Below are 54,922 nucleotides of genomic sequence, written 5' to 3'. Positions count from 1 at the left end.
CTGGATGTATTCAGCCACGTCGGAGGCTTTGGTCTGGCCATGCTGGCGGGCGGCGCAGCACAGGCATTGTCCGTTGACGGCTCGGCAGCGGCGCTCGAACTGGCGGCGAAGGGCGCTGAAGCCTCAGGATTTTCTGCCCGTTTCCAGACCCGACAAGGCGACGCCTTTGATATACTGACTAAACTCGGCGAAGAGGGCGCGTTGTTCGACGTCGTCATCTGTGATCCCCCGGCTTTTGCACCTTCGAAACAAGCATTGGACGCAGGCCTGCGCGCCTATGAGCGTACCGCACGTCTGGCGGCTCCGCTGGTCAAACCGGGCGGGTATCTTGGCCTCTGCTCCTGTTCTCATGCCGCTGATCTGGGCCGCTTCCGCGATGCCTCATCCCGTGGGATCGGACGGGCAGGACGACAGGCCCAACTGATCCGAACTGGCTTTGCCGGGCCGGACCATCCACAACTGCCGCAGCTCGCAGAAAGCGGCTACCTCAAAGCCGTGTTTTACCGTCTGTGAAGGCGGTTCTTGATACCTGCGTCATCTATCCCACGGTGATGCGAGAGATGCTGTTGGGCGCAGCGAGGCTTGGTTATTTCACGCCCGTCTGGTCTGCACGTATCCTCGAAGAATGGGCTCGTGCCGCCCGCAAACTCGGCCCCGAGGGCGAGGCGCAGGCGCGCGCCGAAATCGCGCTGGTTCAGGCCCATTGGCCAAATGCCGAGCGACCTGCCAACCTCGGTGTTGAACAGCGCCTATGGTTGCCGGATGCCGCCGACATCCACGTTCTCGCAACGGCGGTCACAAGCTCGGCAGATGTCATTGTCACCGTCAATGCCAAAGACTTTCCCAAGAATATGTTGGCCGACGAAGGGCTTGAGCGGCGCGATCCGGACGGGCTGCTGCATGAACTCTGGCTGTCCGACCCCGAAGGCATAACGCAGGTTTCCAAAGCGGTCCTTGCTGAAGCCAACCGGCTATCCGGTGCTCAATGGACCTTGCGCAGCTTAATGAAAAAAGCCCGCCTGCCGCGCCTTGGCAAAGCCCTGAGTACTTAATTCGGGATCCCATTCATCTGGCCAAACATATCTCGGGGAGCGCGAGGGGCTGGCCCCTCGCTCCTATCCTAAACTCCCACGCCCCACTTTTGTTCAAGTACTTCCAGAGCTGCGATCCGCTCATCCGTCTTTGGATGACTCATTAACCAAGCGGGCACAACGCCCGCGCGCTGCTGTGTCAGATCCTCAAGCTTGTGGAACAAAGACTTCTGTGGACCAATCCCGATCCCGGCTTTTGTCAAAAGCGCGGCCGCATATTCATCCGCCTCATATTCATCACTCCGCGACAGGCGGGAGGCCAGCAAATGAGTCAGCATATTTGCAATCCAGGCTCCAATGAACGGGATGAAGCGGTTCAATAGCATCATCAGCGCAGCACGCAGGGCGTTTTGACCCGAGAAATCAATCATCCGCCGCCGGGCGTGGCCAAGGGCGACATGGCCCAATTCATGCGCGATTACGCTTGCCATTTCTTCCGCTGATACTTCGCCGTTGCCAAATTTGCGATAAAAACCGCGAGTGATGAAAATACGCCCATCCGGCGCGGCCAGCCCGTTCACCGGATCGATCTCGTAGATGTAGACTGGGACCCGATCAATCTCCAAGGCCGCAGCCAGCCGGTCCGTCATGCGTTTTAGCGCAGGATCGGCCAGTTCGGTGGACTTCGCATCCAACTCACGATGCGTGCGCCAGACGGATATCCGGTACATCACAACGGCATAGGCTATGGCCAGCAGGATGGGTGTTAAGCGAAGCATGAGTTAGATATGGGCGGCCCACCCCGAGGAGGCAAGCGGTAACTCGCCCTTCACGTCCGATCAGTTGTGCGGCTCAATCCAGCCTTACCTGCCTGGCGAGGGCAGGTGCAGGTTCGAATGAAACTCGGCAAGGGACTGCTTGGTTAAGACCTCGCCCTTCGAAGCCTCAAAAAATGCGCGTTCAGCTTCCTTTTCTGCGACCAGAGCATCAACTCTCAGGTCCCTCACATCCGCGCGCAGAGCGTCGCGCGCCTCCTCGTAGGTTTCAGCATCGCGCAGCTCATCCTCAAGCGCACTCAGCTTGTCATCATAGTCCGGGTCCGCAGGATCAAGTGCGGCGATATCATCGGCGATGTCTTCGCTGCTGCGGCCATCGTAGTCTTCGTTCAGATCACGCAGTTCACGGCGCGCCTCATAGAGGTCACCGCGTAAGTCGTAATAGGTTTCCGCCGCCGCCTGGTAGGTCGCGATTTTGCCGACATTGCTGTTGGGTGAAGCATTGCGGAACGCCGGGGCCGCTGCCTTAGACGCATTCAGGTTACGCAGCTTGTCCGAGCCATCGGGATCGGTGATCGCTGCAACAAGCGGATCGCGATAATAGCGGTAGCGGTTCTTATTGCGATCGGAATATGGCTTGTCGTAGCGCAGTCGATAGTCGGTTTCATCATAGAAATTCTTATCATCCGAATAGCGGTAGCCGTCAGGATCGTAAGGCACCGGCTGGACCGTTGCCCAGTCCTTGTGCCGGTAGTTTGGCTGTGGCAGATCGAGATTGCCGTGGAACTCGCCCAGCGTCGCCTTGGTCAATGTACGCCCTTTCGAAGCGTCATAAAAGGCAGCCTCCGCATCTTGCAACGCGTCGCGGGTTTCGTATTTCAGATCCCTCAGATCCGCGCGCAGATCGTCGCGCGCCTCCTCGTAGGTTTCAGCGTCTCGCAGCTCATCCTCAAGCGCACTCAGCTTGTCATCATAGTTCGGGTCTGCAGGATCAAGCGCGGCGATATCATCGGCGATATCTTCGCTGCTGCGGCCATCGTAGTCTTCGTTCAGATCACGCAGTTCACGGCGCGCCTCATAGAGGTCACCGCGTAGATCGTAATAGGTTTCCGCCGCCGCCTGATAGGTCGCGATCTTGCCGACATTGCTGTTGGGTGAAGCATTGCGGAACGCCGGGGCCGCTGCCTTAGACGCATTCAGGTTACGCAGCTTGTCCGAGCCATCGGGATCGGTGATTGCTGCAACAAGCGGGTCGCGATAGCGACGCTTGCCGGGCTTCTTATTGTCATAGTGCTTGGATTTATAATCTGTGCGAGCAACAGGTCGCGGGGAATACTCAACAGGAGCAACCGAGGCCTTGCGGTACGATTTCTTTACCCGGTTCGCGCTTGACTTGGTTTTTACCGGCGAACGCTTGCCAAATAGTTGCTCGACATCGCGTTTAAACTCTCTTCCAAAGCCCGCCAGTGTGGTCTTTTGTACCTTGCCGTTCCGTCCCTTAGCTTTAGCAGAGGTTTTGGCTGACCGGTGGTGTTTTGCCTTTTGCTTCTTGTTGAACCCGAAAGCCTTTTTAACGCGGTGCGTTTTGGACTTGGCCTTGCCGGGATCTTTACCCGCGCTTTTGGCACCCTTAGTCTTGCCGGATTTTCCCTTTTCGCCACCTTTGTTGCCGTCGTTGCCTTTTCCGGACTTTCCCTTGCCTTTGTTGCCGTCGTTGCTTTTTCCAGAACTACCTTTGCCGCCGCCGCGGCCCTTTCCCTTGCCATTATCATTCTTGGCATAAGCGGCGTCAGGGGAAAGTACCAATGTCGCGGTCGCACCCGATGCAATTGCGAACGCTGTAATGGTCAAAACAGATGTCAGGATATTTCGTAGTTTTGAAATGGTCATCTCAGCCCCCCAGCTTCAATCCCTTTGTCGTATATCACGAATTCGAGAGAGGCAGGGAATTTTGCCGAGATTGTTTCTTTGGTGGTGCTTTTGACGCGAATATCTCTGAAAACTAGGCCTATTGTTTCCGGTTTCTGAGTCAACCAGGACTCCGACGGTGACTAGCGCGTCAGTTCCCGCATACCTTGTTCCAAACCCGCCAGCGTCATGGGTGCCATGCGATCTTCGAATATCTCACGGATCATGCCGATCGAATGGGTATATTCCCAATACTTCTCTGGCACTGGATTGATCCACAGGTTCGATGTCCACTGTTCGCGTGCACGGCCCAGCCAGACTTGGCCAGATTCCTGATTCCAATGCTCATTTGCACCACCGGGATAAGCGATCTCGTAAGGACTCATCGAGGCATCGCCGACAAAGATGCATTTGTAGTCCGGCCCGTATGTACGCAAGACCTCGTGCGTCGGAGTTTGCTGATCCCAGCGGCGGCGATTGTCGCGCCAGACGCCTTCATAGAGGCAATTGTGGAAGTAGTAGTATTCCAGATGTTTGAACTCGGTCCGGGCCGCCGAGAACAGTTCTTCCACAACCTTGATATGCGGGTCCATCGATCCGCCCACGTCCAGAAACAAAAGCACTTTGACGGCGTTGTGACGTTCGGGTCGGGTTTTGACATCCAGATATCCGTGTTCAGCCGTAGCCCTGATCGTTCCATCCAGATCAAGCTCTTCCGCTGCACCTTCACGCGCCCAGCGGCGCAGGCGTTTCAAGGCAACCTTGATGTTCCGGGTGCCAAGTTCAACAGTGTCATCTAAGTTCTTGAATTCGCGCTTGTCCCAGACCTTTACGGCACGCTGATGGCGGCTTTCTTTCTGGCCGATGCGCACGCCTTCGGGGTTGTAGCCATAGGCGCCGAAAGGTGAGGTGCCCGCGGTGCCGATCCACTTGTTACCGCCCTGATGGCGACCCTGTTGGTCCTTGAGGCGCTCGCGTAGCGTCTCCATCAGTTTATCAAAGCCACCAAGCGCCTCGATCTCGGCTTTTTCTTCATCCGACAGGTGCTTTTCGGCCATCTTTGCAAGCCACTCGGCAGGAATATCGACCGCCTCGAGTACTTGATCGAAACTGATTTCACCCAACCCTTCGAAACTGGCGGCAAAGGCACGGTCGAACTTGTCGATGTTGCGCTCGTCTTTCACCATCGAAACGCGGGCGAGATAGTAAAACGCCTCGACATCGTATGTCGCCAAGCCCTTTTTCATCCCTTCCAGAAACGTCAGGTACTCGCGCAGAGATACGGGAATGCCAGCGTTTCGGAGGTTTTCGAAGAAGGGCAGGAACATCGTTCTATACCAGGCGGACAATGACCAGTGAAATCACCAGCCCGACCAACGCAAAGGCAATGCCGTAACCTGCGGCGTATTGAACCATATCAGCACCGCTTCCGTTACGTTTGCGTGCTGTCAACGCGCCCAGAATCGCGCCCAGAATAGCCATGCCCAGAACCACTATCATGTGACGTTATCCACCCGTGCTTGTGGCGGCTGACTGCGCGATGTCTTGTGTGACCGAGCGCACCACCAAATCCGAGCCGAAGCCGTAACGTGCCCATCCGATACTGTCCAGCCGAACACGACGTGCCTGATCTAGTTGACCGGACTGCCGCAGTGCCTCGGATTTGAGCAGCAGCAGGGTGGCCAGAAGGGCGGCGTTCTCGGCCTTGGTCATGACATTGATTGCTTTGTTCAATTCGGGCAGGGCCTCGGTGCCCTGACCCTGTGCCAAAGCAAATGCTGCGGTTTGTGCCGTGATATGAGCGCGCTGAATTTCCGTTCCCGGGGTGGCGTTCAGGTATTTCAGGGCAATTTCATATTGCTGCTGCGCCGCCTCGGGGTCGTCGAATTGCCCCATGCGCCCCAGCAGATAATGCGGATAGGCGCGGCGGTGGTCGGTCCAGCCTTGCTGTTGACCAATTCGCGCTGCCTCGTTCGCAGCGTTGACGCGTTTGGCCGTACCAGCGCCAGCCCCCAAAGCGCGTTGAACTGCGTTAATCCACGCCCGAGGCGTCTCAGTAACCTGTTGTGGCGCAACCCGATCCCCTCTGGGGTTCAGCCGGCTGAGTACGCCGGGCAGAACCGCCGCCGCCTGTTCGCGTGTCATGCCATTTTGCAACTCAGGCGCATAGGCTGCGCGCAGGATCAACATGTCGAATCCGGTCAGAACCGTGTGGAAATTGTCGTCGTTGAATACTGAATCGGTTAGGCGATAGAGGTCGTTCAGAGGTCCAAGTGCCTGAGCCAATTCTTCATGCAGGCAGTCCCGAATTTCCTGTGGGCTGGCATCGTAGGGGATGAATATCCCGATCCGTTCACGTTTTCGCAGTTCGGTCCAGTTGCTTTTGCTTTTGCGCCTGTCACGGCGGTATTCTTCCAGACTTGAAGAGTTGGGCACGACGAAACAGGCGGCCTGCGGCAGGATGCGGCGGATCTGTTTCTGGCTTACAGCCTCGATCGTGATGTTCGCCTGACCCTCTGGAATCTGCCGGATGTCGATCTTCGCCTCACGTTGCAACCGGGTCAGTAGCCGGCTCAGGTCGGTCTGCATCGTTGGTGGCGGTGTCCCAGTCAGACGCACCGTGATGGGTCCATCAAACCGGGTGAAAACGGGCAACTCTGCGCCGCTCTCAAGTGCGAAATGCAGCGATAGGAAATCTGCGGCGATGTTCTTGTTTGAACGGGCAGGCGGGCTTGGACGAGCAGCGCCGAAGGATTTAGACGGCGGCAGCGAAGCTTCAATCACCTGGGTACGAGTCGGCGTCTCGATCCGGTCGACCGTGGTGCAGGCAGACAGCGCCGCCAGAAGGAGGGTTGCGCCCAAAAGCCTCATGGTCGCTGATACTTCAGGAACGGCGACAACTTGCCGATGCGGTCATAGAGTTTGCGTGCGGTATGGTTGTTTTCCTGCGTCAGCCAATAGACTGAGGGGGCTTTCTGCCTGTCCGCTTCTTCATAGACGGCCTCAATCAGGGCGCGTCCAACTCCGGTGCCTCGCGCTTCTGGGCGGGCATAGAGATCCTGCAGATAGCAGACACTTTCTTCCTTCCAGGCGTGGCGATGAAACAGGTAGTGGGTCAGTCCAAGCAATTGCCCATCCAAATCCGCGACAAAACAGGAAAAGTCATTCGGATCATCACCTAAGAGCCGTGCAAAGGTGCTTTGGAAAGTCGAATCCGGCACTTCGGTTTCATAAAATGCCAGGTAGTCACGCCACATTTCGGCCCATTGATCCCGGTCTTCTGGTCGCAAGGGGCGAATTGTGAGGGCGTTAGACATTTTATTATTTCCTGCTCTGGAGGCCCGATTGGCGCGGGGTCTTTCGTTGATGTAATGCTGACACCCGACCGTACCGATGACAAGCTGTGATCACCGCTTGCTACGCGCCATAAAGGCCAGCCGTTCAAACAGGTGTACGTCCTGCTCATTTTTTAGAAGCGCACCATGTAGCTTGGGCAGTGCATTCACACCGTCGCGTTTAAGGTCCTCAGCGCTCAAGTCCTCAGCCAAGAGCAGTTTCAGCCAGTCCAGCACTTCCGAGGTCGAGGGCTTTTTCTTCAAACCTTGCGTTTCGCGGATTTCGTAGAACTGGGTCAGCGCGGTGGTCAGCAGCGCATCTTTGATGCCGGGGTGATGGACTTCGACGATACGGCGCATCGTGGCTTCGTCTGGAAAGCGGATGTAGTGAAAGAAGCAGCGGCGCAGGAATGCGTCAGGTAGTTCCTTTTCGTTGTTCGACGTGATTATGACGATAGGGCGGTTCTTGGCACGGATCGTCTCGCCAGTCTCGTAGACGTGGAACTCCATCTTATCGAGTTCTTGCAATAGATCGTTGGGGAATTCGATATCAGCCTTGTCGATCTCGTCGATCAGTAGCACGACCTTTTCATCCGCATCGAATGCCTGCCACAGCTTGCCCTTGCGAATATAGTTCGAGACATCATGCACGCGCTCTTCGCCAAGCTGGCTATCGCGCAAACGGCTGACCGCATCGTATTCATACAACCCCTGTTGCGCTCGGGTGGTGGATTTCACGTTCCACTCAATCATCGTCAGCCCCAGCGCGCCTGCGACCTGTTTCGCCAGCTCGGTCTTGCCAGTTCCGGGCTCGCCCTTGACCAACAAGGGGCGTTCCAGCGTGACGGCAGCGTTCACGGCAATGTTCAGATCGTCGGTGGCAACATATTCTGCGGTGCCTTGAAAACGTGCGGTCATGGGACCCCTCATGTGGTTTCCGCGGAATGCGGGCTGGGTTTGCTCTGCTCGGGTTACAGAGAGGCAAGGTTATTTACAAGCCGGGCCGCAGCGTCGCGAGAGGATGGGATGGGCTGTAAGTCCAATCTGTTTTGGGCGATTCGTTCGGGGCGGGGTATCGCAGGGGTTGAAGCTGCCTGAAAAACGCCTTGCGAGAACCACAGAAAAACAAGGTTTTGTTGTTACAAGTCTCAATATTAGAGCAGTCGGAGTGACGCGGCGGCGAGGCATACGTTTGTGTAGTGACAATCTCTGCCCCGTCGGTTACACGCTCCGCAGAAGGGGGTGCCGAATGTCAGGTAATACAATCGCAACCGACGTTTCAGGCCATACCGAGGGAGCAAATATGAAGCAGGAAGTTTTTCTGCCGGAAGATTATCGTCCGGCCGAAGATGAGCCTTTCATGAATGACCGCCAGCTTGAGTATTTTCGCCGCAAGCTGATGGATTGGAAGACAGAACTACTCGCAGGCAGCCGTGATACGATCGAAGGTCTGCAGGACAACACCCGAAACATACCCGATGTCGCTGACCGCGCAAGCGAAGAGACCGACCGTGCGCTGGAACTGCGCACCCGGGATCGTCAGCGTAAGCTGGTGGCCAAAATCGACTCGGCCCTGCGTCGGATCGAAGAAGGGGAGTATGGATATTGCGAGAAGACCGGTGATCCGATCTCGCTCAAGCGCCTGGATGCGCGTCCTATCGCGACTATGACGCTTGAGGCGCAAGAGCGTCACGAGCGCCGCGAAAAGGTCCACCGCGACGATTGATCGCTGGGAAATTGCAACAAAACAACTGCGCCGGGGCCTGTCGCCTCGGCGTTTTTGCGTTATGGCAGGTCCATGAATATCAATGGTCTGAATTTCTGCGTCATTGGCGGCGGCATTGGGGGCATGGCGGCGGCACTCGCACTGCGAAGTCAGGGTGCTCAGGTGACGGTTCTGGAGCAGGCCCCAGAACTGACCGAAGTTGGTGCTGGATTGCAAATCAGTGCGAACGGGATGGCGGTACTGCGTGCGCTAGGCGTTGCTGGTAAGGTCCCGGAAGCTGGACAAATCTCGGGTGGGACCGTTCTGCGCGATTACCGTAATGGGCGCGTGATCAGTCGGGTCCCGGTCCCTGCCGCTGGGTCGACTTACTATTATCACCGGGCAGATCTGCTGGACCTGTTACACAAAGCCGCCTTGCGCTCTGGGGTGGATATTCGGCTGGATGCACCTGTCGCGACGGTTCATAAACACCCAAGCGAAGCCGAGATCGTTCTGGAAAGCGGCGAAAGGCTGCGTGCGGAATGCGCGATCGCCGCAGACGGTGGGCGCAGCGCTATCCGCCCGATCTTGAATGGCCCCGAGGTCCCGGTGTTCACCCATCAGGTTGCCTGGCGAGCAACGATCCCCTGGACCCAGCCAGAAGAACTGCCATGCGCGTCCTTGACGATGGGGCCAGGCCGGCACGTGGTAACCTACCCGCTGCGCGATCAACGCCTCGTGAACATCGTGGCCATAGAAGAGCGTTCCGACTGGCAAGAGGAAGGCTGGCGACGTCAGGGTGATCCCGACGACCTGCGAACCCGGTTCGCCGATTTTGGCGGACCGGTTGGTGACATATTGTCAAAGATTGACGAGGTTCACCTTTGGGCGCTGTTTCTGCGCCCCGTGGCGCAAATCTGGCAGAATGGGCGATTGGCCTTACTTGGGGATGCGGCGCACCCGACGTTGCCTTTTATGGCCCAAGGAGCTTGCCTGGCACTGGAAGATGCCTGGGTCCTGACACGCGCGTTCCAGGACAACTCAGGCGTCGCCCGCGCATTGGCTACCTATGAAGCCACTCGACGACCGCGTGCCAGGCAAGTGGTTGGCGCTGCAGGCGCAAATGCGCGTAATTTCCACCTTCGTGGGCCAATGAGGCTGGCCGCGCAGGCCGCCTTAATGGCGGTTGGTCCACGCTTGGCACGGCGCTACGAGTGGATCTATAGCTACGACGCGACCGCGTAAGCGTTCACAGGTCGAGATCAACCCAGACCGGCACATGGTCCGAAGGTTTTTCGTGCCCCCTCACTTCGGCATCGATCCTGCAATCACGCATCAAATCTGCAGCTTGCGGCGTCAGAAGAAAGTGATCGATGCGAATCCCGTCGTTTCTGTTCCACGCGCCGGCTTGATAATCCCAGAATGAGTAATGACCGGGGCCTTGCGTTCGTGCGCGAAAGGCTTCGGTGAAGCCCAGATTCAATACCTTACGGAATGCAGCGCGACTTTCGGGTCGAAATAGCGCATCCTCGCGCCAGGCGTCGGGGCGCTTGGCATCTTCGGCCTGCGGGATGATATTGTAATCCCCGGCCATCAACGCGGGTTCCTCTGATGCCATCAAATCGCGGGCACGATCATAGAGGCGCTCCATCCACTCAAGCTTGTAGTCATATTTCGGCCCCGGCACCGGATTGCCATTTGGCAGATACAATCCGCAGATGCGCAGTGCTCTCTTTCCTGTGACAGTAGCTTCGATCCAGCGCGCCTGCTCATCACTTTCATCACCGGGCAACCCACGGGAGACATCCTCAAGCGGCAATTTCGAAAGGATTGCAACGCCGTTGAAGCTCTTTTGCCCGTGGGTTTCAACGTTATATCCGCGCTCCTCGAAAATCTCGCGGGGGAAATTCTCATCAATAGATTTGATTTCCTGCAGCAACACGACATCGGGCTGCGCCTCATCCAACCAGCGAGGTAACGCCTCGGCCCTTGCCTTGATACCGTTGATGTTGAATGTGGCGATTTTCATGCGTGATCCTCCGGTGCCATTGGCAACCTATCGCGCAGAATACACGCAACGGCAAGTTGCCGAATAAGTAAGCGAGGCTCTGCCTCGCGCTCCGAGGTATTTTGGGCCAGATGAAGAAACGGATTCTTAACCATATTCGTCAAAACTGAGTATGCGGTACAGGCGGAGGCGCCGATGACCGCGCCAGGTGAAGCTCTCTGACTTTGACTTTCAGAGAGTGGATCTCTCTTCATCTGGCTAAAAATACCTTGGGGGTGTGGGGGCAAAGCCCCCACTGACGCTACATCGAGAACGATGTGCCGCAGCCGCAGGAAGACGTGGCGTTGGGGTTCTCAATCACGAAGCGCGCGCCGATGAGTTCCTGTGTGAAATCAATTACCGCGTTCTCCAGAAACGGCAGAGAGATCGAGTCGACGATGACCTTTTGGCCTTTGCCCTCTAGCACCAAATCGTCCTCTTTCGGCACATCCAGGGCGATCTCGTATTGAAAACCGGAACATCCGCCACCCTCCACAGCGACACGCAGGGCCTGGCCCTGATCTGCGGCACCGATTTCGGCCAGGCGTTCAAAGGCGCGTTCTGTGACTGTTGGGGGCAGATTCATGCCGGTCTCCAAAGGTTTATTTCCTTAGCATCGTACAATATATGGAACCTGACGACAGGCGACAAGGACAAGACCTTTGGACAGAGCGGGTTTTGCCTCGGACCCAGGCCGCGCGAGGGGGCGGCTTGTACCTGAGGAGGAAAGCAGTTTTCGGTCATGCTTTCAGCGCGACCGTGACAGGATTATTCATGCCAGCGCGTTTAGGCGCCTCAAACACAAAACTCAGGTGTTTGTTGAGCATGAGGGCGACAGTTATCGAACCCGCCTGACGCATTCCATAGAAGTGGCTCAGGTGGCTCGAACGATTGCCGGGGCCTTAGGCTTGAACGGCGAATTGACCGAAGCGGTCGCGTTGGCGCACGACCTCGGGCATACGCCGTTTGGCCACACGGGCGAGGATGCTCTGCATGCGTTGATGGAGCCATATGGTGGCTTTGACCACAACGCACAGGCCATTCGGATCGTGACCAAACTCGAGCGTCACTACGCCGAGTTCGATGGGTGCAACCTGACCTGGGAATGTCTGGAAGGGATAGCCAAGCACAACGGGCCGGTCACTGGTGCATTGCCTTGGGCATTGGCCGAATGCAACCAGGGCTTTGACCTCGAACTCCATACTCATGCGAGCGCTGAGGCGCAGGTCGCGGCGTTGTCGGACGACATTGCCTACAACAACCACGATCTGTTTGACGGATTACGGGCGGGATTGTTCAGAGATGAAGACATTCAGCAGCTTCCCATAATTGATGCCTGTTTCGCCGAAGTGGATGCCAAATTTCCGGGTCTTGACCCTTATCGCCGTCGGCACGAGGCGCTCAGACGGGTATTTGGCGTCATGGTTTCGGATGTTATCGACACCTCACGCGCGTTGATAGCGGCCTCGGGGGCGCAGTCGGTCGAGGATATCCGCCATCTGGGTTATCCGGTCATTCAATTCTCGGATGATCTTTGGGCGAAGCTCAAACAGATCCGCGCCTTCCTGTTTTCGCGCATGTATCGCGCACCGAGCGTGATGGAAGTGCGCGCCAGTGTCAGCAAGGTGGTTGAGGAACTGTTTCCGATTTACCTGTCCGACCCGAAACAGATGCCCAGGCACTGGCATGTCGATATCGAGACGGCAAAGGATGAGACCGCGCTGGCCCGCATCGTCTCGGATTATATCGCGGGTATGACCGACAGGTTTGCGCTGCAAGACCATGCCCGGCTGACCGGAGATCACTCGATCGCAATATAGGCGATGGCCCAGACCTGTTGGCTGGCTTGTGTTTGAGCCAGTTCAGCATCATTCGTGGGCGGGAAAACGATCATCGTGGGGCCGTAACTACCAATGCCCATCGGCACGCCATCCGCGTGGGTGGCCACGATGGGTTGATGTGTCTCGATGCTTTCCCATGGGATTTCAGCCTGATAGCCATCCATAGCCATGGGCAGGGCGGATTTGCCCCTGGCACCTGCCATCGTCATTACGTCAGACAACAACGGGCCAGCGAAGGTATAGTCGCGCTGGTTCTCTGGCGGGCCGTAGGGGATGGTGATCTCGACCTGATCCAACCCGTCCAGCATGGCAGCGTCAAAGCCTGCTGCACCGTCATGTGTGACTTCGAGAAAACCCAACAGCCCACCGTCGTTCTCGGCGCGCGCGGGCAGATTGGTTTCGGTGATGGCGCCACCGAGCGTCAGCAGTACGTGGCCTTGAGGTGAGGGCATCTCGGCCCATGTGGGCAGGGCGGTGGTCAGCAACAGGGCAAAGGGCAAGGTAAGGCGCATTCAGGGGCTCCGGTCACGGTTTTCCCCGACCTTAGCCCTGATAGCGGTTAATCCAAGCGCAAAATTTAGGCGTCCATTGACCTTGGCGCTTTGCGTGGTAAACCCCGCGGCAAGCAAAAGGACATCCGAAATGAACCTGTTTTCCGAGATCCGCGGCCTGGTACTGGACGCGCTGGCGCAGATGCAGTCCGAAGGCGCGCTGCCTGAGGGGCTGAGCTTTGACAACGTGGCGGTTGAGCCTCCGCGCGATGCGGCGCATGGCGATATGGCGACCAATGCGGCGATGGTACTGGCGAAACCGGCGAAGATGAAGCCGCGGGACATTGCGGATGTGCTTGCGGGCAAGCTGTCTGCAGACGGCCGGATCACCAGCGCCGAGGTGGCGGGCCCGGGCTTTCTAAACCTGCGGCTTGCGTCTTCGGTTTGGCAGGGAGTGTTGGCTGCGGTGCTGGAAAAGGGCACCGATTATGGCCGTTCGACCATGGGACATGGTCAGAAGGTGAACGTGGAATATGTCTCGGCCAACCCGACCGGCCCGCTGCATGTGGGCCACACGCGGGGGGCTGTGTTCGGTGATGCGCTGGCAAGCTTGCTGGCCTATTCGGGCCATGAGGTGACCCGCGAATACTACATCAACGATGGCGGCGCGCAGGTGGATGTGCTGGCGCGGTCGGCATATGAACGGTATCGCGAGGCCAACGGGCTCAGTCCCGAGATCGCCGAAGGTCTCTATCCCGGCGATTACCTGATCCCGATCGGTCAGGCGCTGAAAGAGAAATACGGCGACAGCCTGATCGACAAGCCAGAAAGCGTATGGCTGGAAGAGCTGCGCGAATTCTCAACCGACGCTATGATGGACCTGATCCGCGCCGACCTGAAGGCGCTGGGTGTTGAGATGGATGTGTTCTTCTCAGAGAAGTCGCTCTACGGCACAGGGCGGATCGAGGCTGCGCTTCAGTCGCTAACCGACAAGGGCCTGATCTACGAAGGCGTTCTTGAGCCGCCCAAGGGTAAGAAACCCGAGGATTGGGAACCGCGCGAGCAGACCTTGTTCAAGTCGACCGAACACGGGGATGACGTCGACCGCCCGGTCAAGAAATCGGACGGCAGCTGGACCTATTTCGCCCCGGATATCGCTTATCATTATGACAAGGTGAGCCGTGGGTTTGACGCGCTAATCGATGTGTTCGGTGCGGACCATGGCGGCTATGTCAAACGGATGAAGGCGGCCGTTTCGGCCCTTTCCGATGGTAAGGTGCCGCTGGATATCAAGCTTACCCAATTGGTGAAGCTGTGGAAGAATGGCGAGCCATTCAAGATGTCCAAGCGGGCAGGGAACTTTGTCACGTTGCGCGATGTAGTCGATCAGGTCGGGCCTGATGTAACCCGTTTCGTGATGCTGACCCGCAAGAACGACGCACCGCTGGATTTCGATTTCGACAAGGTGTTGGAACAAAGCCGCGAAAACCCGGTGTTCTACGTCCAATACGCCCATGCCCGCGTCATGAGTGTGCTGCGCCGCGCCGCTGAGGCCGGGATTTCTGCCGATGATGCTACGCTATCTGGGGCAGATCTGGGAAAGATCGACCACGCCTCTGAGCTGACCGTTGCCAAGAAGCTGGCAGAATGGCCACGTCTGGTTGAAATCGCCGCTCGCACAAATGAACCGCACCGGGTTGCCTTCTATCTCTATGAATTAGCAGGAGATTTTCACGCGCTGTGGAACAAGGGCAATGACGAAACCCAGTTGCGCTTCATTCAGGATGGCGATGTTGCCACAAGCCAATCGAAAATCGCACTGGCCCGGGCTGTTTCTGTTGTGATTTCAGCGGGCTTGGGTATTCTTGGCGTTACCCCGGCGCAGGAGATGCGATAACAAATATCGCCCGAACCGCCGGTCTGAGGCAGACAAGAAATGACCCGCGCGCCACTTTGTACGGCGCAATCGGGCGGTGAGGCGGAAATGGCACGTTACGATTACTCGGGGCAGCATAGCCCCGAGCAGATGCATTACTCGAATCAATCGCATCCTGAAGATGCGTATGATTATCCTGATGAAAGCTATAGCTATGATGACGCCCCGCGCGCAGGCGCTGGGCTGGGCCGTATTGTCAACGTGCTTGGGGCGGTTGCGTCTTTGGCGCTGGTCGCCGGAGTCGGCGTTTGGGGCTACCAACTGATCATGCGCGACGTCAGCGGGGTACCGGTCGTGCGCGCCGCCGAAGGACCCATGCGCGTGCAGCCCGAAAATCCCGGCGGGACGCCTGCTGATAATCAGGGCCTAGCGGTGAATGCAGTTGCCGCTGTCGGGACTGCTGCACCGCCGGCAGATCGTCTGATCCTCGCACCGCGCCCCGTGTCTCTGACTGATGAAGACACGCCCATGACCGCGCTTGAGGCCACAAATGCAGTGCAAGTGATTGAGGAACCCGCCACTGATCAGGCGATCGTGAACGCTCTGGCCGAAGGGCTCGCCGCCGAACCTCTGCCTGAACAGACGCCTGAGCAGGGCGTGCAATTGGCTTCCCTGGTCACGCCCGAAGACGAGCCCGCGATTGATCCGGCTGATTACGCCGCGCAACAGCCCGACCCTAAGATTGCTGCACTGCCTGGTGTGCGCCGGTCGCTGCGTCCGCATGTGCGTCCAGCCCGCGCTACGCCAAGTTCTATTTCGTCCAACAGCGCTACGGAAGCTGCGATCAATGCTGCAGTAAAGGCTGCTGTTGGTCTGGATGTTGATCCCGATACATTGACCAAAGGCACGCGATTGGCTCAGCTTGGGGCATACGAAAGCGCCGATGTGGCGCAGGCCGAATGGGCACGTTTGAATGGCCGATTTGGAGAATATATGGATGGAAAACAGCGTGTTATTCAGAAGACCTCAAGCGGAGGGCGAACCTTCTATCGCCTGCGTGTCATGGGGTTTGATGATCTGAGCGACTCGCGCCAGTTTTGCGCGGCCCTAGTCGCGCAGGGTGCAGACTGTATCCCGGTCGCCGTCCGGTGAGATTTGGCGCGGTTATCACCGATGCCGAAGGGCTGCGCCTGACGCCGGATGAAAAAGCTTTGTTCAAAGAGATGAACCCGTTCGGGTTCATTCTGTTTGCCCGCAACATCGAATCCGCTGACCAGACCCGCGCCTTGTGCGAGGACTTCCGCGAGGCGGTTGGCCGAAATTGCCTAATCACAGTCGATCAGGAAGGTGGCCGCGTACAACGTCTGCGCGCACCTTTAGCCCGTGAATGGTTGCCCCCTTTGGATCATGTCGCGCATGCCGGAGATCAGGCCGAGCGCGCGATGTATCTGCGCTATCGTCTGATCGCGCATGAACTGCTGGGATTGGGCATCGACAGCAATTGTGCGCCGATGGTCGATCTGGCCCGCGAGGGTACTCATGCGTTCCTGAAGAACCGCTGCTATGGGTCTGATCCCGAAAAGGTTTCCGCGATTGGTCGAGCCGTTGCCAACGGACACTTTGATGGCGGAGTGTTGCCGGTAGTAAAGCACATGCCCGGCCACGGTCTGTCGACGCTCGACAGTCATCACGAGTTGCCGCATGTGGATCTTTCTCTAAGTGCACTGGAAGCGGCAGATTTTGCACCATTCCGCGCGCTGAACGACTTGCCGATGGGGATGACGGCGCATTTGGTTTATGACCAGATCGATCCAAGGCCCGCAACGATTTCTGCTGGAATGATGACGATGATTAGGGAGCGCATCGGTTTCGACGGTCTGATTATGACCGACGATATCACGATGAAAGCCCTGAACGGCGCGCCCGCCGACTTGGCCCGACAGGCACTGGACGCCGGATGCGATGCGGCCTTGCACTGCAACGGGGCCTTTGAAGAACGCGCGCAGGTGCTCGAAGCCGCTTGTGAGATGTCGGATGCGGCACAAGCCCGCGCAGATCGGGCGCTGGCCCGGAGACAACCGCCACAGGAACTTGACATCCAAGCCGCCGAGGCGGAACTATCTGCCCTAATGGGCGGGCAGGTATATGCAGGATAACCTTTTCAGCGAAGACCCGGTCTCGGTTGCCGATCGGCTGGCCGCCGAGGCTTTGATTGTGGACGTCGACGGGTTTGAGGGTCCGCTCGATGTGCTTTTGACACTTTCGCGTACGCAAAAAGTGGACTTGCGCAAAATCTCGGTTCTTGCGCTGGCTCAACAGTATCTGACATTTGTCGAAAAAGCGCGTCAGTTGAGGATCGAACTGGCCGCCGACTATCTGGTGATGGCCGCTTGGCTAGCTTTCCTCAAATCCCGCTTGCTGCTGCCCCCGGACCCGGATGATGAAGGCCCCTCGGGCGAGGAACTCGCCGCGCACCTCGCATTCCAATTGGAGCGTCTGCAGGCCATGCGCGATGCCGCTGCGCGCCTGATGGCGCGTGATCAATTGGGCCGCGATTTTTTCAAACGCGGGCAGGGTGAGGATGTTACGCGAATCCGCACCGTGACCTATTCCGCCACATTGCTGGACCTGATGCAGGGCTATGCGCGTATCCGCACGCGCGACGAGTTCCGCCCCTTCGTCATGGACCGCGACGCCGTTTTCACCATGGAACAAGCGCTTGAGCGGATGCGACCCCTGATAGGCTTTGCCGGTGCGTGGACGGATATGGAGACCTACCTGCCCGAAGGCTGGGATGCTGATCCGGTGCGGCGACGCTCGGCCACGGCTGCAACCTTCGCAGCCTCGCTTGAGCTGGTGAAAGAAGGACATATGGAGATCAAGCAAAGCGAGACCTTTGCGCCGATCCATCTGCGTAAGAGGACTGAGACACGTGACTGACGCCAACGAAGAGACAGGCACACTGTTCGAAGCGCCGCCCTTGGCGGAACAGGAACGTATGGTCGAGGCCGTGCTGTTTGCCAGCGCCGAGCCAGTGACGATTGGTGATCTTGAAGCGCGGATGCCCCATGGAAGCAATGCCGCGCAAGCTGTTGAATCGCTTCAGAAACGATACGAAGGGCGCGGGGTGCGTGTGGTGCGCGTTGGTGAGGCTTGGGCGATCCGCACAGCCCCCGATCTTGGCTTCCTGATGCAGAAGGAAACGGTTGAGACCCGCAAGCTTAGCCGGGCGGCCATCGAAACGCTGGCGATCGTGGCTTATCACCAGCCCTGCACGCGTGCGGAGATCGAGGAAATCCGGGGCGTGTCCGTTTCGCGCGGCACCATTGACCAACTGCTTGAGATGGAGTGGATCCGACTGGGCCGCCGTCGCATGACACCAGGCCGTCCGGTGACATTCGTCGTAACGCCTGAGTTTCTGGATCATTTCGGGCTGGAAAACGCCCGTGACCTGCCGGGCCTGAAGGAGTTGCGCGCAGCCGGATTGTTGGAGAATCGCCCACCCCCTGGTGCTGTGCCGCTGGGCGAAGGGCAGGGTGATGACGAGGACGAAGATCAAACCGAACTGTTCGAAGAAGAGTGATCGGACAGCCCTTTTATTGCCGCAGATCCCGCCTATCATAGGGTGCAGGAAACGGAGTTGAGCCAATGAATGCCAATCGGATCATCGATATGATCGTGCGCCGGGTGATGCGTCGCCTGGTGAACCACGGTGTGGACAAGGGTATTGATATGGCCAGCAAGGTGGGCCGCAAACCGGGTCAGTCTGATGTTGAGAATGGCCCCGAGGCGGATCGCCAGATGCGCGATGCGACCAAGCGCCAAAATCAAAGCGCAAAGCAGATGCGGCAGGTGTCGCGTCAGATGCGTCGGTTCATGAAGTTCTGAAACTCAGCCCACAGCTTTGAAATGCTTGGACAGTTTCAGGCCTTGACCCTGATAGTTCGAGGCAATCCCAGCACCATATAGCTGTGTCGGCATTTCTGCCATCTTCTCATAAACCAGGCGCCCGACGACTTGTCCGTGTTCCAACACAAATGGCGCTTCGTGGCAGCGCACTTCCAGCACCCCGCGTGATCCAGCGCCGCCTGCTTCGGCATGTCCAAAGCCCGGGTCAAAGAATCCGGCGTAATGTACCCGGAACTCGCCGACCATAGCCAGATAAGGGGCCATTTCAGCAGCATACATTGGCGGGATATGCACCGCTTCGCGGCTGACGAGAATGTAGAACGCGCCGGGGTCGAGGATGATGCGACCATCCTTGGTATGCACCTCTTCCCAGTATTCCTGCGGGTCGTATTCGCCGATCCGATCCAGATCGATCACCCCGGTATGGGGCTTGGCACGATAGCCGACCAGATCGGTATCGGGCAGTTGCAGATCGACCGAAAACCCCAACCCGTCCTGAATGACGGCTGGCCCATCAACCAACGGCGTTTGACCATGCAACGCGGTCAGCTCGGCGTCGCTGAGTACCGCCTGACCTTTGCGGAAACGGATCTGATTCAGACGCATTCCGGGGCGCACCAGAACCGAGAACGATCGCGGGCAGATCTCGGCATAAAGCGGACCTGTGTAGCCTGCGGGAACCCGATCAAACTCGGTTCCGCCATCGGTGATCGTGCGCGTGAGCAAGTCGAGCCGCCCGGTCGAGCTTTTGGCATTGGCCACCGCACTGACGTCATCGGGCAGGGCGAGTGATTCCATCAGCGGCACCAGATAGACACAGCCCTTTTCCAGAACAGCGCCTTCAGTGATGTCGATGCGGTGCATCTCAAACTCGGCCAGCCGGTCTGCGACAGACCGTCCTTCGCCTGCCAGAAACGACGCGCGCACCCGGTAAGCCACTGTTCCCAAACGTAGATCAAGGCTTGCCGGCTGCACCTGTGCAGGGATGATGTCTGGGCTTGCGGCGATCTCACCGCGTGCAATCATCGCCTCAAGCTGTTGATTTGGGCAAACACCTGTCATCTCGATCCCCTCTGCTGCCAGAGCGGGATCTGGCCTATGTGCCATAAACGTCGGTGTGATTTGGTCGGGCTAGCAGGACTCGAACCTGCGACCTTCCGTCCCCCAGACGGACGCGCTACCAGGCTGCGCCATAGCCCGACGTTGAGGTGTTCATAAAGACTTTCCCGGCGGGGGCAAGAGGAAATCATCGCCTTTTTTGCTATCCCGCCGTGTGGTGTTCGACGCGATCCAGCCACCTGCGCAGGTCCTTGGCGATGGGTGCAATCTGGTGCAACAGCTCATCGTCATACTCGTCACGATTCCATGCCAGCGAGGCAATACCACCCATCAGCGGCGCTGCATCCAGCTCAGCCGGTATTGGTTTGGGTTCGGGGGTTGCGACGGGTTTCGGAGCCTCTGGGGCAGGGGAATGGGCGGTTTCGCCCAAATCCATGTCGATCTGGTTTGCGGATGGTTCCGGCGCTGAAGCGAACGGAACCACAGTATCGTCGATGCTGGGTGCGGGCGCGTTTTCATCCAAATTGGGCGAAAGCGATGCAACATGCGCAACGCCCTGTTCCCGAAGGATACGCTGAACACCTTTGATGGTAATCCCGTCCTCGTGCAGCAGTTTCTTGATACCGCCCAGCAGACGCATATCATTGGGGCGATAATATCGCCGCCCACCGGCGCGTTTGACGGGTTTGACTTGGGTAAACCGGCTTTCCCAGAAACGCAGCACATGAGCCTGAACTCCGAGCCAGTCCGCAACTTCACTTATGGTGCGAAAGGCATCGGGGGACTTACTCATAACCTGGATGTCCTGAACTTACTTGCGGTTCCCTGCGGCGACGCGATCCTTCATCAGGTGCGACGGACGGAATGTCAGTACACGACGGGGCTGGATCGGAACCTCTTCACCGGTTTTAGGGTTGCGACCGATACGGGCGGTTTTGTCCCGAACGCTGAAGGTGCCGAATGACGAAATCTTAACCTGTTCGCCACGCACCAGCGCGTCAGACATGTGGTTCAGAACGCTTTCGACCAGCTGTGCGCTTTCATTGCGTGACAAGCCAACCTCACGAAAGACGGCCTCGCTCAGATCCATTCGGGTCAGTGTTTTGTCGCCCATGCTTTTTCCCCTGTTGATGTCTGAGCATATGGCTATGCAAAATTCGCTGTCAATATCAATGAATTGCAGGAGGCTCTGTAAGCCGGATTGTGCCGGTTACCAACGCAGTGCGACCGCCCCCCAGGCCAGACCGCCACCAATCGCCTCTGTAACGATCAGATCGCCGGTTTTGATCTGGCCGTTTTGCTTGCCCACCGACAGGGCCAGAGGGATGGAGGCTGCCGATGTGTTGCCATGGTCCTGAACGGTGACGACGACGTTATCCATCGGCAGGCCCATCTTCTTGGCGGTGCCCTGAATAATGCGGATATTGGCCTGATGCGGCACGATCCAGTCGACATCATCGCTGGACAAACCGGCTCGTTCCAGCGCGACTTCGGCAGTTCGGGCCAGTTTCTCGACCGCATGACGGAAGACCTGATTGCCCTGCATCCGCAAGTGGCCGGTGGATTGGGTCGAAACCCCGCCATCAACATAGAGAAGGTCTTTGTAGCGTCCGTCCGAATTCAAGTCGGTCGCAAGAATACCGCGATCATCCGAAGTGCCCTGACCCTCTTGCTCTTCCAGAACCAGTGCGCCCGCGCCATCGCCAAACAGCACGCAGGTCGACCGGTCGGTCCAGTCCATGATTCGTGAAAAGGTCTCGGCGCCGATCACCAGTACGCGCTTGGCCTGACCGGACAGGATCAGGGCGTTGGCGTTGCTGAGCGCAAAGACAAACCCTGCGCAGACCGCCTGTACATCGAAGGCAAAACCTTTGGTCATGCCCAACCGGGCCTGTACCATGGTTGCCGCCGAAGGAAAGGTCAGATCAGCTGTGGAGGTTGCCAGTACAATCGCGTCGATATCATCCGCCGTCAGTCCGGCATCAGCCAGTGCGGCTTCGGCCGCTTTGGTGGCCAGATCGGAAGTGGTTTCTTCCTCGGCCGCGAAGTGTCGCCGCTCGATCCCGGACCGGGTGCGAATCCATTCGTCCGTCGTATCCAGCGTTTTCTCGAACTCAGAGTTCGGTACAACGCGCTCTGGCAAATAATGCCCGACACCTACAACAACTGAGCGGCCTGCCATGCTGGGGTACTGCCTTTTTTGTTATTATTCCGATTGAGTCACGGAATGGGCCGCATCTTGTGCAAGTGCGGCTGTTGATGCAACCCGTGCCGCCAATTTTTCGGCGAAACCGGATTCAGCCAGAGTGAAGGCCAGCTTAACCGCTGCGGAAACGCCGGTTGCGTCCGCTCCGCCGTGGGATTTCACCACGGTTCCGTTGAGTCCCAAGAACACGCCGCCATTGACGCGGCGCGGGTCTATCCGCTTTTTCAGACGATTCAACGAGGTGATTGCCAGGATCGAGGCCAGCCGGGATAGGGGCGAGTATTTGAACGCTTCACGAAGCAAATCACCGATAAGGTTCGCGGTGCCTTCGCCGGTTTTAATGGCGACATTTCCAGTGAAGCCGTCGGTCACGATCACGTCAGCTTTGTCGCCGGGGATATCGCTGCCTTCGACAAAGCCCACGAATTCGAAATTCGCCTGATCGGCAAAGTCCGAGATCATCGCGTGGGCTTCTTTCAGTTCGGCGCGGCCCTTGTGTTCTTCGGTGCCGACATTCAGCAACCCGATCCGAGGGCGGCTGAGCGCCATACCGTTGCGCGCGTATGAAGCCCCCATCAGCGCGTATTGCAACAGGTCCTTGGCATCAGCGCGCACATCTGCGCCGACGTCCAGCATCACGTTGAACCCATGCGGATTGCGCGAGGGCCACAGGATCGCGATGGCAGGGCGGTTCACGCCGGGCAGCTTGCGCAGCCGCAACATGGACATGGCCATCAGCGCTCCCGTGTTGCCGCAGGACACCGCGCCGTGCGCTTCACCTGCACGCACCGCTTCCAGAGCGGACCACATCGACGTGCTCTTGCCGCTGCGGACAACCTGGCTTGGTTTGTCTTCCATCGTGACCACGTCCGGGCAATCACGAAAAACGACGCGCCCATCAAGGACACGCCGTTTGGCAACCAGCTTGCGTAGTTCCTGTTCCTGACCGTGCAGGATGAACCCGATCTTCGGGTTCTTGTCCGCAGATTTTGCAATGCCCGCCACAACGACGGCAGGGCCCGAATCTCCGCCCATAGCGTCAACCGAGATGATGATCCGTCCGGTCTGCGTGGGCTGATCCGTCATGCCTTGGCCTGCGTCCAATCAGGCTTAGGCCGCGTCTTCGTCCAGGTCGATTTCGTCGGCCTGAGCGACGACTTCACGATCGTCATAGTGGCCGCAAGATGCGCAAACGTGGTGCGGGCGCTTCAGCTCGCCGCAGTTCGGGCATTCGTTCGGGTTTGCAGCAACCAGAGCGTCGTGTGCGCGGCGGTTGTTGCGACGCGACTTGGAAACTTTGTTCTGTTGGACGGCCATGGTCTCAACCTTTGTCTGATATGGGCTGACAGATTCGCTGTCAGCCGGGTTACGTACTTTGTTTTCTCGTGGTTTGACGCGCGTTTAAGGGGCTTGCCCCGCAATGTCCAACCCAAATTCCAATGAGCGCGCGAAAATACTGCGATTCTCGTCATGTTCAAGCGGTTTTTCTGACGGCCTGCTATGACAGGAAATCCCTCGCCTGTCACTCGTCTTTTTTCATCGCATCCCGCAGCCCCGCCAAACCAGCGAAGGGTTTTACATCCTCATCTGTGAGGGCCTGTTTGCCCGGTTCGGTATAGTCTATCTGGCCCAGCTCAACTCCATCCTTCCGTGGATATTGGGGCAGGGCCAGCGACAGCGCTTCAACCATGATCAGCGCAGGATCGATCTCGGGGCCAAGCGGTTCGGTCTCGTCATCCTCGGGGATTTCGAACTCGGGCTCTTCCGGATCGCTCCAATCGGCCACAAAAACGCGACTCACCGGGGTGTCGATGCGTGTGGTCACAGGTTCCAGCGTCACGACACAAGGTTGGATCACCGTTGCGCCCAGCTTGCCAGAAAGCATCCAATCCCGTTTGCCCTGCGCGCGCAATTCGCCGACAAAGCTGAGCTTGCGCAGGCCAAGCAGTCCGAGCTCTTGTTTTATGGCCTCCAGCGCGTCGCCGGTCGGGCGCAACTCAAACGGGGTTGGAGCGTTTTGCGGCAGGTCTGCGACGCGTAAAGATGTCTGGTTGCTCATTCGTGAGGTTTTCCTGTGTTGAACCGGAGCCTTGGTTTCTGTAATCGGATAGGGTCCGCAAGGGGCCATGGCAAGAGGATGTGCATGTTGAAGGGTTTGAACAGGTTGAAACCAGCGTCGAAAACGCTTGTCTTTGCGGCCTGTCTGGCGGTCGCGGGCGCATGTTCACCAATCTTCAAGAATCACGGCTACGTGCCTCCGCCAGAGGATCTGGCCAAAATCAAGGTCGGCGTCGATACCCGCGATAGTGTTGAAGAAACCATCGGCGCGCCCAGCTCGGCGGGCGTGGTGCGGGATTCGGGCTATTACTATGTCGCCTCGCGCGTCCGTCATTATGGGCCCAAACGACCCGAGGTCGTTTCACGTGAACTGGTCGCGATCAGCTTTGATCAGCGCGGCGTCGTTCGCAATATCGAGCGGTTCGGCCTGGAAGACGGCTATGTCATCGTGCTGGATCGTCGCGTGACCGATTCCAACGTGGAAGACAAAGGCTTCCTGCGTCAGCTTCTGGGTAACATCGGCAACTTCAACCCGGCAAATATTCCTGGCGCAAACAACTAAAGCGACCAATTCTCTTGCAGTGGTCACAGGACAGTCACACATTCTGTAGTAAGGACCAGACAGATGTGACCGGTCAGCAACCGCAGGAGGATGCGACCATGGCGGTTTTGTTGGACAAGGGCCGATATCGCGCCCGCTTGGCGCAAACCGAGCAAGACGTGGCGGCGGCGCAGACGCTGAGGATGCTGACCTTTGCTACTGATGGTCAGGATTGTGATGCTTTTGACGAACGCTGCGCCCATGTTTTGGTCGAAGATCTGCAGGCCGGTGGGGCGTTGGTGTGCTGTTTCCGTATGCTGACAATGCAGGGCGGCTTTGAAATCGGACTCAGCTACTCGGCACAGTTCTATGACCTGTCGGCGCTACGCGATTTTACCGGACCGATGGTCGAGATGGGTCGGTTCTGTATCCACCCGGACTACAATGATCCGGATATCTTGCGTGTCGCGTGGGGCGCAATGACGGCGTATGTCGATCAGAACGGGATCGAAATGCTGTTTGGTTGTTCGTCATTCGCTGGAACAGAAACTGCCGAATATCTTGACGCTTTTGCGATGCTCAAACACCGACATCTGGCACCAAGGCGATGGTTGCCGCGAGTCAAGGCGCCGGATGTGTTTCGCTTTGCGGCGCGCTTGCGCCGACGCCCTGATGTAAAACAGGCGATGCTTCGGATGCCTCCCTTGTTGCGCACCTATCTGATGATGGGGGGGTGGGTCAGCGATCATGCGGTGGTAGACAGGCACATGAACACCCTGCATGTGTTCACCGGCCTTGAAATCGGAGCAATTCCCCCAGCTCGTAAACGGTTGCTGCGCGCGGTGGCTGGGTGATTTGAGTATCTGGGAAAAGGTGAAGTTGGGGCGTTGACGCCTTGCTTTGGCCGGTTTAGCTGGCGGGTATGGCGAGAATTCCTTTATTGCAGATGTCCGGTATCTCTCTGACGTTCGGGGGTGATCCGGTGTTTTCCGATCTGGACCTTGTGGTTCAACCCGGTGATCGCGTCGCGCTGGTCGGGCGGAACGGGTCTGGCAAATCCACTTTGATGAAAGTGATGGCCGGGCTGGTCGAGGCCGATCAGGGTGAAATCGTCATCCCTCCTGGTAAATCAGTGGGTTACATGGAGCAGGATCCCGGAATGCAGGGATTCGCGACGCTTGGAGACTACGCCTCAAGCGGGTTGGAGCCGGGTGAGCTGTATAAGGTCGAACGCGCGGGCGAAGGGCTGAAATTCGACCCTGAGCGTGCGGTCGAAACCGCTTCGGGTGGGGAAAGGCGACGCGCCGCCTTGGCCAAGCTGATGGCCGAGGCGCCGGACCTGATGTTGCTGGACGAACCGACGAACCACCTGGATATCGAGGCGATTGCGTGGTTGGAGCGTGAGTTGGGCTCGACCCGCGCCGCCTATGTTTTGATCTCGCATGATCGCGCATTCCTGCGTGCGTTGACCCGTGCGACGCTGTGGATCGATCGCGGAGTTGTACGGCGGCAGGAACAGGGCTTTGCGGCCTTTGAAAGCTGGAGGGACAAGGTCTGGGAAGAGGAGGATCAGCAGCGCCACAAGCTGAACCGCTTGATCAAGTCCGAGGCGCGATGGGCCGTCGAGGGTATCAGCGCCCGCCGCAAGCGCAATCAGGGTCGTGTTCGGGCGCTACAAGCCTTGCGCGCCGAGCGAGCAGCGCAGATCAAACGTCAGGGATCGGCTGCCATGACGTTGGAATCCGGTCCGAAATCAGGCCGCAAGGTCATCGAGGCCAATGGCGTTTCAAAGGCATTTGACTCTCAGCAGATCGTGCGCAATTTCGATCTTCTGGTTCAGCGCGGTGACCGTGTGGCCTTTGTTGGGCCGAACGGTGTGGGCAAGACCACGTTGCTGAAAATGCTGCTAGGTCAGGTCGAACCGGACAAGGGTTCGGTGGTGCTGGGTACTAACCTTGAGATCGCCGTGTTCGATCAGGCGAGGGCACAGCTGGACCCGGAAATGAGCCTGTGGGACAGCTTGACCGGCGATCCCGAGATGCGGGTCTCGGGCAAGGCCGATCAGGTGATGGTCGGCGGGCAGCCCAAGCATGTGGTGGGCTATCTCAAAGAGTTTCTGTTTGATGATGCGCAGGCAAGAGCGGCTGTTAAGTCATTGTCCGGAGGGGAAAAAGCCCGGTTACTGTTGGCGAAACTGATGGCAAAAACCTCTAACCTGCTGGTGCTGGACGAACCGACCAACGATCTGGATGTCGAAACGCTGGATCTGCTGCAGGAATTGCTGGACGACTATGATGGCACGGTGCTGCTCGTTAGCCACGATCGGGATTTTCTGGATCGTGTTGCGACCACAACCATCGCCATGGAGGGCAACGGGCGCGCGACCGTCTATGCTGGTGGTTGGTCCGATTACATCGCTCAGCGAGGTGATGTAGTTGCGAAAAAGGAAGAAAAAGCAAGGCCTTTAAAACCGAAAGTGAAGCAAGAAGCGAAGGCAAAAGCAGGGCTGTCGTTCTCGGAGAAACACCGACTTGAGAAGCTACCAGCAGAGATCGCGCGCCTTGAAGCCGAGATCGCCAAGCTCGAAGAACTGATGTCTGATCCTGAGCTGTTCACACGCGAACCGATCAAGTTCCAGAAGGCAACCGATGCCCTGGTCGAACGGCAGGAAAAACTGTCAGCGGCTGAGGAAGAGTGGCTGATGCTTGAAGAGAAGGCCGAAGCCGGTTGAGTCCGAGTTGTACAACTTCAATCGACTAGATTGTCTGAGTTGTACAAACCTATGCACCGGTTTGCGCGTGCTCAAATGGGGCGGGCGGGGTTACCAACAACAGTTGCTCGGGCAGGGACGTCCTTCGTGACGACGCTGCCTGCACCGACGATGGCGCGGTCTCCGATCGTGACGCCGGGCATTATGATCGCGCCGCCGCCGATCCAGACGTTTTCGCCGATTGTCACCGGGTGGTCGATTTCCAGACCCTGTGCGCGCAGGGCTGAGTCTTTGGCGTGTTGGGCGCAATAGATCTGCACCGTGGGGCCGAGCATCGAGTCACTGCCGATGCGAACAGGCGCGGTGTCGAGAATGACACAGCCCGCATTCAGATAAACCCGGTCGCCCAGCGACAGGTTCATTCCATAAGCGCAGTGGAACGGAGCCTCAAAATAGCAATCTTGCCCGATCCCCGCAAAGAGCGCCGCCAATTCGGGAGCTATAGCCCCTCGGTCATCGGGCGGGCAGGTGTTGTGGGCATGGACCGCGCGGCGTGCTTTCATACGAAGCACTTCCAGTTCGGGGTCGAGGCAGCAATACCACTCGCCTGCTGCCATTTTCTGCCGCTCGGTCATGAAACCCGTCTTAGCGCATCCGCAGGGCACCGTCGATGCGGATTACCTCTCCGTTCAGGTAGCCCATCTCGACGATGAACCCGGCCAGACGACCGTATTCGCGCGGGTCGCCGAGGCGAGCAGGGTTGGGGACGTCCGCCGCAAGCTGTTGCTGCACCTCTTCGGGCAGACCAGCCAGCATCGGGGTCATGAAGATGCCCGGTGCGATGGCCATCACACGGATACCAGTCGAGGCCAGATCGCGCGCCATGGGTAGCGTCATGCCGACCACGCCGCCTTTCGAGGCTGAGTAGGCCGCCTGACCTTTTTGCCCGTCAAAGGCGGCGATGGAGGCCGTGTTGATAATCACGCCGCGCGCGCCATCCGGTTCAGGATCATTCTTTGCCATCTCTGCGGCAGCAAGACGCGAGACGTTGAAGGAGCCGACCAGATTGATGTCGATGGTACGCTGGAACGCCTCCAGAGGGTGGGGGCCGTCTTTGCCAACCGTTTTGGCTCCGATCGCGATCCCGGCGCAGTTCACGGCGGCGGTGATGCGACCCATCTTGTCCATCGCATGTGCAATCGCTGCAGCGACCGAGGCCTCATCCGTCACATCAGTTTGCGCGAATTGTCCGCCGATTTCAGCCGCGACTTGCGGGCCACGCTCGGCGTCGCGGTCAAGGATTGTGACCTGCGCGCCGTTCTCGGCAAAGTGACGGGCTGTGGCCTCACCCAGGCCGGAGGCTCCGCCGGTGATCACCGCAGCTGTGGTTGAGAGTTGCATGGCGGGTTCCTTCCTGATCTGAACACTTGTTCAGATAATCCCAACCATGGCCCTCTGTCCAGTCACAGCTTTGATCAATCAAGCCTGCTGCGCTGCTGCATGGGCGTGACACCAAAGGCAGCCCTGTACACGCGCGAGAAGTGGCCAGCGCTTTCGAAACCGCAGGCAAAGGCGACCTCGGTCACCGAAGATTCGGTCTGCAACAGCAGATTGCGGGCGCGGTCCAGCCGCAATTCCATGAAGTATTTCTTAGGCGAGGTGTTCAGGAATTTCCCAAACAGACGCTCCAGTTGTCGGGTTGAGATACCGATATCGCTGGCAATGACCGAGGGCGACAGTGGACTTTGAATATTGTCGGTCATGATGTGGATCGCCTTGGCCAGATGCGCGTTCCGCATCCCGTTGCGCGATTGCAACGAGACGCGCTGATCGGCAGTGGCGTTGCGCACGGCGTTATAGACCATCTGATCGGCCACTGCGACCGACAGGTCGTGGCCGTGGTCGCGTTCGATCAGGTGCAGCATCAGATCGGCGGTCGCGGTGCCGCCCGAGGCGGTCATGTGTTTTTCGTCGGCGACAAAGACGCTGCGGACGAGGTTGATCTCGGGGAAGGCCTCCATGAAAGCATCATGGTATTCCCAATGGATCGCCGCCTGCATCCCATCCAAAAATCCGGCCTCGGCCAGCAGCCATGCACCGGAACACAAGGCGCTGATATTGGTGCCCCGTGCCCTCTCTCGGCGCAGGGTTGCGAGCAGCGGACGCGAGACGTGATTGCGCATGTTTATTCCTGACAGAACAAACAGTTGGTCACATTTTGGGATAGATCCCAATCCGCCATGCACCAAAGTGACCGATCCGTTTGAACAGACCGCATGCTCAGCGTGTTCGGACAGGAAGGACCATCGATAAAGATCTTCCTCGGCCAGCAAATTTGCGATCCGCAATGGCTCGACCGCGCAGGAGAAGGCGAGATGCGAGAATTCCTCGACCAGTATGAAGGCGTAGTGCTGTGTTTGGTTCATCGATAGTCCGGAATCAGGGCGTTCTGACAGTTTTCTGCATGCTGCACGAAAACTAACTGTATACAACATGTATTTTTATACGATACCAGAGGGCAAGCTATCGATTCGCGGGATCGTGATTAAGGGGATCGGATGAGGGACGAAGGGAAATCACCGAAAGAGGCGTTGGCTGAGCATCTGAAGATGTCGGTTCTGACCCTGCGTTTGCGTCCCGGAGAAGATTTGGACGAGGCGCAGCTGTCGCAGGCCTTTGGCCTGTCGCGCACGCCTTTGCGCGAAGTGTTCCGGCAGTTGGCCGGTGAGGGGTATCTGGACCTGCGCACCCATCGCGGGGCGCGGGTGTCAGAGATGTCTCATACCACGCTACGCGATTTCTTTCTGGTTGCGCCGATGGTCTATGGCGCGGTGCTGCGTCTGGCCGCGGCGAATGCGACGCACGATCAGATCGATCAGTTGAAAGAGGCGCAAGAGACGTTTCGGCAAGCCTTGCGTACAGGCTCGGCTGAGGAGCGGACGCTGGCCAATACCCGGTTTCACGAGGTGACCGGAGAGATGGCGGGGAATGTCTATTTATCCCCTTCGTTCAACCGGTTGCTGATCGATCACGCGCGGATCGGGATGACATTTTATCGCCCGCAGACCGCACGAATGGCTGAGAACCTTTCAGAGGCGAGCGACCAGCATGACGCCATCATCGCCGCCATCGAGGCGGGCGATGAGGCGGCTGCTGCGCAGCTGGCCGACGACCACTGGACCCTGTCACGCGATCAGATCGAGCTGTTCGTGATGCCCGAGGGGTTGGATTTTCCGCTGGGGCAGGTCCCCGGCATGACATCTGCATGAGGGACACATGACTCCGATCTTCAGATTTGAGGGTATTTATACGCCGGTGGTGACACCCTACGCGGCGGATGGTGGCGTGAACTGGGACGCGTTGGCCGAGGTGATCGAGTACCTGATCGAGAATGGTGTGCACGGGCTGATCTCGGGCGGGTCCACCGGCGAAAACTATGCGCAGACCGTCGATGAGCGGCTGGAACTGGCGCGCTTTACGCATGAACAACTGAAGGGGCGTGTGCCTCTGGTTGTGGGAACGGGGGCGATGCTGACCGGGGACTCCGTCGCTTTGGCCTCAGGTGCGCGAGACCTAGGCGCAGATGCGATCTTGTTGGCCAGCCCGCCCTATTCGGTGCCCACCGACCGCGAGAATGCGCTGAACGCGCTGGCAATCGACAAGGCGGCTGACCTGCCGGTGATGCTGTACAACTATCCGCACCGGACCGGCACGATGATGGGGGAAGAGTTCCTGGACCGCGTAGGCCGCAGCCGGAACTTCTGTGGCATCAAGGAAAGCTCGGGCGATATCAACCGGGTTCATCTGCTGGCGCGGGATTATCCGCATATTCAGCTGGGCTGCGGCATGGATGATCAGGCGCTGGAGTTCTTCGCCTGGGGAGCGCCGTTCTGGGTTTGTGGTGGGTCGAACTTTCTGCCCGCCGAACACGTGGCGCTGTATCAGGCTTGTGTGATCGAGGGCAACTTTGCCAAAGGCCGCCGCATCATGAGCGCGCTGATGCCGCTGATGCGGGTGCTGGAGCAGGGCGGCAAATTCATCCAGACGATCAAGTATGGGGTGACCATGAACGGGATCGATGCTGGGATGGTGAGACCTCCGCTCAAAGGGCTGAACAAGGATGACAAACGCGCGCTGGAGCAGGTGACGCGCGTTCTGAAACGCAAAATCGCAGATATCGTGGCGGAGGGTTAAGGCATGGGCTTGCTGACGAAAGACGAATACGAATCCATCGCTGCGCATCTGGATCTGCCGACGGGCGCTTTCATCGACGGCGGTTATCGCCCGGCGACCTCAGGGCAGGTGTTCGAGACTATCAATCCAGCCACCGGGGTTGTGCTGACCAGCATTGCTGCCTGCGGATCGGAGGATGTGGATTTTGCGGTCGAAAAGGCGCGAGAGGCCTTTGACGACGGGCGTTGGTCAAAGATGCACCCCTCGGATCGCAAGGACATTCTGATCCGCCTGTGCAAGCTGCTTACCCGCAACGCGCGGGAACTGGCGGTGATGGAGAGCATCGATAGCGGCAAGACGATCTTTGATTGCGAAACCGTTGATGTTCCCGAGACGATCCACTGCCTGAAATGGCATGCCGAGGCGATCGACAAGATCTATGATCAGGTCAGCCCGGCCAGTGATGACCACATCGCCATGGTCGTGCGTGAGCCCATCGGCGTGGTTGGGCTGGTCCTGCCGTGGAACTTCCCCTTGCTGATGCTGGCGTGGAAGATCGGGCCGGCGCTGGCGGCGGGGTGTTCAGTGGTGCTGAAGCCGGCGGCCGAGACTTCTCTGACCGCTTTAAAGGTGGCGGAGCTGGCGTCTGAGGCCGGGTTGCCGCGCGGTGTGCTGAATGTGGTGCCCGGCGGTGGTGCCGAGGTGGGCGAACCCATCGGGCGGCATATGGACATCGACATGGTGTCTTTTACCGGCTCGACCGTAACCGGAAAGAAGTTCCTGAGCTATTCCGCTGAAAGCAATGTCAAGGAAGTTGTGCTTGAAATGGGCGGCAAAAACCCGGCCATCGTCTTGCACGATGCGGAAAATCTGGATCGGGTGGCGGCGCATGTCGTCAATGGCGCATTCTGGAACATGGGCGAGAATTGCTCGGCCTCGTCGCGGTTGATCGTGCATAAGGACGTGAAGGCAGAACTGCTGGAACGGATCGCGCATCATGCCAAGCACTGGAATGTCGGCGACCCGTTGGACCCAGAGACCCGCATGGGCGCGCTTGTCAGCGAGGGGCATTATTCCAAGGTGTGCGGCTATCTGGATCAGGCCGAGACTGTGCTGATTGGTGGCAAGGCGGAGAATGGGTTTGTTGAAGCCACGGTGGTCGAGGTGCCCGGAAACGATGCCACGCTGGCGCGCGAGGAGATCTTTGGCCCGGTTTTGTCGGTGATCGAAGTTTCGGGCTTTGACGAGGCGATCAGCATTGCCAATGACACCGAGTATGGGCTGTGCGCCTCGATCTTCACGGCCAACGCCAAACGCGCGATCCGTGGCGCGCGGGCGATCCGGGCGGGTACCGTCACGATCAACAGCTTTGGTGAAGGGGATATCACCACACCCTTTGGTGGCCACAAGCAGTCTGGGTTTGGTGGCCGGGACAACTCGGTTCACGCCCATGATCAGTATACCCAGCTGAAAACCATCTGGATTGATCTGGCCGATGACGAAGATGAGGCGGTAGATTGACGATCTACACCGCCAAACGTTTGCCCCGGCAAACCGGCGTGGCAGGATGGAATGCCATCCTGCCTCTGCAGCAAGACCTGCCTCGGCTTGAGCAAGACCAGACCGCAGATGTGACCATCATCGGCGGTGGTTTTGCCGGGCTGTCCGCAGCGCTGAGGCTGCATCAGCTTGATCCGGCGCTGAAGGTTGTGGTGCTTGAGGCTGGGCGCTTTGCGGAAGGCTCTGCCGGGCGCAACTCGGGGTTCATGATCGATCTGCCTCATGACTTGGCCTCGGACAATTACGCCAGCGATGGGCTGGACGCAGATCGGACCACAATCGCGCTGAATCGCCAGGCGATTTCCTTTGCGACCCGGGTAGCCGCTGAGTGCGACCTGTCGCCGGAGATGTTCGACCCGTGCGGCAAGATCAACGCTGCTGCGACCGCAGCGGGTGATCGGCACAACGCAGACTACGCAGTGCATCTGGCGCGATTGGGAGAGCCCCACGAGCTTTATGATGCACAGCAGATGCAGGCGCTGACAGGCAGCCCGCATTACACATCTGGTCTGTTTGCGCCCGGGACGGTGATGATCCAGCCTGCAGCCTATGTGCGGGCTCTCTCAACGCATCTGGCTGGGCGGATCGGTGTTTATGAAAACTCTGCCGTGACCGGGTTTCGCAAACAAGGCGGTGGCTGGGTGGTCGAGACCGAACAGGCGCGGGTTTCGACGGGGCGGATCGTGATGGCAACGAATGGTCATCTGGAAAGCTTTGGATTTTACCAGCGGCGTCTGATGCACATCTGCCTCTACGCGTCGATAACGGAACCACTGACGCCAGATCAGATCGCCACGCTGGGCGGACAGCCACGCTGGTCAGTAACGCCAGCGGATCCGATGGGCACTTCGGTCCGGCGGGTTTCGGGCAGTTATGGGGATCGCATTCTGATCCGGACCTGTTCAAGCTTTCATCCTGAAATCCACAGCAGCGATAGCCAGTTGAATCGGGCAGGCGCGGTGCACGATCGTAAGTTTCAGGAGCGATTTCCCAACTTGCCGAATGTACAGATGCAGCACCGTTGGGCTGGGATGCTGTGCCTCAGCCGCAATGGCTCGGCCGCGTTCGGTGAGATCGAGCAGGGTGTATATGCCGCCTGCTGTCAAAACGGATTGGGTATAGCGCGAGGAACATTGCAGGGAATGGGCGTGGCAGAGCTTGTACTGGGGAAAGACTCCCAGATTGCAGATCATTTTCTGGCGCAACCGATGCCACCGCGTTTGCCACCCGAGCCCTTCGCATCGGTTGGGGCCAATGCGTATCTGCGCTGGAAAGAGTGGCGATCAGGGGCGGAATAGCTTGCAGGCTGGTCAGGGCAGGCTGAGCTTTGCCATCCGTCCGCCATCGATCGTGTAAATTTGACCGGTGACAAAACCCGCTTCCTCGGCTGCCAAGAACGCGACCAGTGCGGCGACTTCTTTCGGGTCGCCGGTGCGGCCTACGGGATGAATGCGGGCGATATCCCGGCGGAATGCGCCGGGGTCGTTCATGCTCTCGATGAAATCGATGTTGAGGTCTGTGTCGATCCAGCCCGGTGCCACCGCATTGCAGCGAATGCCTTCTACTCCGTGGTCCACGGCAACCGCGCGGGTCAGCCCATGCAGCCCGGCCTTAGAGGCGCAGTAGGCGGCGTGGCCGGGGTTGCTGCCCAACCCCTCGACCGAGCCGATATTGACGATGCTGCCCTTGGTTTTGCGCAGATGTGGCAGTGCAGCCTGGATCAGCAGGAACGGGGCGGTCAGGTTGACCATGAGGTTGCGTTGCCAATCTTCAAGCGGCATGTCGTTGACAGAGGCCTCCTGCATCATGCCTGCGTTGTTAATCAGTACGTCCAGCTGGCCCGCGCTGTCCACAACCTGCTTGATGATCTGCACCGGGCTTTCCGGGTTTGCAAAATCCGCCGGGATAGAGGGGAACTCATCATCTTTACCGCGCTGCGCAGTGTAGACATTAGCCCCTTCTTCGCGCAGCCGCCGGGCGATGGCTTGTCCGATGCCACTGCGGCCACCGGTCACGAGCGCTGTTTTTCCTGCAAATCTTTTCATTGCACCGGCTTGCCCCCATTCACTTCGACCAGAGCACCACACATGTAGCGCGCCGAATCCGAGGCGAGAAAAAGGATCACTTCGGCTATATCTTCGGGTTCGGCGATACGCCCTAAAGGCACCGACTTCCCAAGCTCGGCAATCGCCGTATCAGGATCGAACCCACGTTTGGCAAAGCCCGAACGCAGCATCGGTGTGTTCACCTCGTTCGGGCAAACGGCGTTGATGCGGATGCCCTGATGGGCGTGATCGTGCCCCATGCATTGGGTGAGGCTGGCAATGGCCGCTTTGGTCATGCAGTACACCACATGATCCGGGCCAGGTCTAAGGCCCCAGCACGAGGCAGTGTTCACAATAGCACCGCCACCCGCCGCCGCCATGATTGGAATCGCAGCGCGGCAGATACGGAAAGGGGCCTCGACATTCACTCCGACGGACAGGGCCCAGTCCTCATCGGATGTTTCAGTCACCGGGCCGCGGGTGATCACGCCTGCATTGTTGATCACGATATCAAGACCACCCAGCGCCTGATGCGCGGCCAAGGCCAGCCCGTCGCAATAGTCGGGATCGCGCAGATCGCCGGGCAGATGCGCCTCGGCTTCAAGGCTGCCCACATCGCGGTCAGCAACAGCCACACGCGCGCCTTCGGCCCGCAGCTGGCTGACGATGGCGGCCCCGATCCCGCCCGACGCCCCTGTGACGAGTGCGGTTTTTTCAGCGAACCTCATTCGTGTACCTCCCCGGGATTTAGTAGGACTGGTTCAGCTCATCCGCAGCCGGTATTTCACGCTCGCGCCGGGCGATGTAATCCAGCAGCTCTTCGTTCTTGGCGATATCGAGCGTTGGTTCCTGATACTCGGCCAGCAGCTTGTGGGCGTGTTTCAGGGCGCGTTCGGTGATTTCAACACAACCCTCAGCCTGCCATTGTTCGATCGAGTTGTTGTCGAACATATCCGGCATGAAGAATGCGCTCTGGAAATTGTCCTGCGTATGCGGATGCCCAAGGTAATGCCCGCCCGGACCGATATCACCGACTGCCGAAACGGCCTGATCGAAATCGCCCCATTTCGGGCCCTCGGCCATGCGATAGGCCATGGCGCATTGTTCTGCGTCAACGATGAACTTGGCGGTCGAGCAGTGCATCCCGGCCTCGTTCCAGCCCGCCGAATGCCAGATGTAGTTGGCGCCGGAATGGATCACGGCCTGCAGAGTGGTTGCGGATTCATAGCCTGCCTGCGCGTCGAACGTCTTGGCTCCGCCCAGAGTGTTTGAGGTACGCCAAGGCACTTCGTAATACCGGGCCATCTGTCCAATCATGAAGTTCATCAGACTGATCTCGGGCGTGCCTGCCATCGGCGCGCCGGATTTCATCGAGACGGTCGACAGGTAGTGCCCGTAGATCGCGGGCGCGCCCTTGCGGATCACCTGCGTATAGGCCAGCGCGCTGAGCGCCTCGGCATTCAGTTGCGCCACGGTCGCCGGAACGCTGGCAGGCGTATTGGCCCCGCCCAGAACGAAGGGCGAGCACAACACCGGCTGCTTTCGGCGACAGAAGGCACGCATCGCGCCCAGCATGGTTTCATCCCAAACCAGCGGCGAATTGCCGTTGCAATTACCAGTGGTGACCGGGTGATCTTCAAGGAAATCCTCGCCGAACAGGATGGCACACATCTCCATGACATCTTCGGCATTCTTGGGGCTGGTGGTCATGCCCATGAAGGTTTTGTCAGAGTGCTTCATTGACGAATAGGTAATCCGCAGATGCCGCTGACTGATCGGGTGATCATAGGGCTCCACGATGTGATGGGCCGAGGAATGCAGCGCGGGTAACATATGGCTGAGCTTGTGGAACATCGCCAGATCGTCCAGCGTCGGGTTGCGGCGCACATCTTCCAGATCGCGCAGGAAGGGCGCTCCGGTCATCGGCACGAAGATCGAGTGTTTACCGCCCAGCCGCACGTTCTTTTTCGGATCGCGCGCGTGGTAGGTGAAATCTGACGGAATGGTCGCGATCAACTCGCGCACCAGACCGCGATCCAGATAGACGAGCTCGCCTTCTACCTTGGCACCAGCCTTCTTCCAGTCTTCCAGCGCGATGGGGTCACGGAACTGAACGCCTACGTTTTCCAGAATATCCATCGAGGCCGCATCAATGCGTTCTACCTGTGCGCCGTCCATAACCTCGCATAACGGAATGCCGTGGGTCAGGCCCGGCAACATCTCGAAGTTTGGAGCGGTACGCATGGCGCGCCGGGCTGAGCGCCCTCCGGTACGTGTGGCTGTGGCAGTTCTGGTCATATGGTGCCTCCTTCCGGTTCAGAGTGGAACGGAAAGGGTGAGGTCCACATGCAGGAATGCGAAAGACTGTTGCGAAATGCGACGTTGAGTTGGCACACGGAAAAACCGCCACAGGAGGGCGCCCCTTGAGAGAAGTACTATTGATCTCTCAGCCACTTGGGCTTTGGTACGTCCAGACAAAGACAATACGGAAAACGCCTCGGTGAGGGTTTTTGCGTTTGATTTTGTTCAATGGCAGGTAAGCGGGGCGAAAGTGAACTTTCGCTGCATCTGCGCCAAGGTCTGTTTTCAAGAGCGCCGTAAATCGGTTAGCTAAGACTAGCATCAACAAGAGCAATGGAGATTGAGGCCGTTGAAGTACAAAGCAGCTCGAAGGGCAAAATTGGTTGACCTCGAGCCGGTGTTGCGACTGCCTAAAAAGCCGGGGCACAATTCTGTAGGCAAGAGAAGCTTAGCTTTCTGCCATCCAAATCACAGTAGAGAAACGCTAGAGACTTATTTTGGAACTTTCCTACAAGCGATGTTTGTGAGCGAGGAGGAAGACCAAATCATCAGTTTTGCATGTGCGATCCGAACATCTGGCAAGCCAATACAAGAGCCAATAGTTTGGTCGGATGCAACAGGTGATGGAGCGACTTTAAATCACGACAAAAATGGAGCGTGGTTATATGTCAGTCGCCTTGCATATACAGCAGGACCTGGACATGCTCACGTATCGAAGGAAATAGGTCCGCTCCTTGTGTCCCTGCAAGAATTAGCCGTGAGGCTAAAATTACAAGGCGTTGCTTTCCCTACACGCTTCTCTGGGTTCCGCGAACGGTCGGGGACGACCGAGTTTCAAAGGACGACAATTGACGACAAGGGTTCGTTGGAGCGGTCGGGGCTACGGCCTCTCGGCATCGCCTTCCAAGCGGGCTTTGAACATGTAATAGCCTTGCCGAACTACCTGGGTGACGGGAAGCACTTCGCAATGATGGTTTGGCGAAACGAGCAGTGACAAAAAACGCGAACCTGAAAGCTGACGTTCTTTTCAATCACAACATTCAACACTTTGGGCTCAAGGCAGACCTTCGCCAGGTTCGCCAAGTATGCACCAAAAAAGTGTTGCAGTTCGAGTTACTCGATCTGCAAGATTTACCATGGAGCGCGGCCACCCGAAGGCAGCCCTTTGATTGGCTCAGCCCAACTGAACCAGCGCGTGGCGTTTCTTGCCCGCGCTGAGTTTGATGGGCGAGGACAGTGCGCCTGCGTCGATCATCAGGCCCGCGTCGGTCAGCGGAGCATCGTCTAGCTTGGCACCGTTTTCGGCGATCAGGCGTTTGGCCTCTTTGCCGGATTTGGCGAGGCCGGATTTGACGATCAGCTGGACGATGGACATGCCGTCACCCAGCTCTGATGCGCTGAGGGTCAGGGTCGGGAGGTCTCCGCCAACGCCGCCCTTTTCGAACACCTCGCGCGCGGTCGCCTCGGCGGTTGCAGCGGCTTCTGCACCGTGCAGCAGAGTTGTGACTTCGTTGGCGAGGCGGATTTTGGCCTCGTTGATTTCGGACCCTTGCAGCGCGGCCATGCGATCGCATTCGTCTACCGGAAGCTCGGTGAAGATTTTCAGGAACCGTCCCACATCGGCGTCGGTCGTGTTGCGCCAGAACTGCCAGAACTCATAGGCGCTCAGCATGTCGCCGTTCAGCCAGACGGCTCCACCTTGCGATTTGCCCATTTTGCGACCATCGCTGGTGGTCAGCAGGGGTGTGGTCAGACCGTAGATTTCGTGATCCAGTACGCGGCGGGTCAGGTCGATGCCGTTGACGATGTTGCCCCACTGGTCCGAGCCGCCCATCTGCAGAACGCAGTTATACCGGCGGTTCAGTTCGAGGAAGTCATAGGCCTGCAGGATCATGTAGTTGAATTCGAGGAACGACAGCGATTGCTCGCGGTCCAGCCGCGATTTCACCGATTCAAAGCTCAGCATCCGGTTAACCGAGAAATGCCGCCCAATATCGCGCAGGAAATCGAGGTAGTTCAGGCTATCCAGCCATTCGGCATTGTTCAGCATCAGCGCGCCGGTGTCGCTGTCATCGTAAGACAGGTATTTCGAGAACACCTGTTTCATGCCTGCGATATTGGCGTCGATCTGTTCAGGGCCCAGCAGGGGGCGTTCGTCTGAACGGAACGAGGGGTCGCCTACCTTGGTGGTGCCGCCGCCCATCAGGGTAATTGGCTTGTGGCCGGTTTTCTGCAACCAGCGCAGCACCATAATGTTCATCAGGTGACCTACATGCAGCGACTGTGCGGTGGCGTCATAGCCGATATAAGCCGTCTGCACCCCAGAGATCAGCGCGTCGTCAAGGCCCTGATAATCGGTGCAGTCGGCGAGAAAGCCGCGCTCGATCATCGTGGCGATGAAATCCGATTTGGGGTGGTAGGTCATGACGCTCAACAGGCCTTGTGTTCTGGCCCTCTCTGCAAGGGCTGGTGTAAGTCATAGGTCAGTAATTTCAAAACCAGACCCGCTTGGTCGCACGGCGGAAGGTACATTCATGCGACTGGCCTTCTAATTCCCTAAGTCTCGCGGAATGTCCAGACATTGGCGAGCAAGTGCAGTCCGCACTGAAAGAATCTTGCGGATAAGCTTTCTGAGGGAAACGCGAAGAAATAACGCATAGCGAAACACAGAATATCGCGTCAGTCTTTGAAGCGTACCAAGTCCTGCCGGATAACCTCTGGTTCTAGCGTGCAGTGTGTCTGGACAGAAGCGGCTTTTCATTCTTGATGTGGCGTTCAATCAGTTGCTTTTGCAGCTTCCCGGATGGGATCGGGCAGGCGGGCTTGGGGGCAAATTCCAGTTCTGCTATCTCGGGGAATATGCTCAGGATTTCTGTTCGTGCTTCTGGACTGATGGCCTTGAGCACTTCCGGTCCGGTAAACAGGCTTTCCGATGGTGCGCCTTCGGCATAGACTACCTCGTGCTGTCCAAAAAGAAGGTGAAAATACTCGACGCTCTGGGCATCCTGGTCGATGAAAATACCGGGCAGCGAAGTCAGATTGACGGCGGGTACCAGAACTTCGGAAGTCCTGAACATCCGCTCGACAATCTTCGAAGACACCAGCATCCGGTGCTGCCGGGACACCACAAGATCACGCTGAGGCAAGCCCAGACCTAACGCTCCGGCGCTGATACGAACCGGGCGCAGTTTGGGGTTTGCGGCCAGTTCCGGGGCAGATATCGTACGGCGAAACACCCGCAGCAGGGTGGCAAATCCGGGCCCATCACCTGTGGGATCAAACACTTCGATCTCATCGCTGGCTTTCAGATCCTCGACCGCCTTATGACCACCCCTTACCCGAATATTCGTGCCACTGGTGAAACAGGGAACAAAGTCGTCAACGGGCAGATTTACGACTGGACTGGCGAAGGCACCGTCACCCAGCGCCGTGATCGTCAGTGTTGTGTTGAGCGGGGGGACATCCCCCAAAAAGCCGATGAAGAATCCTTGCTCGGCTCCGCCGCCAAACGCGCCGTTGCCGCTGGAATCATAGTCGAAAACGCCAATCGTATAGGTATTGGTGCCATCCGTGACTATGTAATTGTAATCCCAGGCAATTGCATTCCCCAGATAGGTTTGCGTGGGGTCGTCTGGGAATTCGTTGTTTACACCGTCTCCCTCGATGGTGTTGGGGTCAACACCATCAGTAATTTCGATCGTATTGTACGCGGAGATCTGAAATGTCGTTCCAACGCCGCCGAATTGGGCCTGGTTCGTAGTCAGAGTCGTGTCCGTCCGAAATGCACCGTATATGTTTGGCATAAACCCTGTTCAGGCCAATTCACTGCCGCTTTTTACTAAGCGGTATGAACCTACTCACCCGTCCTCAATTTGTTGTCTGTGCTTTGCTGCATATTAATATCTCATCTATAAGCATTGGCGCAACATTTGCGAATATCCAGGGTTTTGAGCCTGCGCTTTTATTGCACTGAACATCCCAAAGTACCTGCCATTATTCAGTCGCTTTGTTTCAATGCAAATCTGACGAAGCTGAGCTATATGGAATGATCGTAGGTGCTTCAGATCAAGTGGAACACTGAAACCGGCGACGGGCATTCTTGGGAGAGCTTGGCACCTGCTGTAGCGATCTGCGAACATGTGGTAATGGACTTTGTACAGCTCTTTCATGAGCACTCGGAACTGCGCTGCGTTTGGGAACGCCTTGTCGCCTTCATTCGCGGTCTCGTACCTTTCGGAATTCTGTAGCGGCGCACGGTACAGGCGGGGGCAGAGGCAAGGAAAAGGCACCTTTTCCAAGAAAAATGAAGCTCGCGCATGATGTGTCTTGCCTTGGCTTTGCATTACCGTGCAGGTTGTGCTCAGAACCCGGCGAAACGGGTGGAGAGACGCAATACGAGGTCGGCGTGGGCAGGGTCATCAGCAAATCGGGGGCGATCAGAGCGTTGGGGGCCATGTCGGGCACATCGCTGGACGGTGTGGACGCTGCGGTCGTTGAAACCGATGGGCAGCAGATATTCGGCTTTGGTCCCAGCGGGTATCGCGCTTATTCCGAAGAAGAGCGTGCCACACTGCGCGCGGCGCTGGGGCTTTGGCATGGACCAAAGGTTGATATTTCGGCTGAATTGGTGACCCGGGCACATGCCGAGGTTCTTTCAGAGTTCGAAGAGGTCGACCTGATCGGCTTCCACGGTCAGACATTGGCACATGAGCCGCGTGGGCGTGGCACGTTGCAGGTGGGTGACGGGCTGGGTCTGTCGCAGGCTTTGGGGCTGCCGGTGGTCTGGGATTTTCGCAGCGATGATGTGGCGCTGGGCGGAGAGGGTGCGCCTCTGGCCCCGTTCTTTCATTTCGCCTGCGCCAAATGGATCGGGGCGGAAGAGCCGCTGTGTTTCCTCAATCTGGGCGGTGTTGGGAACCTGACCTATGTTGACCCGTCTTTTGACGGGCCTGAAGCGCCAGGGGCGTTGCTGGCTTTCGACACCGGACCCGCCAACGCGCCGGTTGACGATCTGATGCAGGCGCGGTTGGGGTTGCCGATGGATCGGGACGGCGCGCTGGCCCGAGAGGGTACGGTCGAGACCGGCGCACTGGAGCTGTTTCTGGCCGAACCCTATTTCAACCGAATGCCGCCCAAATCGCTGGACCGGAATGATTTCTCGGAAATGATTGGTCTGGTGACCGAGCTGAGCGATGCGGATGCGGTGGCCACGTTGACCGGGATGAGCGCTGCGGGTGTGCTGCAGGGGATGGAGCATTGTCCCAAGCCGCCTGTGCGCATGCTGGTTACCGGTGGCGGACGTCACAACCCAGTGCTGATGGAAATGCTGCGCGTGTCGCTGGATTGCCCGGTCGAGCCGGTTGAGGCGGTTGGGCTGGATGGCGATATGCTGGAGGCGCAGGCCTTTGCCTATCTCGCCGTGCGTGTGGCGCGGGGATTGCCGACTTCAGGCCCCGGAACAACCGGGGTGAGCGCCTTGGTCGGGGGCGGTGTCGTCTCGTCACCGGCGAGGGGTGTCGTGGTGAGCGGGTAGGGGGTTCTGCCCCCGTCGCTGCGCGACTCCCCCGAGGTATTTTTGGCCAGATGAAGAGGCGGATCTAGCGATTTAGGGCGCGGGCGTAATCTAGAGTGAATTCGGTGTAGCCGTCCGAGGTGGATTGCAGGTGTGCTTGGGTCCAGCGGTGGAAGGCTGGAAGGTGGTGGAAAGGCACGTTTGGAAAGGCGTGGTGTTCCGCGTGGTAGGGCATGTTCCAGGCCAGAAATCGGATCATTCGATTGGTAAAGGTGGTACGGGAGTTTTCGAGCATATTTGCCACCGGCGGGCAGAGGCCGTGTTCAGCCAGCAGGTATAGGCGCAGGAAAGGCTGGCCGATAAGGGCGGGCAGAAGCCAGAGCCAGAACAACAAGGGGCTGAAGAACAGGCTGAGTGCGGCCAGGGCATATAGTGTAGATAATATTCGGGCTTCGGTTCGTATGGCGCGGTGCTGGCGGGTTGGCAGGTAAGCGGCGTCAATCCTGCCGCGCGCGTTGTCGGTCAACACACGGGCCATACCCGTCCAATATGGCCGGCCGCTGAGATAGATCGCAAGGCTGCGCCAGTTTTCGGGGCGGGGTTTGCCGCCAAGTTCCGGGTCTTTGGTCGGGTGGTTTGTCCATTTGTGATGGGCAAGGTGAAAGTAGCGAAACCATGTGAACGGCAGGCAGATGGGAATTGAGACAAGGTGCCCAACCGCTTCGTTGATCCAAGGGGTTTTGAACGGCGTCTTGTGGGTGCATTCGTGGCTGAGCGTAAAGAGGAAAACCAGCAATAGGCCTTGCGGCAGGAGCAATAGTGGCCAGAGGGGAACCTGTAGGATGATACCGGTGCTGGTTGCTGTCAAAGCGCCGAAATAGATCGCTAGATGTCTGAGACCTGCCATGTCTGACCGCTGTTGCAGCCTGTCCTTGGTGTCGGGCGGGATCGCGGCGATCAGGGCGCGGTGGTCCATGGAATTACACTCTTGGAATATCAAAGCCGGGTGGCGCGAGTTCAAACCCGTCAAATTCAAATCCCGGTGAAACAGTGCAACTGACCAGCGTGTAGTCTCCACTGCTGCGCGCCGCCTGCCAATGGCCCTTGGGTACAATAAGCTGCGGTGCGCCTTGGGTCAGATCAGGTGTCAGGATGTGGTCTTTGGCAGGGCCTGTATCGGAGGCGCTGAGCGAGAGGATCAGCGGAGCGCCGGAATGGTAGAGCCAGATCTCGGTCGCATCTACCTTGTGCCAGTGGCTGCGCTCACCCTCTGCCAGTAGGAAGTAGATGCAAGTGCCGGTGGCACGGCCGGGATTGTCGGCGCGCCAGGTCTCTTTGAACCAGCCGCCTTCGGGGTGCTGCTGCAGGTTCAGGTGTTGGATGATGTCTTGCGCGGTCATGGGAGCCTCGGGTCTGTTTGTGGGATTATGCACGCACGCGCACGATCTGCTATGGCAATTGTGTATGCAGAGCATATGTTTGCCGCATGACTTTGATGATCCCGTTTGACAACAGCTATGTTCGCCTGCCGGACACCTTCTTTGCGCGGCAGGGGCCCGTGCCTGTGCGTGCACCAAAGCTTGTTGCCTTCAACAGTGATCTGGCGCGACTGTTGCGGATTGCGCCGGGCGACGTTGAAGAGATGGCGCAGGCTTTTGCGGGCAATACTGTGCCCGAGGGGGCCGAGCCGCTGGCGCAGTTATATTCCGGGCATCAGTTTGGCACCTATAACCCTCAGCTAGGAGATGGGCGCGCGGTTTTGTTAGGTGAGACGGTCGGAGTCGACGGGATTCGGCGGGATATTCAATTGAAGGGCTCAGGGCAGACACCTTTCTCGCGCCAGGGAGATGGACGTGCCTGGCTGGGGCCGGTTTTGCGCGAATATGTGGTTTCCGAGGCGATGCATGCGCTGGGCGTTCCCACCACGCGCGCCTTGGCAGCGGTTGAAACCGGAGAGATCGTGCTGCGCGAGGGTCCGATGCCCGGGGCGGTATTGACACGTGTGGCGCAAAGCCATTTGCGGGTGGGTACGTTTCAGGTGTTTGCAGCGCGAGGGCAGATAGAAAGCCTGCAACGGCTGACTGAATATGCCATTCAGCGCCACTATCCTGAGGCGGACGGGGCTATGGGTTTGTTGCGCGCGGTTCGGGATGCGCAGGCCGGGTTGATCGCCCGATGGATGAGCGTGGGTTTCATTCACGGGGTCATGAATACTGACAACAGCTCGATCGCCGGTGAGACGATCGACTATGGCCCATGTGCGTTCATGGACAGCTATCACCCGAATACAGTCTATAGCTCGATCGACCGGATGGGGCGGTATGCCTACTCGAACCAGCCTGAGATTGCGGTTTGGAATCTGGCGCAGCTGGCAACGGCCCTAATTCAGCAGTTTGAGGACAAGGACGCAGCTGTCGAAGAGGCCACCGAAATTGTCCATGCCATGCCTGCGTTGATGCAGGCACATTGGCTGGAACGTTTCAGGGCCAAGATCGGATTGGTTCGGGCAGAGGAGAGGGATCTTGAAATGATCTCGGACCTGTTGACGCGGATGGCGCAGAATCAGGCGGATTTCACAAACACGTTCCGCGCGCTGGGCAGCGACCGCGCGCGAGACCAGTTTGCCGACCCGGCGGCTTTTGACGAATGGGCAAAGGGGTGGCAGGAACGCTTGGCGCGTGAGGATGCGCCTTCGGACGTGATGGCTGCGGCCAATCCGGCCTTCATTCCACGCAATCATCGGGTGGAGCAGATGATTCAGGCTGCGGTGCAGGGCGATTACGCACCGTTCAATCGACTGAATGAAGTGCTGTCACGGCCGTATGAGGATCAACCAGAATCAGCTGACCTGATGCGCCCTCCGGCGAAGAACGAGGTCGTACACGCGACATTCTGCGGTACGTAACAAAGAGATGGTTTCTTATGAAGAAACTGAGCCTGAAACTTTTGAAGTTTCAGGTTTCGAGGCTATCGGGGCGTGTCTGCAAAGGGCTCGGCGATCACCTGACACGCATCTTCATAGACAATGTAGCCGATCCGATCTGATCGCAGAGTATCGATCTGGTATCCGTTTTCTTTGAGCAGTGCGACCATCTCATACGACTTGCCCAAAACCTCATTGGCTTCGGGTTTGAACCAGCTGAGGCCTTTGGTATTGCGCTGAAAGGCGCCTTTAGATTTTGTCCTGTTGAAACGATAGGGGATTTCAAGGTTTTCCCGGAACCAAGCCAGTAGCGCCTCAATTCGATCGAATGTGTATTTATCCAGCGCGGCAGTGTCGCGCAGGTGGTAGGCCGCGCAGAAGAACCCCTGACGCGCGTCCATATCTTCTATCTTGATCGGATGGACAAACCTTATGAACATGATCGTGAAGGTGGCCGAGGGGCTGCGCGGGCTCAAGGCCGTTTTGCACAAATGTTAGCGGAGCAAGCGGCGCGTTGCCATTCAGCGCTGGGTTCGGCTTGCACTTGTCCGACCAGTTGGCGATCTTGGGTTAAATCAGTTTAAGTGTGCCGATGACCTACCGCTCGACCTTGCGCCTTGCCAGTTACAACATTCAGAAATGCGTGGGACTCGATTTCCGGCGGCAGCCGCAGCGGATATTGCAGGTCATCGAAAGCATGCAGGCCGATATCGTTGTTCTGCAGGAGGCGGACAAACGATTGCCGCCCCGTCCTGCCGCTTTGCCACATTTCATGTTGGATGAGGCCGGGTGGCAGATCGTGGACCTGGGCGGTGCCGGTAGTCTTGGTTGGCATGGCAACGCGGTGATCTGGCGTGGGGACGCCATTCAGGTGCGTCAGGCAGGTCATCATGATTTGCCGGGTCTGGAGCCCCGCGGCGCCGTGCGGGTCGAGTTTGATACGCAGATCGGGCCTTTGCGGGTGATGGGGATGCATCTTGGGCTTTTGCCGGCGTCGCGACGCCAACAGATCAGTCATATCCGTCGATGTGATTCTGATCTGGAATACATGCCCACCGTCTGGGCCGGGGATTTCAACGAATGGTCACGCCAGCCGGTTCTTGATCATTTGGCCCCGGACATGCGGTTTCTTCCTCCGGTTCCAAGCTTCCCGGCCGCGCAGCCATTGGGGGCGCTGGACAGAATCGCGGTGGGTCAGGGGCTTGAGGCTGCACTGCACGGGGTGCATGATGCGCGGCCCGCGCATATCGCCTCGGATCATTTGCCGGTCTGGGCCGATCTGCGGCGCATCGCCTGACCGCAAAATCGTCTGTGGCGCAGGGCGCGTAGACATATTAAGACAGAACACCGAACAGTCCCGGGGGTCACCATGTCCGACACGATTATCGCCCGTTGCGAAGCCAAGGGCCTGCGCATGACCGGCCAGCGGCGGACCATTGCACAGGTCTTGCAGCAAAGCGAAGATCACCCGGATGTAGAAGAGCTTTATGCCCGTGCTTCAGCCGAAGATGCGGGAATTTCGATCGCGACAGTCTATCGTACCGTGAAGTTGTTCGAAGAGGCCGGGATACTTGAGCGGCTGGAGTTCGGCGACGGGCGCGCGCGATACGAAGATGCAGAGCGTGATCACCACGACCACCTGATCGACATGCAGTCAGGCGAGGTGATCGAGTTTGTCGACCCTGAGATAGAAGCGCTGCAAGAAAAGATTGCGGCCAAGCTTGGCTACAGGCTGAAAGGCCATCGCCTTGAATTGTACGGCGTACCGTTAGAAAAAGACTGACACATCACGAAAATCGATCGGTCGGTGAACGCGATTTCATCGAACATGTCGTAATACTGCTTGCGACGTCGCAAAGGTTGCGGTTTTGCTGCCGGGAAGGTCCGCCTGTCAGCGGCCTGTTCCAATGGAAACGCGCATGAACAACGTAAACGGCATTTTGCTGATCATCGGCTCGATGGCGGCCTTCGCGCTTGAGGACATGTTCATCAAGCATCTCTCGGTCAGTGTGTCGACCGGGCAGATCATGATCGCATTGGGTCTGATCTGCGGGGCTGTGTTCACGCTTATGTCTATGGCAACACGCAAACGCATCTTCGACCCGGTCGCGTGGCAACCTTTGCCGCTGATCCGTGCCGGGACCGAAGCCTTTGGTGCACTCAGCTTCGTGACCGCGCTGTCACTTGTTGATCTGTCGACTGTGGCGGCGGTTTTTCAGGCGATGCCACTATTCGTCACGATGGGGGCAGCACTGTTTCTGGGTGAGCAGGTCGGTTGGCGCCGTTGGAGCGCCATCGGGATCGGCTTTGTCGGCGTCTTGATGATCATCCGCCCCGGGTTCGAGGGATTCCAGCCGGAATCATTGTTTGTTTTGGTATCGGTCGTTGCGATCGCGGCACGTGATCTGATCACACGCAGGTTGGATGTTCGTGTGGCCTCGTCGGTCGTCGCATTGCAGGCCTATATCGGAGTGGCGCTGGCTGGCGCGGCCCTTATGGTGTTCACAGCACAGCCCGTTGTGCCGCTGCAAGCTGCGCAGATCGGGCCTTATCTGGGTGCCATTGGGTTCGGCGTATTGGGCTATTACGGTATCGTAACCGCTATGCGGATTGGCGAAGCTTCAGCGCTGACGCCATTTCGGTATACTCGGTTGGTGTTCTCGATCACGGCCGGGATGCTGATGTTTGGCGAACGCCCCGACAGCATGACGTTGGCCGGTGCCGGTCTGATTATCGGATCAGGTCTGTATACTTTCATTCGAGAACGCCAGCTGGCGCGGGCATTGGCAGTGGCCTAAGCGCCCGCGGCCTGTTGGCGCAAACAGCAAACTGTTAGCCCTAAAGGCCGAAAAATATAAGTGTTAGCGATAACGGAAACGGTTTACTTTTCGCCGCGTGCTGGTATGAGGCATGCAACCGTTGGCATCATTGGGACCCGTATCATGAGCACGATCATCGACATCCACGCACGCGAAATACTGGACAGCCGGGGCAACCCGACGGTCGAAGTAGACGTGATTCTGGAAGACGGCACCATGGGCCGCGCCGCTGTGCCTTCAGGGGCGTCGACCGGCGCCTACGAGGCGGTGGAAAAGCGCGATGGTGACAAATCTCGTTACATGGGCAAGGGCGTGCTGGAAGCGGTTGCTGCCGTTAACGGTGAGATCGCCGAAGAACTGGTGGGCTTTGACGCGACCGAGCAGGTGGCCATCGATCAGGCGATGATCGAACTCGACGGGACCGAGAACAAGGGCCGTCTGGGCGCGAACGCTATCCTGGGTGTCTCGCTGGCGACGGCCAAGGCGGCGGCGGATTTCACCACGCAGCCTCTGTATCGCTATGTTGGCGGTACTTCGGCGCGCGTTCTTCCGGTTCCGATGATGAACATCATCAACGGGGGTGAGCACGCCGATAATCCGATCGACATTCAGGAATTCATGATCATGCCGACCTCGGCCGCGAATATCCGCGAAGCCGTGCGCATGGGGTCGGAGGTGTTCCATACGCTCAAGCGCGAACTGTCGGCTGCCGGACTGGCCACCGGAGTGGGGGACGAAGGTGGTTTTGCACCTAACATCGCTTCGACCCGTGAGGCACTGGATTTCATCCTGCAGGCGGTGGAAAAAGCGGGCTACAAACCCGGCGAGGAGATCCATCTGGCGCTGGACTGCGCCGCCACGGAATACTACCGCGACGGAAAATATGTTCTGTCGGGTGAAAACATCTCGCTGACCTCAGAGGAAAACGCTGAGTATCTGGCGACCTTGGTCAAAGATTACCCAATTATCTCGATCGAAGACGGTATGTCCGAGGACGATTGGGATGGCTGGAAAGCGCTGACTGATGCCATCGGCAACGAAGTACAACTGGTCGGCGACGACCTGTTCGTAACCAACCCAGAGCGTCTGGCCGAGGGAATCGATCGTGGCTGTGCCAACTCGATGCTGGTTAAGGTGAACCAGATTGGATCACTGACTGAAACCCTGCGCGCCGTCGATATGGCCCACCGTGCACGGTATACCAACGTGATGTCGCATCGCTCGGGCGAGACCGAAGATGCCACCATTGCCGATTTGGCTGTGGCGACCAACTGCGGGCAGATCAAAACCGGCTCGTTGGCGCGGTCGGACCGGTTGGCCAAATACAACCAGCTGATCCGCATCGAGGAATCGCTGGGTGAGGTCGCAGAATACGCCGGCGCGTCGATCCTGAAGCGCTGAGTTTGGCGTACTTGGTAAAACCAGATCAGGCCCCGGTAGAACGCCGGGGCCATTTTTTTCTTTGAGTCATTACCGATCCGTCTAAGCTGGGCATCGAAGGCCAACATGGGAGAGGGCGATTTATGACAACATTCAAACGCATCGTTGGCGCTGGGGCGCTATTGATCCTGCCTCAGCTTGCAGGGGCTGATCGTCCGCCTCAGGCAGTGTGCCAGAAAATGGTGGAAGGCGATCCCAGCGGGCAGGTCACGATGGAGGAATGCCTGTGCACCTATAACGTCGCCAACACGGTTTTGGACGATGACATCAAAGAATTATTGTTCGAGTCCTGGTACACAGGTGAGAACATAACTGAACAGTTGAATGCGCTGCCCAAACCCAAACGCGTGCCCCGGCAGTTCAAGACCATGGAGCAGACGTTCAATAAGAACTGCCGCTGATCGTTAAGCTAAACAAACATAAATGTCGTTATGTGTGAACTTGTTCCTATTGCGGCGCTGTGACTCCCGATAGTCTGCAAGCATTGCAGAAAGGGGGACGATATGTCTGCTTCAAAGGTCTTTCTCGTAATTTCAATGCTTTGCGCGGGGATGCTGGCCGCATGTTCAGAGCCTGGGACCTATCCGATCACAGGGATGCAGGTTTCGCAGGATGATCCGGTGCAGGAAATGGCAAATCCGGCGGTAATCTTCCGGGGGGAATCGCGCTAAAGCGATTTGCTCATCAGCATGTAGCGATCGCGCGGTTTAAAACCTGACCGCAGATATAGTTTCTGCGCGGTTTCGTTGGTCCGGTCGACCTCAAGATGCAGGGCGGTCAGACCGGCCTCGGCCAGCGCCTTGGGGAGATCATGCAGCACTTCGGTGGCGATACCGCGTCCGCGGACGGCGGGGCGGATGTAAATCTCATCTACAAAGGCATCCATGCCACCAAACTCGACCGACCAGCCGAAGGTGAGGATGACATAGCCCAGCGGCGCGCGGCCCGGACCGATCAGATATATGCACCCATGGGGTATTCCATCCAGCAGAGGGGCCAGCGCGTTGCGACGTTTCTCGTCATCCTGCGCGATGCCGGATTCCGAGTGAAACGCTGCGACCAGCGCCATCAGTCGGTCCAGATCGTCGGGGCGGGCAAGGCGGAGTGCGGCGGTCATAGGCGGGCAAGTCTTTCTGTGAGCAGGTCGAAGAAACCTTGGGCATCCACGTCACCCATGAACATGGCGTTTGGTGCGCGATCAGTGACCCGCCACCAGTCGGCCACTGTCATGCCCAACGTCAATTCTGATTGGGTTTCGATCTCAACATTGATGTGGCGGCCCGAGAACAACTCGGGTCGGATCAGATAGGCGGTGACGCAGGGGTCGTGCAGCGGTGCGCCCTCCGATCCGTATTTTTCCTTGTCGAAACGTTCGAAGAAATCGGTCATTTCTGCGACCGCATGACCAACCTTGCTGTCCAATGCCCGGAATGCATCGTTGCGATGGGGCGTGACCAGCGCGTCGTGGGTGACATCCAATGGCATTACGACGATATGAATGCCGGATTTAAACACAATATCAGCGGCTTCCGGGTCGACATAAATGTTGAATTCAGCTGCTGGTGTGATGTTTCCAACCTCAAAATACGCACCACCCATCAGCACGATTTCCTGCACCCGGTTGATGATGTCGGGCGCTTTCTGGAACGCTGTGGCGATGTTCGTCAGCGGCCCCAGAGGGCAGAGCGTCACTGTGCCGGGCTCATGCGCGCGTAGGGTATCGATGATAAAATCGACCGCGTGACCTTCGGCCAGAGGCATTTCAGGATCTGGCAAAACAGGGCCGTCGAGCCCTGTTTTGCCATGCACATGCTCGGCGGTGACGAGCGGGCGTTTCAGGGGGCGATCGCATCCGGCGTGGACGGGGATATCGGTGTGACCTGCCAACTCGCACACGATGCGGGCGTTTTTGGCGGTCAGCTCCAAAGGCACGTTTCCAGCGACGGCTGTGATACCCAGAACCTCGATCTCTTCGGGGCTGGCAAGCGCCAGCAGGATAGCAACGGCGTCGTCCTGTCCGGGATCGGTGTCGATTATGATCTTGCGGGGCATTGTGGTCTCCGGGGCCGTGAAGGGCGGACACTCGCAAGTGTCGCGGGGCTTGTCCAGCGGTTTCAGGCCTCGCGTGCGGCATCCACCGGCGGGAGTTTGCCGTTGGCGCGGTGTTCCTCGATTTTCACCTCGTCCCACAGCGCGTCCATTTCGGCCAGATCACTTTGGGTGGGCGTTTTTCCGCGTTCGGCCAGCCGGGCTTCGACCTTCTCAAAACGGCGAGTAAACTTGGCGTTTGTGCGGCGCAAGGCGGCCTCGGGTTCGATGCCTAAGTGGCGGCCGAGGTTGACAATCACGAACAGCAGATCGCCGAATTCATCCTCGAGCGCGTCGGCATCCATGCTGTCGCGCGCCTCTTCCAGCTCAGCGGCTTCCTCGGTGATTTTGGCCAGCACATGGCTGGCGTCGGGCCAGTCGAACCCTACGCGCGCGGCACGTTTCTGCAGCTTATGTGCGCGTAGCAGGGCGGGCAGGTTCGCGGCGACACCGTCTAGTGCACCTTTTTGTTCTTTGCCCGCACGTTCGGCGGCTTTGATGGTTTCCCAGTCCTTTGTCTGTTGATCCGCCGACTTGTCTCGGGACTCATCACCGAAAACATGTGGGTGACGGGTAACCATCTTGTCCGACATGGTGCGCACCACGTCCTGAAAGGTAAAATGCCCAGCCTCTTCAGCCATTTGCGCGTGGAAGACGGATTGGAACAGCAGGTCGCCCAGCTCTCCCTTCAATTCGTCATAAGCCTCGCGTTCGATGGCATCGGCGACTTCATAGGCTTCTTCGATCGTATAGGGCGCGATGGTCGAAAAATCCTGTTCGATATCCCACGGGCAACCGGATTGAGGGTCGCGCAGGCGGCGCATGATTTCCAGCAAACGCTCGATACCTGCGTCCGTGTTGTGGATCAGAGGATTTTCGGCCATTGCGAACCCTTTCGTTCCGGTGTCAGATGCATCCATCCCGCAGTCAGGATCAGGAGTCCACCCCAGATGCCCGTCGTCAACCGAATTGCCGATTACGCCGCTGATATGACCAAGTGGCGCCAGCACCTTCACACCATCCCCGAATTGGAGTTCGAATGCTATGAGACCGCCGCCTTTGTGGCCGAGCGTCTGCGCGAGTTTGGGGTGGATGAACTGCATGAGGGAATCGCCAAAACCGGCATAGTCGCGATCATCAACGGGCAGGGCGAGGGACCGACTATTGGTCTGCGCGCTGACATGGATGCATTGCCGATTACCGAGGAAACGGGCGTGGATTACGCCTCGAAGAACCCCGGTAAGATGCATGCCTGCGGTCATGACGGGCACACAACCATGCTGCTGGGTGCTGCGCGCTATCTGGCCGAAACGCGGAATTTCGCGGGCCGCGTTGCGCTGATCTTTCAGCCTGCCGAGGAAGAGGGCGGCGGCGCGGGCGTGATGGTTGAAGAAGGCATCATGGATCGGTTCAATATCTCTGAGGTTTACGGCATCCATAACACTCCGGGTCGGCCCGAGGGGCTGTTCGAAACCACGCCGGGGCCGCTGATGGCCGCAGTAGATACGTTTGAGATCCATATTCAGGGCGTGGGCGGCCACGGGGCCATGCCGCATGAGACGCGCGACCCGGTGATGGCGGCTTGCGGAATGGCGCAGGCGATCCAAACCATCGTCAGCCGCAACCACTATGCGCTGGACGATCTGGTGGTGTCGGTGACGCAGATACACACCGGAACAGTGAATAACGTGATCCCTGACACCGCTTATCTGAACGGCACCGTTCGCACCTTTGATCCGGCCGTGCAAAGGATGGTCAAAGAGAGAATGGCGCAGATCGTGGCAGGGCAGGCGGCCTCGTACGGTGTTGAGGCCAAGCTGGACTATCAGGAGGGTTATCCTGCCACCATCAATGACGCCGACAAGGCGGCATTCGCGGCTGAAGTGGCGCGGGATGTATCCGGCACGGAACGCGTGAAAGATGATGCTGGGCGTGAGATGGGGGCAGAAGATTTTTCCTACATGCTGCAGGCCCGACCTGGTGCTTACTTGTTCATGGGGCAAGGAGATGGCGCGGGGCTGCACCATCCGAAATACAACTTCAATGACGACGTCGCGCCGATCGGAGCGTCCTTCTTCGCACGGATCGTCGAAAAGGCACAGCCGTTGGGCTGACAGGGAAAAGACATGGCACTGGAAGATGCAAAGAACCAGGTGGATGAGGCATTCACCAACCCCGATCTTAAGGGGCTGTCCTATGAAAACACCTTTGGCGGCGCGACTTCATTCCTGCGGCGGCTTTATACCAAAGACCTGACGGGTGCGGATATCGCGGTAACCGGCGTGCCTTTCGATCAGGCGGTGACAAATCGCCCCGGAACCCGTCTGGGGCCGCGCGCAATCCGTGAGGCGAGCGCGTTGCAATCCCCGGATGCACCCTATGGCTGGCCCTTTGACGCGCTCAGCGAGTTGGCGATCGTGGATTATGGAGATATGGCCTATGACTATGCCAATATCCCGGCCTTTCCCGACACGCTGACCGATCATATCCGTACCATTTTGGCGGCGGATGTGGCTTCGGTCACGCTGGGAGGGGATCACTATATCAGCTTCCCGATCCTTAAGGCCT

The 54,922-nt window shown here is 58.1% G+C and carries 60 protein-coding genes and 1 tRNA gene (2 of these 61 cut by a window edge); 29 read left to right on the top strand and 32 right to left on the bottom strand.

Features of this window, described 5'->3' with window-relative positions; translation table 11 throughout:
- Together ACR0KC_RS04020 and ACR0KC_RS04015 are read left to right on the top strand one after the other, a co-directional pair.
- Nucleotides 1-513 carry the end of an RSP_2647 family RNA methyltransferase gene (locus tag ACR0KC_RS04020; RefSeq protein WP_480771510.1) on the top strand. The gene continues 690 nt to the left of window position 1, outside the view, so 513 of the gene's 1,203 nt are visible here — the last part of the coding sequence; the start codon falls outside the window, past its left edge; its stop codon occupies nt 511-513.
- The gene (locus ACR0KC_RS04015) at nt 510-1,052 is read left to right on the top strand and encodes an RSP_2648 family PIN domain-containing protein (RefSeq protein ID WP_170635194.1); all 543 of its coding nucleotides are present in this window, start codon (nt 510-512) and stop codon (nt 1,050-1,052) included. The genes ACR0KC_RS04020 and ACR0KC_RS04015 overlap by 4 nt, the downstream gene beginning before the upstream one ends.
- A 68-nt stretch (nt 1,053-1,120) precedes the next feature.
- Here ACR0KC_RS04015 and ACR0KC_RS04010 read toward each other — a convergent pair whose 3' ends face one another.
- From ACR0KC_RS04010 to ACR0KC_RS03980, 7 genes are all read right to left on the bottom strand, one after another.
- Complete coding sequence (locus tag ACR0KC_RS04010; protein ID WP_170396642.1) at nt 1,121-1,810, bottom strand: M48 family metallopeptidase; 690 nt, start codon at nt 1,808-1,810, stop codon at nt 1,121-1,123.
- A gap of 84 nt (nt 1,811-1,894) precedes the next feature.
- Nucleotides 1,895-3,697: a hypothetical protein gene (locus ACR0KC_RS04005; RefSeq protein ID WP_480771509.1), complete on the bottom strand. Its 1,803-nt coding sequence runs from the start codon at nt 3,695-3,697 to the stop codon at nt 1,895-1,897.
- 161 nt (nt 3,698-3,858) lie between these two features.
- The gene (locus ACR0KC_RS04000) at nt 3,859-5,043 is read right to left on the bottom strand and encodes a vWA domain-containing protein (RefSeq protein WP_480705067.1); all 1,185 of its coding nucleotides are present in this window, start codon (nt 5,041-5,043) and stop codon (nt 3,859-3,861) included.
- 4 nt (nt 5,044-5,047) lie between these two features.
- Nucleotides 5,048-5,215 (bottom strand): hypothetical protein, encoded by a 168-nt coding sequence (locus tag ACR0KC_RS03995; protein ID WP_480705065.1) that lies wholly within the window; start codon nt 5,213-5,215, stop codon nt 5,048-5,050.
- 6 nt (nt 5,216-5,221) lie between these two features.
- Nucleotides 5,222-6,586, bottom strand: coding sequence for a DUF2927 domain-containing protein (locus ACR0KC_RS03990; RefSeq protein ID WP_480705063.1), 1,365 nt, complete (start codon nt 6,584-6,586; stop codon nt 5,222-5,224).
- Nucleotides 6,583-7,032 carry a GNAT family N-acetyltransferase gene (locus ACR0KC_RS03985; RefSeq protein WP_170422139.1) on the bottom strand — a complete coding sequence of 150 codons (450 nt, stop codon included), beginning with the start codon at nt 7,030-7,032 and terminating at the stop codon, nt 6,583-6,585. Before ACR0KC_RS03985 ends, ACR0KC_RS03990 begins: the two co-directional genes overlap by 4 nt.
- Nucleotides 7,033-7,122: 90 nt before the next feature.
- The gene (locus ACR0KC_RS03980) at nt 7,123-7,968 is read right to left on the bottom strand and encodes an AAA family ATPase (protein ID WP_170396653.1); all 846 of its coding nucleotides are present in this window, start codon (nt 7,966-7,968) and stop codon (nt 7,123-7,125) included.
- A 385-nt stretch (nt 7,969-8,353) separates the two neighbouring features.
- Between ACR0KC_RS03980 and dksA the strand changes: the two genes are divergently transcribed.
- Nucleotides 8,354-8,776, top strand: coding sequence for an RNA polymerase-binding protein DksA (dksA, locus tag ACR0KC_RS03975; protein ID WP_074736317.1), 423 nt, complete (start codon nt 8,354-8,356; stop codon nt 8,774-8,776).
- Between the two features lie 72 nt (nt 8,777-8,848).
- The gene (locus tag ACR0KC_RS03970; protein WP_480705061.1) at nt 8,849-10,000 is read left to right on the top strand and encodes an FAD-dependent monooxygenase; all 1,152 of its coding nucleotides are present in this window, start codon (nt 8,849-8,851) and stop codon (nt 9,998-10,000) included.
- A 4-nt stretch (nt 10,001-10,004) separates the two neighbouring features.
- Here ACR0KC_RS03970 and xth read toward each other — a convergent pair whose 3' ends face one another.
- Nucleotides 10,005-10,784, bottom strand: a complete 780-nt coding sequence (xth, locus tag ACR0KC_RS03965; protein ID WP_480705059.1) for an exodeoxyribonuclease III — start codon at nt 10,782-10,784, stop codon at nt 10,005-10,007.
- 280 nt (nt 10,785-11,064) lie between these two features.
- Nucleotides 11,065-11,388, bottom strand: coding sequence for a HesB/IscA family protein (locus ACR0KC_RS03960; RefSeq protein WP_170396659.1), 324 nt, complete (start codon nt 11,386-11,388; stop codon nt 11,065-11,067).
- Nucleotides 11,389-11,464: 76 nt separating this feature from the next.
- Between ACR0KC_RS03960 and ACR0KC_RS03955 the strand changes: the two genes are divergently transcribed.
- A complete protein-coding gene (locus tag ACR0KC_RS03955; protein ID WP_170611070.1) occupies nt 11,465-12,622 on the top strand; it encodes a deoxyguanosinetriphosphate triphosphohydrolase in 1,158 nt (385 codons plus the stop codon).
- Here ACR0KC_RS03955 and ACR0KC_RS03950 read toward each other — a convergent pair.
- Complete coding sequence (locus ACR0KC_RS03950) at nt 12,604-13,155, bottom strand: putative pterin-binding protein (RefSeq protein WP_480771508.1); 552 nt, start codon at nt 13,153-13,155, stop codon at nt 12,604-12,606. The two genes, ACR0KC_RS03955 and ACR0KC_RS03950, sit on opposite strands and share 19 nt — an antisense overlap.
- A gap of 130 nt (nt 13,156-13,285) precedes the next feature.
- On the opposite strand from ACR0KC_RS03950, the gene argS reads away from it, so the two are divergent.
- From argS to ACR0KC_RS03920, 6 genes are all read left to right on the top strand, one after another.
- A complete protein-coding gene (gene argS, locus ACR0KC_RS03945) occupies nt 13,286-15,031 on the top strand; it encodes an arginine--tRNA ligase (protein ID WP_480771507.1) in 1,746 nt (581 codons plus the stop codon).
- 39 nt (nt 15,032-15,070) lie between these two features.
- Nucleotides 15,071-16,162, top strand: coding sequence for an SPOR domain-containing protein (locus ACR0KC_RS03940; protein WP_480771506.1), 1,092 nt, complete (start codon nt 15,071-15,073; stop codon nt 16,160-16,162).
- Nucleotides 16,159-17,166: a beta-N-acetylhexosaminidase gene (gene nagZ / locus ACR0KC_RS03935; protein WP_480771505.1), complete on the top strand. Its 1,008-nt coding sequence runs from the start codon at nt 16,159-16,161 to the stop codon at nt 17,164-17,166. Before ACR0KC_RS03940 ends, nagZ begins: the two co-directional genes overlap by 4 nt.
- Nucleotides 17,156-17,950, top strand: coding sequence for a segregation and condensation protein A (locus ACR0KC_RS03930; RefSeq protein WP_170509855.1), 795 nt, complete (start codon nt 17,156-17,158; stop codon nt 17,948-17,950). The genes nagZ and ACR0KC_RS03930 overlap by 11 nt, the downstream gene beginning before the upstream one ends.
- On the top strand, nt 17,943-18,593 hold the full coding sequence (scpB, locus tag ACR0KC_RS03925; protein WP_170396671.1) for an SMC-Scp complex subunit ScpB: 651 nt from the start codon (nt 17,943-17,945) through the stop codon (nt 18,591-18,593). The genes ACR0KC_RS03930 and scpB overlap by 8 nt, the downstream gene beginning before the upstream one ends.
- A 65-nt stretch (nt 18,594-18,658) precedes the next feature.
- Nucleotides 18,659-18,898, top strand: a complete 240-nt coding sequence (locus tag ACR0KC_RS03920) for a hypothetical protein (protein ID WP_170396673.1) — start codon at nt 18,659-18,661, stop codon at nt 18,896-18,898.
- A gap of 3 nt (nt 18,899-18,901) precedes the next feature.
- Here ACR0KC_RS03920 and ACR0KC_RS03915 read toward each other — a convergent pair whose 3' ends face one another.
- The 8 genes from ACR0KC_RS03915 to ACR0KC_RS03880 all read right to left on the bottom strand — a co-directional run bounded on the left by ACR0KC_RS03915 (nt 18,902) and on the right by ACR0KC_RS03880 (nt 24,243).
- A complete protein-coding gene (locus ACR0KC_RS03915; RefSeq protein WP_170509858.1) occupies nt 18,902-19,981 on the bottom strand; it encodes a 2'-deoxycytidine 5'-triphosphate deaminase in 1,080 nt (359 codons plus the stop codon).
- Between the two features lie 61 nt (nt 19,982-20,042).
- A tRNA-Pro gene (locus ACR0KC_RS03910) sits at nt 20,043-20,119 on the bottom strand.
- A gap of 61 nt (nt 20,120-20,180) precedes the next feature.
- Nucleotides 20,181-20,771 carry a MerR family transcriptional regulator gene (locus tag ACR0KC_RS03905; protein WP_480705049.1) on the bottom strand — a complete coding sequence of 197 codons (591 nt, stop codon included), beginning with the start codon at nt 20,769-20,771 and terminating at the stop codon, nt 20,181-20,183.
- Between the two features lie 18 nt (nt 20,772-20,789).
- Nucleotides 20,790-21,092: an integration host factor subunit alpha gene (gene ihfA, locus ACR0KC_RS03900; protein ID WP_008755922.1), complete on the bottom strand. Its 303-nt coding sequence runs from the start codon at nt 21,090-21,092 to the stop codon at nt 20,790-20,792.
- A 96-nt stretch (nt 21,093-21,188) separates the two neighbouring features.
- Nucleotides 21,189-22,160 carry a beta-ketoacyl-ACP synthase III gene (locus ACR0KC_RS03895; protein ID WP_480705047.1) on the bottom strand — a complete coding sequence of 324 codons (972 nt, stop codon included), beginning with the start codon at nt 22,158-22,160 and terminating at the stop codon, nt 21,189-21,191.
- Nucleotides 22,161-22,184: 24 nt separating this feature from the next.
- Nucleotides 22,185-23,270, bottom strand: a complete 1,086-nt coding sequence (gene plsX / locus ACR0KC_RS03890; RefSeq protein ID WP_480705045.1) for a phosphate acyltransferase PlsX — start codon at nt 23,268-23,270, stop codon at nt 22,185-22,187.
- Between the two features lie 24 nt (nt 23,271-23,294).
- Nucleotides 23,295-23,501 (bottom strand): 50S ribosomal protein L32, encoded by a 207-nt coding sequence (gene rpmF, locus ACR0KC_RS03885; RefSeq protein WP_008756996.1) that lies wholly within the window; start codon nt 23,499-23,501, stop codon nt 23,295-23,297.
- A 205-nt stretch (nt 23,502-23,706) separates the two neighbouring features.
- A complete protein-coding gene (locus ACR0KC_RS03880; protein WP_170567032.1) occupies nt 23,707-24,243 on the bottom strand; it encodes a YceD family protein in 537 nt (178 codons plus the stop codon).
- Between the two features lie 84 nt (nt 24,244-24,327).
- Here ACR0KC_RS03880 and ACR0KC_RS03875 point away from each other — a divergent pair, with 84 nt between their 5' ends.
- From ACR0KC_RS03875 to ACR0KC_RS03865, 3 genes are all read left to right on the top strand, one after another.
- Nucleotides 24,328-24,804, top strand: a complete 477-nt coding sequence (locus tag ACR0KC_RS03875; protein ID WP_170396685.1) for an outer membrane protein assembly factor BamE — start codon at nt 24,328-24,330, stop codon at nt 24,802-24,804.
- Between the two features lie 98 nt (nt 24,805-24,902).
- Nucleotides 24,903-25,637, top strand: a complete 735-nt coding sequence (locus ACR0KC_RS03870) for a GNAT family N-acyltransferase (RefSeq protein WP_170406340.1) — start codon at nt 24,903-24,905, stop codon at nt 25,635-25,637.
- 68 nt (nt 25,638-25,705) lie between these two features.
- Nucleotides 25,706-27,514 carry an ABC-F family ATP-binding cassette domain-containing protein gene (locus ACR0KC_RS03865; RefSeq protein WP_480705041.1) on the top strand — a complete coding sequence of 603 codons (1,809 nt, stop codon included), beginning with the start codon at nt 25,706-25,708 and terminating at the stop codon, nt 27,512-27,514.
- Nucleotides 27,515-27,585: 71 nt separating this feature from the next.
- Here the strand turns inward: ACR0KC_RS03865 and ACR0KC_RS03860 are convergent, their stop codons facing one another.
- The 3 genes from ACR0KC_RS03860 to ACR0KC_RS03850 all read right to left on the bottom strand — a co-directional run bounded on the left by ACR0KC_RS03860 (nt 27,586) and on the right by ACR0KC_RS03850 (nt 29,919).
- Nucleotides 27,586-28,128, bottom strand: coding sequence for a sugar O-acetyltransferase (locus ACR0KC_RS03860; protein ID WP_480771504.1), 543 nt, complete (start codon nt 28,126-28,128; stop codon nt 27,586-27,588).
- 10 nt (nt 28,129-28,138) lie between these two features.
- Nucleotides 28,139-28,894 (bottom strand): SDR family NAD(P)-dependent oxidoreductase, encoded by a 756-nt coding sequence (locus ACR0KC_RS03855; protein WP_480771503.1) that lies wholly within the window; start codon nt 28,892-28,894, stop codon nt 28,139-28,141.
- A 74-nt stretch (nt 28,895-28,968) separates the two neighbouring features.
- Entirely contained in the window at nt 28,969-29,919 is a 951-nt protein-coding gene (locus ACR0KC_RS03850) for a GlxA family transcriptional regulator (RefSeq protein WP_480771502.1), read from the bottom strand.
- 132 nt (nt 29,920-30,051) lie between these two features.
- On the opposite strand from ACR0KC_RS03850, the gene ACR0KC_RS03845 reads away from it, so the two are divergent.
- The 4 genes from ACR0KC_RS03845 to ACR0KC_RS03830 are packed head-to-tail and all read left to right on the top strand — an operon-like array spanning nt 30,052 to nt 34,524.
- Nucleotides 30,052-30,762, top strand: a complete 711-nt coding sequence (locus tag ACR0KC_RS03845) for a GntR family transcriptional regulator (RefSeq protein ID WP_170406329.1) — start codon at nt 30,052-30,054, stop codon at nt 30,760-30,762.
- Between the two features lie 7 nt (nt 30,763-30,769).
- Nucleotides 30,770-31,687 (top strand): dihydrodipicolinate synthase family protein, encoded by a 918-nt coding sequence (locus tag ACR0KC_RS03840; RefSeq protein WP_170422094.1) that lies wholly within the window; start codon nt 30,770-30,772, stop codon nt 31,685-31,687.
- Nucleotides 31,688-31,690: 3 nt separating this feature from the next.
- On the top strand, nt 31,691-33,187 hold the full coding sequence (locus ACR0KC_RS03835) for an aldehyde dehydrogenase (RefSeq protein ID WP_480771501.1): 1,497 nt from the start codon (nt 31,691-31,693) through the stop codon (nt 33,185-33,187).
- Nucleotides 33,184-34,524, top strand: coding sequence for an NAD(P)/FAD-dependent oxidoreductase (locus tag ACR0KC_RS03830; protein WP_480771500.1), 1,341 nt, complete (start codon nt 33,184-33,186; stop codon nt 34,522-34,524). The genes ACR0KC_RS03835 and ACR0KC_RS03830 overlap by 4 nt, the downstream gene beginning before the upstream one ends.
- A gap of 12 nt (nt 34,525-34,536) precedes the next feature.
- Here ACR0KC_RS03830 and ACR0KC_RS03825 read toward each other — a convergent pair whose 3' ends face one another.
- From ACR0KC_RS03825 to ACR0KC_RS03815, 3 genes are read right to left on the bottom strand one after another with little or no spacing between them, the layout of a single operon-like run.
- Nucleotides 34,537-35,271 (bottom strand): SDR family oxidoreductase, encoded by a 735-nt coding sequence (locus ACR0KC_RS03825; protein ID WP_170636212.1) that lies wholly within the window; start codon nt 35,269-35,271, stop codon nt 34,537-34,539.
- Complete coding sequence (locus ACR0KC_RS03820) at nt 35,268-35,999, bottom strand: SDR family NAD(P)-dependent oxidoreductase (RefSeq protein WP_480771499.1); 732 nt, start codon at nt 35,997-35,999, stop codon at nt 35,268-35,270. The genes ACR0KC_RS03825 and ACR0KC_RS03820 overlap by 4 nt, the downstream gene beginning before the upstream one ends.
- Nucleotides 36,000-36,018: 19 nt before the next feature.
- Nucleotides 36,019-37,569 (bottom strand): trimethylamine methyltransferase family protein, encoded by a 1,551-nt coding sequence (locus ACR0KC_RS03815; RefSeq protein WP_480791085.1) that lies wholly within the window; start codon nt 37,567-37,569, stop codon nt 36,019-36,021.
- Nucleotides 37,570-37,921: 352 nt separating this feature from the next.
- Between ACR0KC_RS03815 and ACR0KC_RS03810 the strand changes: the two genes are divergently transcribed.
- Nucleotides 37,922-38,566 carry a hypothetical protein gene (locus tag ACR0KC_RS03810; RefSeq protein ID WP_480771497.1) on the top strand — a complete coding sequence of 215 codons (645 nt, stop codon included), beginning with the start codon at nt 37,922-37,924 and terminating at the stop codon, nt 38,564-38,566.
- A 180-nt stretch (nt 38,567-38,746) separates the two neighbouring features.
- On the opposite strand, the gene tyrS is transcribed toward ACR0KC_RS03810, so the two are convergent.
- A complete protein-coding gene (tyrS, locus tag ACR0KC_RS03805) occupies nt 38,747-39,997 on the bottom strand; it encodes a tyrosine--tRNA ligase (protein WP_480585254.1) in 1,251 nt (416 codons plus the stop codon).
- A gap of 298 nt (nt 39,998-40,295) precedes the next feature.
- Entirely contained in the window at nt 40,296-41,375 is a 1,080-nt protein-coding gene (locus tag ACR0KC_RS03800; RefSeq protein WP_170396711.1) for a Hint domain-containing protein, read from the bottom strand.
- A 650-nt stretch (nt 41,376-42,025) separates the two neighbouring features.
- On the opposite strand from ACR0KC_RS03800, the gene ACR0KC_RS03795 reads away from it, so the two are divergent.
- Complete coding sequence (locus ACR0KC_RS03795) at nt 42,026-43,105, top strand: anhydro-N-acetylmuramic acid kinase (RefSeq protein WP_480590845.1); 1,080 nt, start codon at nt 42,026-42,028, stop codon at nt 43,103-43,105.
- Between the two features lie 64 nt (nt 43,106-43,169).
- On the opposite strand, the gene ACR0KC_RS03790 is transcribed toward ACR0KC_RS03795, so the two are convergent.
- Complete coding sequence (locus ACR0KC_RS03790) at nt 43,170-44,060, bottom strand: fatty acid desaturase (protein ID WP_480771496.1); 891 nt, start codon at nt 44,058-44,060, stop codon at nt 43,170-43,172.
- A gap of 4 nt (nt 44,061-44,064) precedes the next feature.
- Nucleotides 44,065-44,484: a cupin domain-containing protein gene (locus ACR0KC_RS03785; protein WP_480771495.1), complete on the bottom strand. Its 420-nt coding sequence runs from the start codon at nt 44,482-44,484 to the stop codon at nt 44,065-44,067.
- An 86-nt stretch (nt 44,485-44,570) separates the two neighbouring features.
- Between ACR0KC_RS03785 and ACR0KC_RS03780 the strand changes: the two genes are divergently transcribed.
- Complete coding sequence (locus ACR0KC_RS03780; RefSeq protein ID WP_480771494.1) at nt 44,571-45,989, top strand: protein adenylyltransferase SelO; 1,419 nt, start codon at nt 44,571-44,573, stop codon at nt 45,987-45,989.
- Nucleotides 45,990-46,051: 62 nt separating this feature from the next.
- Here ACR0KC_RS03780 and ACR0KC_RS03775 read toward each other — a convergent pair whose 3' ends face one another.
- Nucleotides 46,052-46,483, bottom strand: coding sequence for a hypothetical protein (locus ACR0KC_RS03775; RefSeq protein ID WP_480736004.1), 432 nt, complete (start codon nt 46,481-46,483; stop codon nt 46,052-46,054).
- A gap of 116 nt (nt 46,484-46,599) precedes the next feature.
- Here ACR0KC_RS03775 and ACR0KC_RS03770 point away from each other — a divergent pair, with 116 nt between their 5' ends.
- The 6 genes from ACR0KC_RS03770 (at nt 46,600) to ACR0KC_RS03745 (ending at nt 50,937) form a co-directional block, all read left to right on the top strand.
- Nucleotides 46,600-47,304, top strand: a complete 705-nt coding sequence (locus ACR0KC_RS03770; RefSeq protein WP_480771493.1) for an endonuclease/exonuclease/phosphatase family protein — start codon at nt 46,600-46,602, stop codon at nt 47,302-47,304.
- A gap of 72 nt (nt 47,305-47,376) precedes the next feature.
- Entirely contained in the window at nt 47,377-47,790 is a 414-nt protein-coding gene (locus ACR0KC_RS03765) for a Fur family transcriptional regulator (RefSeq protein ID WP_170396723.1), read from the top strand.
- 136 nt (nt 47,791-47,926) lie between these two features.
- Complete coding sequence (locus ACR0KC_RS03760; protein WP_170422062.1) at nt 47,927-48,805, top strand: DMT family transporter; 879 nt, start codon at nt 47,927-47,929, stop codon at nt 48,803-48,805.
- Between the two features lie 144 nt (nt 48,806-48,949).
- Entirely contained in the window at nt 48,950-50,227 is a 1,278-nt protein-coding gene (eno, locus tag ACR0KC_RS03755) for a phosphopyruvate hydratase (RefSeq protein ID WP_170406273.1), read from the top strand.
- A gap of 122 nt (nt 50,228-50,349) precedes the next feature.
- Nucleotides 50,350-50,667 carry a hypothetical protein gene (locus tag ACR0KC_RS03750; RefSeq protein WP_170422059.1) on the top strand — a complete coding sequence of 106 codons (318 nt, stop codon included), beginning with the start codon at nt 50,350-50,352 and terminating at the stop codon, nt 50,665-50,667.
- Nucleotides 50,668-50,769: 102 nt separating this feature from the next.
- A complete protein-coding gene (locus tag ACR0KC_RS03745; protein WP_170396730.1) occupies nt 50,770-50,937 on the top strand; it encodes a hypothetical protein in 168 nt (55 codons plus the stop codon).
- Here ACR0KC_RS03745 and ACR0KC_RS03740 read toward each other — a convergent pair.
- The 3 genes from ACR0KC_RS03740 to mazG form a co-directional block, all read right to left on the bottom strand.
- On the bottom strand, nt 50,934-51,383 hold the full coding sequence (locus ACR0KC_RS03740; RefSeq protein ID WP_170422057.1) for a GNAT family N-acetyltransferase: 450 nt from the start codon (nt 51,381-51,383) through the stop codon (nt 50,934-50,936). The genes ACR0KC_RS03745 and ACR0KC_RS03740 overlap by 4 nt on opposite strands.
- Nucleotides 51,380-52,318, bottom strand: coding sequence for a nucleoside hydrolase (locus ACR0KC_RS03735; RefSeq protein WP_480771492.1), 939 nt, complete (start codon nt 52,316-52,318; stop codon nt 51,380-51,382). Before ACR0KC_RS03735 ends, ACR0KC_RS03740 begins: the two co-directional genes overlap by 4 nt.
- 62 nt (nt 52,319-52,380) lie before the next feature.
- Nucleotides 52,381-53,238, bottom strand: a complete 858-nt coding sequence (gene mazG, locus ACR0KC_RS03730) for a nucleoside triphosphate pyrophosphohydrolase (protein ID WP_480771491.1) — start codon at nt 53,236-53,238, stop codon at nt 52,381-52,383.
- A gap of 66 nt (nt 53,239-53,304) precedes the next feature.
- On the opposite strand from mazG, the gene ACR0KC_RS03725 reads away from it, so the two are divergent.
- On the top strand, nt 53,305-54,468 hold the full coding sequence (locus tag ACR0KC_RS03725; protein ID WP_480771490.1) for a M20 aminoacylase family protein: 1,164 nt from the start codon (nt 53,305-53,307) through the stop codon (nt 54,466-54,468).
- A 12-nt stretch (nt 54,469-54,480) separates the two neighbouring features.
- A protein-coding gene (speB, locus tag ACR0KC_RS03720) for an agmatinase (protein WP_170509509.1) crosses the window boundary here: on the top strand, nt 54,481-54,922 show its beginning. It continues 527 nt past the right edge of the window; 442 of the gene's 969 nt are visible here — the first part of the coding sequence; its start codon is at nt 54,481-54,483; the stop codon falls past the right edge of the window.

This window comes from Ruegeria sp. CF3 (assembly GCF_056537365.1).
The sequence above is the reverse complement of the archived record's forward strand: the minus strand, read 5'-3'. Positions and strand labels throughout refer to the sequence as shown.

Bases quoted from the DNA above. Each gene is read 5' to 3' on its own strand.
- ACR0KC_RS03840 (WP_170422094.1), top strand. From the start codon at position 30,770: ATGACTCCGATCTTCAGATTTGAGGGTATTTATACGCCGGTGGTGACA.
- plsX (WP_480705045.1), bottom strand. From the start codon at position 23,270: ATGACGGATCAGCCCACGCAGACCGGACGGATCATCATCTCGGTTGAC.
- ACR0KC_RS03875 (WP_170396685.1), top strand. From the start codon at position 24,328: ATGTTGAAGGGTTTGAACAGGTTGAAACCAGCGTCGAAAACGCTTGTC.
- ACR0KC_RS03860 (WP_480771504.1), bottom strand. From the start codon at position 28,128: ATGACCGAGCGGCAGAAAATGGCAGCAGGCGAGTGGTATTGCTGCCTC.
- ACR0KC_RS03865 (WP_480705041.1), top strand. From the start codon at position 25,706: ATGGCGAGAATTCCTTTATTGCAGATGTCCGGTATCTCTCTGACGTTC.
- ACR0KC_RS03850 (WP_480771502.1), bottom strand. From the start codon at position 29,919: ATGAACCAAACACAGCACTACGCCTTCATACTGGTCGAGGAATTCTCG.
- eno (WP_170406273.1), top strand. From the start codon at position 48,950: ATGAGCACGATCATCGACATCCACGCACGCGAAATACTGGACAGCCGG.
- ACR0KC_RS03815 (WP_480791085.1), bottom strand. From the start codon at position 37,569: ATGACCAGAACTGCCACAGCCACACGTACCGGAGGGCGCTCAGCCCGG.
- ACR0KC_RS03770 (WP_480771493.1), top strand. From the start codon at position 46,600: ATGACCTACCGCTCGACCTTGCGCCTTGCCAGTTACAACATTCAGAAA.
- mazG (WP_480771491.1), bottom strand. From the start codon at position 53,238: ATGGCCGAAAATCCTCTGATCCACAACACGGACGCAGGTATCGAGCGT.
- tyrS (WP_480585254.1), bottom strand. From the start codon at position 39,997: ATGACCTACCACCCCAAATCGGATTTCATCGCCACGATGATCGAGCGC.
- ACR0KC_RS03795 (WP_480590845.1), top strand. From the start codon at position 42,026: ATGTCGGGCACATCGCTGGACGGTGTGGACGCTGCGGTCGTTGAAACC.
- ACR0KC_RS03740 (WP_170422057.1), bottom strand. From the start codon at position 51,383: ATGACCGCCGCACTCCGCCTTGCCCGCCCCGACGATCTGGACCGACTG.
- ACR0KC_RS03950 (WP_480771508.1), bottom strand. From the start codon at position 13,155: ATGCGCCTTACCTTGCCCTTTGCCCTGTTGCTGACCACCGCCCTGCCC.
- ACR0KC_RS03800 (WP_170396711.1), bottom strand. From the start codon at position 41,375: ATGCCAAACATATACGGTGCATTTCGGACGGACACGACTCTGACTACG.
- ACR0KC_RS03835 (WP_480771501.1), top strand. From the start codon at position 31,691: ATGGGCTTGCTGACGAAAGACGAATACGAATCCATCGCTGCGCATCTG.
- ACR0KC_RS03820 (WP_480771499.1), bottom strand. From the start codon at position 35,999: ATGAGGTTCGCTGAAAAAACCGCACTCGTCACAGGGGCGTCGGGCGGG.
- argS (WP_480771507.1), top strand. From the start codon at position 13,286: ATGAACCTGTTTTCCGAGATCCGCGGCCTGGTACTGGACGCGCTGGCG.
- ACR0KC_RS03930 (WP_170509855.1), top strand. From the start codon at position 17,156: ATGCAGGATAACCTTTTCAGCGAAGACCCGGTCTCGGTTGCCGATCGG.
- ACR0KC_RS03980 (WP_170396653.1), bottom strand. From the start codon at position 7,968: ATGACCGCACGTTTTCAAGGCACCGCAGAATATGTTGCCACCGACGAT.
- ACR0KC_RS03960 (WP_170396659.1), bottom strand. From the start codon at position 11,388: ATGAATCTGCCCCCAACAGTCACAGAACGCGCCTTTGAACGCCTGGCC.
- ACR0KC_RS03785 (WP_480771495.1), bottom strand. From the start codon at position 44,484: ATGACCGCGCAAGACATCATCCAACACCTGAACCTGCAGCAGCACCCC.
- ACR0KC_RS03915 (WP_170509858.1), bottom strand. From the start codon at position 19,981: ATGACAGGTGTTTGCCCAAATCAACAGCTTGAGGCGATGATTGCACGC.
- ACR0KC_RS03870 (WP_170406340.1), top strand. From the start codon at position 24,903: ATGGCGGTTTTGTTGGACAAGGGCCGATATCGCGCCCGCTTGGCGCAA.
- ACR0KC_RS03970 (WP_480705061.1), top strand. From the start codon at position 8,849: ATGAATATCAATGGTCTGAATTTCTGCGTCATTGGCGGCGGCATTGGG.
- ACR0KC_RS03855 (WP_480771503.1), bottom strand. From the start codon at position 28,894: ATGCAACTCTCAACCACAGCTGCGGTGATCACCGGCGGAGCCTCCGGC.
- ACR0KC_RS03750 (WP_170422059.1), top strand. From the start codon at position 50,350: ATGACAACATTCAAACGCATCGTTGGCGCTGGGGCGCTATTGATCCTG.
- ACR0KC_RS03735 (WP_480771492.1), bottom strand. From the start codon at position 52,318: ATGCCCCGCAAGATCATAATCGACACCGATCCCGGACAGGACGACGCC.
- ACR0KC_RS03745 (WP_170396730.1), top strand. From the start codon at position 50,770: ATGTCTGCTTCAAAGGTCTTTCTCGTAATTTCAATGCTTTGCGCGGGG.
- ACR0KC_RS04005 (WP_480771509.1), bottom strand. From the start codon at position 3,697: ATGACCATTTCAAAACTACGAAATATCCTGACATCTGTTTTGACCATT.
- ACR0KC_RS03780 (WP_480771494.1), top strand. From the start codon at position 44,571: ATGACTTTGATGATCCCGTTTGACAACAGCTATGTTCGCCTGCCGGAC.
- ACR0KC_RS03765 (WP_170396723.1), top strand. From the start codon at position 47,377: ATGTCCGACACGATTATCGCCCGTTGCGAAGCCAAGGGCCTGCGCATG.
- ACR0KC_RS03920 (WP_170396673.1), top strand. From the start codon at position 18,659: ATGAATGCCAATCGGATCATCGATATGATCGTGCGCCGGGTGATGCGT.
- xth (WP_480705059.1), bottom strand. From the start codon at position 10,784: ATGAAAATCGCCACATTCAACATCAACGGTATCAAGGCAAGGGCCGAG.
- ACR0KC_RS03790 (WP_480771496.1), bottom strand. From the start codon at position 44,060: ATGGACCACCGCGCCCTGATCGCCGCGATCCCGCCCGACACCAAGGAC.
- ACR0KC_RS03880 (WP_170567032.1), bottom strand. From the start codon at position 24,243: ATGAGCAACCAGACATCTTTACGCGTCGCAGACCTGCCGCAAAACGCT.
- ACR0KC_RS03990 (WP_480705063.1), bottom strand. From the start codon at position 6,586: ATGAGGCTTTTGGGCGCAACCCTCCTTCTGGCGGCGCTGTCTGCCTGC.
- ACR0KC_RS03995 (WP_480705065.1), bottom strand. From the start codon at position 5,215: ATGATAGTGGTTCTGGGCATGGCTATTCTGGGCGCGATTCTGGGCGCG.
- ACR0KC_RS04000 (WP_480705067.1), bottom strand. From the start codon at position 5,043: ATGTTCCTGCCCTTCTTCGAAAACCTCCGAAACGCTGGCATTCCCGTA.
- ACR0KC_RS03825 (WP_170636212.1), bottom strand. From the start codon at position 35,271: ATGAAAAGATTTGCAGGAAAAACAGCGCTCGTGACCGGTGGCCGCAGT.
- ACR0KC_RS03760 (WP_170422062.1), top strand. From the start codon at position 47,927: ATGAACAACGTAAACGGCATTTTGCTGATCATCGGCTCGATGGCGGCC.
- ACR0KC_RS03725 (WP_480771490.1), top strand. From the start codon at position 53,305: ATGCCCGTCGTCAACCGAATTGCCGATTACGCCGCTGATATGACCAAG.
- dksA (WP_074736317.1), top strand. From the start codon at position 8,354: ATGAAGCAGGAAGTTTTTCTGCCGGAAGATTATCGTCCGGCCGAAGAT.
- ACR0KC_RS04010 (WP_170396642.1), bottom strand. From the start codon at position 1,810: ATGCTTCGCTTAACACCCATCCTGCTGGCCATAGCCTATGCCGTTGTG.
- ACR0KC_RS03845 (WP_170406329.1), top strand. From the start codon at position 30,052: ATGAGGGACGAAGGGAAATCACCGAAAGAGGCGTTGGCTGAGCATCTG.
- ACR0KC_RS03905 (WP_480705049.1), bottom strand. From the start codon at position 20,771: ATGAGTAAGTCCCCCGATGCCTTTCGCACCATAAGTGAAGTTGCGGAC.
- ihfA (WP_008755922.1), bottom strand. From the start codon at position 21,092: ATGGGCGACAAAACACTGACCCGAATGGATCTGAGCGAGGCCGTCTTT.
- ACR0KC_RS03895 (WP_480705047.1), bottom strand. From the start codon at position 22,160: ATGGCAGGCCGCTCAGTTGTTGTAGGTGTCGGGCATTATTTGCCAGAG.
- ACR0KC_RS03985 (WP_170422139.1), bottom strand. From the start codon at position 7,032: ATGTCTAACGCCCTCACAATTCGCCCCTTGCGACCAGAAGACCGGGAT.
- rpmF (WP_008756996.1), bottom strand. From the start codon at position 23,501: ATGGCCGTCCAACAGAACAAAGTTTCCAAGTCGCGTCGCAACAACCGC.
- ACR0KC_RS03940 (WP_480771506.1), top strand. From the start codon at position 15,071: ATGACCCGCGCGCCACTTTGTACGGCGCAATCGGGCGGTGAGGCGGAA.